The sequence below is a fragment of the Caballeronia sp. HLA56 genome (assembly GCF_054655155.1).
The window spans coordinates 1-55,338 of record NZ_BAAHOB010000002.1 but is presented as its reverse complement, the minus strand read 5'-3'; the positions used below and the strand labels follow the sequence as shown (position 1 = coordinate 55,338).

General features: G+C 61.9%; 56 protein-coding genes and 1 pseudogene (1 of these 57 only partly in view). 21 read left to right on the top strand and 36 right to left on the bottom strand.

The features are described from left to right. Both ACYQ47_RS06700 and ACYQ47_RS06695 read left to right on the top strand, forming a co-directional pair. Nucleotides 1-488, top strand: the 3' end of a protein-coding gene (locus ACYQ47_RS06700; protein ID WP_309848110.1) for a glycoside hydrolase family protein. It extends 664 nt beyond the left edge of the window; only the last 488 of its 1,152 coding nucleotides appear in the window; its start codon lies off the left edge, out of view; the stop codon is at nt 486-488. A gap of 215 nt (nt 489-703) precedes the next feature. Further along, nucleotides 704-913 carry a hypothetical protein gene (locus tag ACYQ47_RS06695; protein WP_459904878.1) on the top strand — a complete coding sequence of 70 codons (210 nt, stop codon included), beginning with the start codon at nt 704-706 and terminating at the stop codon, nt 911-913. Between the two features lie 31 nt (nt 914-944). Here the strand turns inward: ACYQ47_RS06695 and ACYQ47_RS06690 are convergent, their stop codons facing one another. From ACYQ47_RS06690 to ACYQ47_RS06635, 12 genes are all read right to left on the bottom strand, one after another. Further along, complete coding sequence (locus ACYQ47_RS06690) at nt 945-2,165, bottom strand: glycosyltransferase (RefSeq protein ID WP_459904877.1); 1,221 nt, start codon at nt 2,163-2,165, stop codon at nt 945-947. Next, nucleotides 2,162-3,343: a glycosyltransferase family 4 protein gene (locus ACYQ47_RS06685; protein WP_459904876.1), complete on the bottom strand. Its 1,182-nt coding sequence runs from the start codon at nt 3,341-3,343 to the stop codon at nt 2,162-2,164. Before ACYQ47_RS06685 ends, ACYQ47_RS06690 begins: the two co-directional genes overlap by 4 nt. A gap of 17 nt (nt 3,344-3,360) precedes the next feature. After that, a complete protein-coding gene (locus ACYQ47_RS06680; protein ID WP_459904875.1) occupies nt 3,361-4,539 on the bottom strand; it encodes a glycosyltransferase family 4 protein in 1,179 nt (392 codons plus the stop codon). Further along, on the bottom strand, nt 4,536-5,831 hold the full coding sequence (murJ, locus tag ACYQ47_RS06675; protein ID WP_244830151.1) for a murein biosynthesis integral membrane protein MurJ: 1,296 nt from the start codon (nt 5,829-5,831) through the stop codon (nt 4,536-4,538). The genes ACYQ47_RS06680 and murJ overlap by 4 nt, the downstream gene beginning before the upstream one ends. 85 nt (nt 5,832-5,916) lie before the next feature. Continuing rightward, nucleotides 5,917-7,002: an SDR family oxidoreductase gene (locus ACYQ47_RS06670; protein WP_459904874.1), complete on the bottom strand. Its 1,086-nt coding sequence runs from the start codon at nt 7,000-7,002 to the stop codon at nt 5,917-5,919. Nucleotides 7,003-7,020: 18 nt separating this feature from the next. Further along, on the bottom strand, nt 7,021-8,298 hold the full coding sequence (gene tviB, locus ACYQ47_RS06665; protein WP_250527903.1) for a Vi polysaccharide biosynthesis UDP-N-acetylglucosamine C-6 dehydrogenase TviB: 1,278 nt from the start codon (nt 8,296-8,298) through the stop codon (nt 7,021-7,023). Nucleotides 8,299-8,378: 80 nt separating this feature from the next. After that, nucleotides 8,379-10,625 carry a polysaccharide biosynthesis tyrosine autokinase gene (locus ACYQ47_RS06660; protein WP_459904873.1) on the bottom strand — a complete coding sequence of 749 codons (2,247 nt, stop codon included), beginning with the start codon at nt 10,623-10,625 and terminating at the stop codon, nt 8,379-8,381. Nucleotides 10,626-11,131: 506 nt separating this feature from the next. Then, entirely contained in the window at nt 11,132-12,610 is a 1,479-nt protein-coding gene (locus ACYQ47_RS06655; protein WP_459904872.1) for an efflux transporter outer membrane subunit, read from the bottom strand. Between the two features lie 17 nt (nt 12,611-12,627). Beyond that, nucleotides 12,628-13,614, bottom strand: coding sequence for an efflux RND transporter periplasmic adaptor subunit (locus tag ACYQ47_RS06650; protein ID WP_459904871.1), 987 nt, complete (start codon nt 13,612-13,614; stop codon nt 12,628-12,630). After that, nucleotides 13,611-13,820 (bottom strand): DUF1656 domain-containing protein, encoded by a 210-nt coding sequence (locus ACYQ47_RS06645; RefSeq protein ID WP_244830156.1) that lies wholly within the window; start codon nt 13,818-13,820, stop codon nt 13,611-13,613. Before ACYQ47_RS06645 ends, ACYQ47_RS06650 begins: the two co-directional genes overlap by 4 nt. Nucleotides 13,821-13,854: 34 nt before the next feature. Beyond that, nucleotides 13,855-15,957, bottom strand: a complete 2,103-nt coding sequence (locus ACYQ47_RS06640) for an FUSC family protein (RefSeq protein ID WP_459904870.1) — start codon at nt 15,955-15,957, stop codon at nt 13,855-13,857. Beyond that, nucleotides 15,954-16,433, bottom strand: coding sequence for a MarR family winged helix-turn-helix transcriptional regulator (locus ACYQ47_RS06635; protein WP_244830158.1), 480 nt, complete (start codon nt 16,431-16,433; stop codon nt 15,954-15,956). The genes ACYQ47_RS06640 and ACYQ47_RS06635 overlap by 4 nt, the downstream gene beginning before the upstream one ends. 106 nt (nt 16,434-16,539) lie before the next feature. Here ACYQ47_RS06635 and ACYQ47_RS06630 point away from each other — a divergent pair, with 106 nt between their 5' ends. The 7 genes from ACYQ47_RS06630 to ACYQ47_RS06600 all read left to right on the top strand — a co-directional run bounded on the left by ACYQ47_RS06630 (nt 16,540) and on the right by ACYQ47_RS06600 (nt 24,329). After that, entirely contained in the window at nt 16,540-17,301 is a 762-nt protein-coding gene (locus ACYQ47_RS06630) for a YoaK family protein (RefSeq protein ID WP_250468407.1), read from the top strand. A 23-nt stretch (nt 17,302-17,324) separates the two neighbouring features. Further along, nucleotides 17,325-18,500 carry a class C beta-lactamase gene (gene ampC / locus ACYQ47_RS06625; protein WP_459904869.1) on the top strand — a complete coding sequence of 392 codons (1,176 nt, stop codon included), beginning with the start codon at nt 17,325-17,327 and terminating at the stop codon, nt 18,498-18,500. Between the two features lie 475 nt (nt 18,501-18,975). Beyond that, the gene (locus tag ACYQ47_RS06620; protein WP_250494111.1) at nt 18,976-20,061 is read left to right on the top strand and encodes a linear amide C-N hydrolase; all 1,086 of its coding nucleotides are present in this window, start codon (nt 18,976-18,978) and stop codon (nt 20,059-20,061) included. An 82-nt stretch (nt 20,062-20,143) separates the two neighbouring features. Further along, nucleotides 20,144-20,848 (top strand): DUF3348 domain-containing protein, encoded by a 705-nt coding sequence (locus ACYQ47_RS06615; RefSeq protein ID WP_459905474.1) that lies wholly within the window; start codon nt 20,144-20,146, stop codon nt 20,846-20,848. A 9-nt stretch (nt 20,849-20,857) separates the two neighbouring features. Continuing rightward, entirely contained in the window at nt 20,858-23,137 is a 2,280-nt protein-coding gene (locus ACYQ47_RS06610) for a DUF802 domain-containing protein (RefSeq protein WP_459904868.1), read from the top strand. Then, nucleotides 23,134-23,775, top strand: a complete 642-nt coding sequence (locus ACYQ47_RS06605) for an OmpA family protein (protein ID WP_244830162.1) — start codon at nt 23,134-23,136, stop codon at nt 23,773-23,775. The genes ACYQ47_RS06610 and ACYQ47_RS06605 overlap by 4 nt, the downstream gene beginning before the upstream one ends. Continuing rightward, nucleotides 23,772-24,329, top strand: coding sequence for a DUF2894 domain-containing protein (locus tag ACYQ47_RS06600; RefSeq protein WP_459904867.1), 558 nt, complete (start codon nt 23,772-23,774; stop codon nt 24,327-24,329). Before ACYQ47_RS06605 ends, ACYQ47_RS06600 begins: the two co-directional genes overlap by 4 nt. 25 nt (nt 24,330-24,354) lie before the next feature. Here ACYQ47_RS06600 and ACYQ47_RS06595 read toward each other — a convergent pair whose 3' ends face one another. The 10 genes from ACYQ47_RS06595 to ACYQ47_RS06550 form a co-directional block, all read right to left on the bottom strand. Beyond that, a complete protein-coding gene (locus ACYQ47_RS06595) occupies nt 24,355-25,356 on the bottom strand; it encodes a transketolase family protein (protein WP_250494107.1) in 1,002 nt (333 codons plus the stop codon). Next, nucleotides 25,353-26,195: a transketolase gene (locus ACYQ47_RS06590; RefSeq protein ID WP_459904866.1), complete on the bottom strand. Its 843-nt coding sequence runs from the start codon at nt 26,193-26,195 to the stop codon at nt 25,353-25,355. Before ACYQ47_RS06590 ends, ACYQ47_RS06595 begins: the two co-directional genes overlap by 4 nt. A gap of 24 nt (nt 26,196-26,219) precedes the next feature. Then, entirely contained in the window at nt 26,220-27,548 is a 1,329-nt protein-coding gene (locus ACYQ47_RS06585) for an MFS transporter (protein WP_459904865.1), read from the bottom strand. An 88-nt stretch (nt 27,549-27,636) separates the two neighbouring features. Further along, nucleotides 27,637-28,386 carry an SDR family NAD(P)-dependent oxidoreductase gene (locus ACYQ47_RS06580; protein ID WP_459904864.1) on the bottom strand — a complete coding sequence of 250 codons (750 nt, stop codon included), beginning with the start codon at nt 28,384-28,386 and terminating at the stop codon, nt 27,637-27,639. Between the two features lie 135 nt (nt 28,387-28,521). Beyond that, a complete protein-coding gene (locus ACYQ47_RS06575; protein WP_459904863.1) occupies nt 28,522-29,418 on the bottom strand; it encodes a LysR substrate-binding domain-containing protein in 897 nt (298 codons plus the stop codon). Nucleotides 29,419-29,567: 149 nt separating this feature from the next. Next, nucleotides 29,568-30,155 (bottom strand): peroxidase-related enzyme, encoded by a 588-nt coding sequence (locus tag ACYQ47_RS06570; protein WP_244830171.1) that lies wholly within the window; start codon nt 30,153-30,155, stop codon nt 29,568-29,570. 19 nt (nt 30,156-30,174) lie between these two features. After that, nucleotides 30,175-32,784 carry a PAS domain-containing hybrid sensor histidine kinase/response regulator gene (locus ACYQ47_RS06565; protein ID WP_250468400.1) on the bottom strand — a complete coding sequence of 870 codons (2,610 nt, stop codon included), beginning with the start codon at nt 32,782-32,784 and terminating at the stop codon, nt 30,175-30,177. Nucleotides 32,785-33,005: 221 nt separating this feature from the next. After that, nucleotides 33,006-33,182: a hypothetical protein gene (locus ACYQ47_RS06560; protein WP_459904862.1), complete on the bottom strand. Its 177-nt coding sequence runs from the start codon at nt 33,180-33,182 to the stop codon at nt 33,006-33,008. A gap of 62 nt (nt 33,183-33,244) precedes the next feature. Next, nucleotides 33,245-34,075 (bottom strand): siderophore-interacting protein, encoded by an 831-nt coding sequence (locus ACYQ47_RS06555; protein WP_459904861.1) that lies wholly within the window; start codon nt 34,073-34,075, stop codon nt 33,245-33,247. A 14-nt stretch (nt 34,076-34,089) separates the two neighbouring features. Continuing rightward, the gene (locus tag ACYQ47_RS06550; protein WP_250510694.1) at nt 34,090-34,851 is read right to left on the bottom strand and encodes a PadR family transcriptional regulator; all 762 of its coding nucleotides are present in this window, start codon (nt 34,849-34,851) and stop codon (nt 34,090-34,092) included. A 150-nt stretch (nt 34,852-35,001) separates the two neighbouring features. Between ACYQ47_RS06550 and ACYQ47_RS06545 the strand changes: the two genes are divergently transcribed. Both ACYQ47_RS06545 and ACYQ47_RS06540 read left to right on the top strand, forming a co-directional pair. Further along, nucleotides 35,002-35,583: a flavin reductase family protein gene (locus tag ACYQ47_RS06545; RefSeq protein WP_459904860.1), complete on the top strand. Its 582-nt coding sequence runs from the start codon at nt 35,002-35,004 to the stop codon at nt 35,581-35,583. A gap of 312 nt (nt 35,584-35,895) precedes the next feature. Next, complete coding sequence (locus tag ACYQ47_RS06540) at nt 35,896-36,648, top strand: hypothetical protein (RefSeq protein ID WP_459904859.1); 753 nt, start codon at nt 35,896-35,898, stop codon at nt 36,646-36,648. Nucleotides 36,649-36,742: 94 nt separating this feature from the next. Here ACYQ47_RS06540 and ACYQ47_RS06535 read toward each other — a convergent pair whose 3' ends face one another. From ACYQ47_RS06535 to ACYQ47_RS06525, 3 genes are read right to left on the bottom strand one after another with little or no spacing between them, the layout of a single operon-like run. Then, entirely contained in the window at nt 36,743-38,086 is a 1,344-nt protein-coding gene (locus ACYQ47_RS06535; protein ID WP_459904858.1) for an ATP-binding protein, read from the bottom strand. Next, complete coding sequence (locus ACYQ47_RS06530; protein WP_250468395.1) at nt 38,083-38,823, bottom strand: response regulator; 741 nt, start codon at nt 38,821-38,823, stop codon at nt 38,083-38,085. Before ACYQ47_RS06530 ends, ACYQ47_RS06535 begins: the two co-directional genes overlap by 4 nt. A 7-nt stretch (nt 38,824-38,830) precedes the next feature. After that, nucleotides 38,831-38,953, bottom strand: a complete 123-nt coding sequence (locus ACYQ47_RS06525) for a hypothetical protein (protein ID WP_459904857.1) — start codon at nt 38,951-38,953, stop codon at nt 38,831-38,833. A gap of 270 nt (nt 38,954-39,223) precedes the next feature. On the opposite strand from ACYQ47_RS06525, the gene ACYQ47_RS06520 reads away from it, so the two are divergent. The 3 genes from ACYQ47_RS06520 to ACYQ47_RS06510 are packed head-to-tail and all read left to right on the top strand — an operon-like array spanning nt 39,224 to nt 40,177. Continuing rightward, a complete protein-coding gene (locus tag ACYQ47_RS06520) occupies nt 39,224-39,412 on the top strand; it encodes a DUF4148 domain-containing protein (protein WP_250510690.1) in 189 nt (62 codons plus the stop codon). Nucleotides 39,413-39,451: 39 nt separating this feature from the next. Next, on the top strand, nt 39,452-39,724 hold the full coding sequence (locus ACYQ47_RS06515) for a hypothetical protein (protein WP_250468393.1): 273 nt from the start codon (nt 39,452-39,454) through the stop codon (nt 39,722-39,724). Nucleotides 39,725-39,760: 36 nt separating this feature from the next. Further along, the gene (locus ACYQ47_RS06510; RefSeq protein ID WP_459904856.1) at nt 39,761-40,177 is read left to right on the top strand and encodes an organic hydroperoxide resistance protein; all 417 of its coding nucleotides are present in this window, start codon (nt 39,761-39,763) and stop codon (nt 40,175-40,177) included. Nucleotides 40,178-40,276: 99 nt separating this feature from the next. Here the strand turns inward: ACYQ47_RS06510 and ACYQ47_RS06505 are convergent, their stop codons facing one another. The 3 genes from ACYQ47_RS06505 to ACYQ47_RS06495 all read right to left on the bottom strand — a co-directional run bounded on the left by ACYQ47_RS06505 (nt 40,277) and on the right by ACYQ47_RS06495 (nt 42,406). Further along, nucleotides 40,277-40,900: a superoxide dismutase gene (locus ACYQ47_RS06505; RefSeq protein ID WP_459904855.1), complete on the bottom strand. Its 624-nt coding sequence runs from the start codon at nt 40,898-40,900 to the stop codon at nt 40,277-40,279. A gap of 30 nt (nt 40,901-40,930) precedes the next feature. After that, nucleotides 40,931-41,422 (bottom strand): hypothetical protein, encoded by a 492-nt coding sequence (locus ACYQ47_RS06500; protein ID WP_250510688.1) that lies wholly within the window; start codon nt 41,420-41,422, stop codon nt 40,931-40,933. Nucleotides 41,423-41,677: 255 nt separating this feature from the next. After that, nucleotides 41,678-42,406, bottom strand: a complete 729-nt coding sequence (locus ACYQ47_RS06495) for a haloacid dehalogenase type II (RefSeq protein ID WP_459904854.1) — start codon at nt 42,404-42,406, stop codon at nt 41,678-41,680. Between the two features lie 93 nt (nt 42,407-42,499). Between ACYQ47_RS06495 and ACYQ47_RS06490 the strand changes: the two are divergent. From ACYQ47_RS06490 to ACYQ47_RS06480, 3 genes and pseudogenes are all read left to right on the top strand, one after another. Beyond that, nucleotides 42,500-42,685, top strand: a pseudogene (locus ACYQ47_RS06490) (helix-turn-helix domain-containing protein); the annotation flags it as partial. Between the two features lie 372 nt (nt 42,686-43,057). Beyond that, the gene (locus ACYQ47_RS06485) at nt 43,058-43,690 is read left to right on the top strand and encodes a TetR/AcrR family transcriptional regulator (protein WP_404989408.1); all 633 of its coding nucleotides are present in this window, start codon (nt 43,058-43,060) and stop codon (nt 43,688-43,690) included. Nucleotides 43,691-43,878: 188 nt separating this feature from the next. Further along, the gene (locus ACYQ47_RS06480; RefSeq protein WP_250494094.1) at nt 43,879-44,286 is read left to right on the top strand and encodes a VOC family protein; all 408 of its coding nucleotides are present in this window, start codon (nt 43,879-43,881) and stop codon (nt 44,284-44,286) included. 89 nt (nt 44,287-44,375) lie between these two features. On the opposite strand, the gene ACYQ47_RS06475 is transcribed toward ACYQ47_RS06480, so the two are convergent. Next, nucleotides 44,376-44,798: an RcnB family protein gene (locus ACYQ47_RS06475; protein WP_244830188.1), complete on the bottom strand. Its 423-nt coding sequence runs from the start codon at nt 44,796-44,798 to the stop codon at nt 44,376-44,378. 248 nt (nt 44,799-45,046) lie between these two features. Between ACYQ47_RS06475 and ACYQ47_RS06470 the strand changes: the two genes are divergently transcribed. The 3 genes from ACYQ47_RS06470 (at nt 45,047) to ACYQ47_RS06460 (ending at nt 47,709) form a co-directional block, all read left to right on the top strand. After that, nucleotides 45,047-46,588, top strand: coding sequence for a xylulokinase (locus ACYQ47_RS06470; protein WP_459904852.1), 1,542 nt, complete (start codon nt 45,047-45,049; stop codon nt 46,586-46,588). Further along, a complete protein-coding gene (locus tag ACYQ47_RS06465; protein ID WP_459904851.1) occupies nt 46,585-47,250 on the top strand; it encodes an HAD family hydrolase in 666 nt (221 codons plus the stop codon). The genes ACYQ47_RS06470 and ACYQ47_RS06465 overlap by 4 nt, the downstream gene beginning before the upstream one ends. Nucleotides 47,251-47,451: 201 nt before the next feature. After that, a complete protein-coding gene (locus tag ACYQ47_RS06460; protein WP_250468386.1) occupies nt 47,452-47,709 on the top strand; it encodes a hypothetical protein in 258 nt (85 codons plus the stop codon). 19 nt (nt 47,710-47,728) lie between these two features. On the opposite strand, the gene ACYQ47_RS06455 is transcribed toward ACYQ47_RS06460, so the two are convergent. Next, nucleotides 47,729-48,898: a zinc-dependent alcohol dehydrogenase gene (locus ACYQ47_RS06455; protein ID WP_459904850.1), complete on the bottom strand. Its 1,170-nt coding sequence runs from the start codon at nt 48,896-48,898 to the stop codon at nt 47,729-47,731. A gap of 42 nt (nt 48,899-48,940) precedes the next feature. Continuing rightward, a complete protein-coding gene (locus tag ACYQ47_RS06450) occupies nt 48,941-49,144 on the bottom strand; it encodes a CsbD family protein (RefSeq protein ID WP_250510684.1) in 204 nt (67 codons plus the stop codon). A 266-nt stretch (nt 49,145-49,410) separates the two neighbouring features. Here ACYQ47_RS06450 and ACYQ47_RS06445 point away from each other — a divergent pair, with 266 nt between their 5' ends. Further along, the gene (locus tag ACYQ47_RS06445; RefSeq protein WP_250468384.1) at nt 49,411-49,599 is read left to right on the top strand and encodes a hypothetical protein; all 189 of its coding nucleotides are present in this window, start codon (nt 49,411-49,413) and stop codon (nt 49,597-49,599) included. A gap of 58 nt (nt 49,600-49,657) precedes the next feature. Here ACYQ47_RS06445 and ACYQ47_RS06440 read toward each other — a convergent pair whose 3' ends face one another. The 5 genes from ACYQ47_RS06440 to ACYQ47_RS06420 all read right to left on the bottom strand — a co-directional run bounded on the left by ACYQ47_RS06440 (nt 49,658) and on the right by ACYQ47_RS06420 (nt 55,243). Beyond that, nucleotides 49,658-50,485, bottom strand: a complete 828-nt coding sequence (locus tag ACYQ47_RS06440) for an ABC transporter permease (RefSeq protein ID WP_459904848.1) — start codon at nt 50,483-50,485, stop codon at nt 49,658-49,660. 19 nt (nt 50,486-50,504) lie between these two features. After that, nucleotides 50,505-51,758: an ABC transporter permease gene (locus tag ACYQ47_RS06435; RefSeq protein WP_244830196.1), complete on the bottom strand. Its 1,254-nt coding sequence runs from the start codon at nt 51,756-51,758 to the stop codon at nt 50,505-50,507. 77 nt (nt 51,759-51,835) lie between these two features. Then, nucleotides 51,836-52,882 (bottom strand): ABC transporter substrate-binding protein, encoded by a 1,047-nt coding sequence (locus ACYQ47_RS06430; RefSeq protein WP_244830197.1) that lies wholly within the window; start codon nt 52,880-52,882, stop codon nt 51,836-51,838. A 1-nt stretch (nt 52,883) separates the two neighbouring features. Then, the gene (locus ACYQ47_RS06425; RefSeq protein ID WP_250494087.1) at nt 52,884-54,065 is read right to left on the bottom strand and encodes an ABC transporter ATP-binding protein; all 1,182 of its coding nucleotides are present in this window, start codon (nt 54,063-54,065) and stop codon (nt 52,884-52,886) included. A 29-nt stretch (nt 54,066-54,094) separates the two neighbouring features. Continuing rightward, entirely contained in the window at nt 54,095-55,243 is a 1,149-nt protein-coding gene (locus ACYQ47_RS06420) for an SRPBCC family protein (protein ID WP_250468381.1), read from the bottom strand. Nucleotides 55,244-55,338 lie beyond the last annotated feature (95 nt).

Sequence of the window (55,338 nt, the reverse complement as noted above, 5' to 3'; positions counted from 1 at the left end):
GCCTGACGACGCCGAGCAACACGGTCAACATTACGAAGCACCACGCGACCGGTTGCCGCCGTCAGGGCGCAACGATCACGAGTGGCGCGAATATCACGTTCGATACGCCGACCTGGGAAAACATCGGCGGCACGTTGCCTTCGGCGGGCCTCGACATCGAACCCAACAACAACAACGCCGTGCTGCAGAACATCAAGATCATCAGCCCAACGACGAACAGCTGCCGCTATGGCATTCTGATTTATCTGGGCGCCTTGCCAGGTTCGGTGAACAAGGTAGTCTCGATCGATATCTCGAACCATCGCGACAACAACGCCAATCACGTCGCGTATGAAGTCGGTGGCCTCGCGCTAAACGGCCATTCGGTCACGGGTCATATCACGAGTGCGTCGCCGGTCTATATGCATTCAGCGCTCGGCTTTAGCAAGACCGATTGGGACAACGCCGGTCCGACGGTCGAAGTCACCAACATGGTCTACACGCGTTAAGCGTTTAGCGAGGCAACATGTCGAAAAGAGGGCGCGCGTTCAGCGCGCGCCCGGTGTCGGTGCTTGGCGCACCGATTTTTCTTTGCGCGGCGCTTCACCATGCCAGGCTTTTTAGACGGAGATGCCGAAAACGATTGGCATGGATGGTGCTCTAATAAAGTATCGGGCGTAACGAAACGCCATCTCCGAAAACGCAGGAAAAGTCTGGAGATTCAATGGATCTCGCCATCATCATTGGCACGATCGCCTTCTTCGCTGTCGTCGCGCTTGCGTTGCTCGCGCTTGCCGACGTACTGCTGCCCTCGCGCCGCCGCCGGCGCGAGGAGCAAGGGCGCACGAGCATCTGGTCACGTTCGCATCAGGCGGGCGAGCTGAAGACTAAAGGCGCGGGCCATTCCGGGCCGGGTTCGGGACATCCGAAATGACGAAGCGTGTGCAAAATCTTCCGGTGCGCGGTTATTGACCGGAACCAATGTGTCGTTCATTCGCCGACACCTGTGCGACTGGCGCCGACGCTTCATCCACTGAGCCTCTTCGTTCGCTGATTCGCAAGTAGATGTCTTCATAGCGACGCCAGCTGGCTTCGATCGAAAAAACCCTGTCGATTCGCTCTCTTGCCGCCACGCCGAGCGCCGCGCGCCGCGTCCGCGGCAGCATCAACATGTCGACGAGCGCCTGCGCCAGTGCATCGGCATTTCGAGGCGGCACGACGGTTCCCGTTTCCCCGATGAGCCACGCGGTATCGCCGACGTCGGTCGCCACGCATGGCGTCTCGCATGCCATGGCTTCGCCGATGACGGTCGGCAATCCCTCGCTGCGTGACGAAAGACAGAAGACATCGAGCCCCGCCAATAGCGCTTCAGGATGCTTAAGCGGTCCAAGCAAGCGGCACGCATGTGCCACGCCTTCACTGCGAATGAGTTCGACGAGCTCGCGGTTGTCATCGTCGAGTCCATTGCCTGCCATCACGAAGCGGCACTGCGGCAACGCTTGCCGCACACGCCGCACTGCCGCGATGAAGTTGGGATAGTCCTTGACGGCGTGATACCGGCCCATGATGCCGACGACCGGCGCATCCGCAGCGAAGCCGTGGTTTTCGCGTAATGCCATGTGAGACGCTGGCGCGGGCTTGAAGACATCGAGTTCGAAGCCGTTTGGAACCGCGATCATCTTCTTCGCGCAGTAACCGCCTTCGACATGCGCGCGCCGTGCAGCTTCGCCGCAGCAGATGATCGCATCAGGCACGTGGTTTGACAGCAGCGCGCATGCTCGCGTCACCCAGCGCGTCATGCGGCTGCTACCGCTCGAACGAAGGTCCGTGTGATGAATGCCCCAGGCGAGCGGCAGCCGTTTCTTGCGCCATGCTCTCACGGCCGTGACCGCGAGTCCGCCCATCAGATCGCCGTGATAAAGCCAGGTCTGAACGACATCGGGTTCGAGTTCGTCGATCCAGCGCACGAGCTGCACTAACTTGCGCGGCTCCGGCAGACTCTTGCTCATGCCGAGTATGCGCACTTCGGCGCCCGCCTCACGAATGCGCGCCGCCAGCGTGTCTTCGGACGACAGCGAGATGACCGCATGCTCGACGCCTTCGCCGCGCGATGCGCGAATCAGTCGATACAGCATCATCTCCGCGCCGTCCGCGGGCAATGCGGTGATGACGTGAACGATCTTCAAGGCGTGATCTCGACGGATGCGGGCGCACTCGCCGTCGATGTCGCGGGCGCGAGCGCGCGATACACCGCAAGGGTCCTGTCGATGACGATCGCTTCATCGAATTCGCGCAGCGCCTTCTCGCGTGCGGCGAGTCCGAGCTTGCGCGCGAGCGGACGATCGTCGTCGAGCAGGCGGATGGCGTCGGCCAGCGCCGTTGCATTACGCACCGGCACCACGAGCCCGTCTTCGCCGTTGCGGCTCACCACTTCGCGGCAGCCGGGTGCATCGGTCGTGATGAGCGGCAATGCGCACGCGGCCGCTTCGATAAGGGACTTTGGCAAGCCTTCGCGATAACTCGGCAGCGCCATGACATCCGTTTCTGCAAACAGACCCGGCATGTCGCTGACATGACCGCGCCATTCGACGAGGCCTTCCTTCACCCAGCCTTCTATCGTCGACTGTTCGATCGAAGCGGGATTGCCCGCGTCCGGCGTCCCCGCAAGAATGAAGCGGATGGTGCGTCCCTCGCGCTTGAGCACGCGCGCGGCCTCGATGAATTCGGCAATGCCCTTGTCCCACAGCATGCGTGCCGCAAGCAGCACGCGCAGCGGCGCGTGCGAAAGAGGCGCATCGGCGGGAGGCGCCGTGAAGCGCGCGCAATTCACGCCGGAGCCTTTGATGAGGTGGATGGCTTGTTCATCGGCAAGACGGGCGCTCTTGAACATCGCTACATCGTCCGGATTTTGCAGGATCAGCGCACAGTTCTCGCCGTCAAGAGCCAGACGCAGGACTTGGCGCACCACGGGCCGTAAAAAGCGCGCTTTCATGTCGCGGCTCGTGAAAACGTAACCCAGCCCCGCCACCGAATTCACGCGAGCGGGCACGCCTGCGAGCCTCGCGGCAAGCGACCCATAGACCGCGCTCTTGATCGTGAAGCCATGCACGAGCGAAGCCTGTTCCGCGCGAAAGAAACGCGCGAGCCAGAGCACGAGATTCAGTTCGCGCAATGGATTGAGACTGCGCCGGACCATTGGCACCGCATGCCAGCGAAAGCCGAGTTCGATCAGGCGCGGTCCATATTCGCCGGGCGGCGAAAGCAATATGACTTCATGCCCAAGATCGCGAAGTCGGTTGGCAAGCGAAAGACGAAAGTTGTAGAGATACCAGTCGGTATTCGCAAAGAGAATGACCTTGTTCATCGCCTGCCTCTCAGGATCTAGTTCAACGTGCCGGGGCTCGATGCTTCTGCATGACGCAGGCCAGTATCCGTACCGGTCGATGTTTTCGTTTCGCTGATACCCACGCGCGCGAAGAGTTCGTCCCACGCACGCAGGATGGTGCTGACGGCATAGCGCGCGCGTACCGATTGCGCGCCCTTGACGGAGAGCGCTTTGCGCAAACCTTCGTCGGCAAGCATGCGGCGCAATGCATGCGCGAGCGCAATGGGATCGCCAGGTGGCACGAGCAAGGCGTCTTCGCCATCGCGCGTGATATCGCGTGGACCGCTCGGGCAGTCGACTGCCACTGCCGGCACGCCGAGCGCCATGCTCTCGGCCAGCGCAAGTCCAAAGCCTTCGAATCGCGAGGACATGACGAAGGCCTGCGAGCGCAGCACTTCCGTCCACGGCTTGTCGGTGACGCCAGGCATGAAGATGCGTCCGCTCATGCCGCGCTGCTGGATTCGCGATTGCAACGCCATGCGTTCCGCTCCTTCGCCCCAGATCCACACATCCCACTGTGGAAATTCATGGGCGATGGCCGCGAACGAATCGATCAATAAGCCGTAGTTTTTTTGCGGATGCAGCCGTCCGAGCGAAACGAGCCGCATGCGTTCATCGGGGCTTGCCGTTGGCGCGGGCTGGTGGAACAGTTCGTCGGGCAGCGGGTTCGGCATTACCGCCGTGTGCTTGATGCCGGGCACCATCGCGTTGAACGGCGCAACGACGTTGTCGGTCAGTACCGTGACGGCGCGCGCATGCGGATAAGCGAGGCGCGTGGCGAACTTCCAGAACGGCGTGCGGCCATCGACGGAAGGATCGTTGTGTTCGCATGCAATGACCGGAACGCGCAGACCCGCGCAAGCGAGAATGCTCGCCACGTTCACGTTGGTGAGGAAGCTGATCACCACGTCCGGATTGGTCTCGCGTATCAGCTTGCGCAACGCCCGGTGCCGTTGCATGTAGCCGAAGAACTTATTGCGCGTGGGCGTGATCCTATCCGCAAGCTGAATGAAGCGCACCTTGTCGGATAGCGCATAAAAGCACGCGCGCTTGCGGCTATACGTGGCGACGAGCGTGACCTTGTCGCCGCGCTCGCTCCATGCATTCACGAGTGTGGCGGCCACGCGCTCGGCGCCGCCGCTGCCCATCGAGCTCACCAACAGCATGATGTTCATGCAGCCAATCCTCCGGTCGGTCGCAGCGGCGGGATGCGTCGCGTGAAGAGCATCGAGAGGCAAAAGACGGATGCCTGCATCACGCCGGTCGCGACGACCACGCCCGGCATGCCGATCCAGCGCGTGAGCAATGTGTTGGCTGCGACTTTGACGATAAACCCCAGTGCGGTAATGATGGCCATCTCCTTGTAACGTCCCTCGACCGACAACAGGTTCATCATCACGAGCGAGGCGAAGTAGAACGGCAACTGCACGAGCGAAAAGCGCATGAGTTCCGCGACCAGTTCCGTGTTCTGCGCGGTGAACGCGCCACGCTGAAAGAGCACGCCGACCATCCACGGCGCAAGCGGGTATGCAATCGCCGCGCAGACGGTTCCCGCGCCGAGCATCAGAAGCGACCATTGGAACGCGGTATGACGCGCGCGCTTGTGATCGTCGCGGCCGAGAATGTCGGACAGCACCGGCAAGGTGCCCTGCGCAATGGCAAGCGCGCCCATGCTGATGATCAGACCGAACACGCGGTTCGCATAGCCGAGGGTCGCGACCGCGCCATCGCCCAGATGAGCGACGAAGTATTGATCGATCGCGGGTGTGCAGCACACCACCAGTTGACCGAGCATGAAGACGCGTACCGCGTGATAGACGGGCGGCCATTTGCGCGAGCGGAACGTGAAGCTCAAGCGCGCATAGTTGTTATCGACCTTGCCGCCGAGCGGCCTCAGCACCAGAACCAGCGCGACATATCCGAGCAACGTGCCGTACATGAGCGGCTGCATTGCGCTATTGCCGGTAAAGAACAGCACGAGCAGAAGCGTCATCACGGCAGGCAGGCCGTCGAGCAAGGTCGCGATATGGCGCTCGCTCGATTGCAGACGCGTCGAGTAGGCCGTGACCATCATGATGAGGACGCCGATGGGCGCCATCACCATCATCATGTGATGCGCCATGTCCTGCGTCTCGACGGCGAGATTGCCCGCCATGAGCCGCAGAACGTACGGCCAGATCAGATACAGGATCGCGGTGAAACCGAGTCCCACCACGGCCGACCATGTAACGAGTTCGCTCAGGAATTGCGCTTCTTCGCTCGCGGATTGCTTGCGCAGATCGACGAATGCAGGCACCAGAACGATGGCGAAGATGGCGGAGCACGCCGACGGCAGCCACGAAACCAGCATGAGGGTGATCTGATAGGCATCGACCACGTTGCTGATGCCGTAGCGATATGCGATCACCATCTCCTTGAACGCGCCCGCGGAGCGCCCGATCAGCACGAACGCCGCCACTCTCGACATACCCCGCGCAGCGCGAAGATGGTCGGGATGAAGCTGCAGCAAGCGGTCTCTCAACGCGGCGAATTGTGATATCAACGCGGCGGCCTCACTTTCCGCTGGCCATGGCCGAGAGCGCGTCGACGCGGTTCGGCTCGTGGCCAGCACGTTCTGCCAGAAAGCGGATGTACCACGGCATCGCGCGCGCGAGTCCTTCCGAAAACGGCACCTTGCCGTCATAACCGAGCAGACGTTCGGCCTTGCCGACATCGGCTTGCGAATGACGGACATCGCCCGCTCGAAAAGGTCCAAAGTGCGCATCGCGCTCATAAGCGATGCCGTGCGCGGCGAGCAGACGCTTGAGTTCCGCGAAGAGTTGTCCGAGCGTCGTGCGATCGCCCACGGCGACGTTGTAGACCTGACCACGGGCCGCGGCATCCGCCTTGGCTGCGAGCAGGTTCATCTGCACGACGTTATCGACGAAACAGAAATCGCGGCTCGTTTCACCGTCGCCGTTGATGGTCACGATCTCGTCGTTGATGAGCGCGGCCGTCCACTTCGGAATCACGGCGGCATAAGCGCCATCCGGGTCTTGACGCTTGCCGAAGACGTTGAAGTAGCGCAGGCCCGTCGCATTGAAGCCGTAAGCGCGCGCGAACACCGACGCATAGAGCTCGTTCGCATACTTCGTGACCGCGTAAGGCGAGAGCGGCTGGCCGATGCGATCTTCCACCTTCGGCAAGCCGGGATGATCGCCATATGTCGAACTCGATGCCGCATACGTGAAGCTCTGCACTTGCGCATCGCGCGCGGCGCATAGCACGTTCAGGAAGCCGCTCAAATTCGTTTCGTGCGTGGCGATGGGGTCGGCCACCGAGCGCGGCACCGAACCGAGCGCCGCTTCGTGCAGCACGTGATCCACGCCTTGCATGGCCGCCTGGCAATCGAGCAGATTGCGGATGTCGCCTTCGATGAAGCGAAAGCGCCGCCACTGCCTTTCATCGACGCTCTCGCGCACTTCGTCGAGATTGCGTTCGTGCCCGGTCGCGAAGTTATCGAGTCCGACCACGCGCTGATCGAGCGCGAGCAACGCTTCGAGCAAGTTGGAGCCGATGAAGCCGGCCACGCCCGTGATGAGCCATGTCTCCGGACGTGCGCGCAATTGTTCGCGCACGCTTTCGTATCGATCGTTCATTGTCATTTTATGCCTGCACTACAGGCGCAAGTCGCTTGCGTCGGCGGGAAGAACGTATTTCAGATCGTAGACGACGTGTTGCTCCTTGCCGTAGGCATGCAGCGCGGCCGCGCCCATTTCCGTGAATTGCCGGTGCGATACCGCCACGACGATCGCGTCGTACACGCCCTTGGCAGGCTCTTCCACGGGCTGGATGCCGTATTCGTGGAACGCGTCTTCACGCGAGATCCACGGGTCGTAGACATCGACATTCGTGCCGTATTGCGTGAGTTCAGTGACGATGTCCACCACACGCGAGTTGCGCATGTCCGGACAGTTCTCCTTGAACGCGAGTCCCATGACGAGCACGCGCGCGCCGGGAATATAGATGCGCGCACGCGTCATCGCCTTGACGAGTTGCGAGACCGCATACGTGCCCATGCTGTCGTTCAGGCGCCGTCCGGCGAGAATGATTTCCGGGTTGTAGCCGATCGACTGCGCCATGTGCGTCAGGTAGTACGGGTCCACGCCGATGCAGTGACCGCCCACGAGTCCGGGCCTGAAGTTCAGGAAGTTCCATTTCGTGCCGGCGGCGAGCAGCACGGCTTCGGTGTCGATACCCATCTTGTTGAAGATGATCGACAACTCGTTGACGAGCGCGATGTTCACGTCGCGCTGTGTGTTCTCGATTGCCTTTGCCGCTTCTGCCACGCGAATGCTCGCGGCCTTGTGCGTGCCGGCGGTGATGATCTGTCTGTACAGTTCATCTACCGCCTCGGCCACTTCGGGGGTGGACCCGGAAGTCACTTTCTTGATGTCCGGCAAGCGATGCAGCTTGTCGCCCGGGTTGATCCGCTCGGGGCTGTAGCCCGCGAAGAAATCGACATTGAAGCGCAAGCCCGACACGCGTTCGAGCACGGGCACGCACTCCTCCTCGGTCACGCCCGGATATACGGTCGATTCATAGATCACCACGTCGCCCGGTTTGAGCGCGCCGCCTATCGTTTCGCTTGCGCGCAGCAGCATGCCGAGGTCGGGGCGCTTGTGCCGGTCGATCGGCGTCGGCACCGTGGCGATGAACACGGTGCAATCCTTGAGCGCTTCGGGATCGTCGGTGAATGCAAGCGATTGCGCCGCATGCAGCTCGTCGTCGCCGACTTCCAGCGTGGCGTCGTGTCCTTCGCGCAACGAGTCGATGCGATGACGGTTCACGTCGAAGCCGACTACCGCGTGATGCTTGCTGAACTCCACCGCGAGGGGCAGGCCGACATAGCCCAGCCCGATGACGGCGATCTTCTGGTCCGTGAGCGAACGCATTGAGGTGTCTCCAGTCTCGAAGCAACGCAAGGTTGTGATTGGGTTACCGCATATCCGTTAAAGCCGGATGTCCTCTCGCTTCAGTCGGGCGCCGACTCGTAGTTATGCGCGACATAAGCGCTGCTGCCGTAGCGCCCCGCGAGCGCGGTATTGGCGGTATGCAATGCGACGCTGTTGAGCAGCACGCCCGTCACGCGTGCGCCGGTTTGATTGAGGCGCTTGATCGATTCCTTGATTTCACCGACGCGCGTCTGCCCGTAAGACGAAACCAGAAAGATGCTGCCTGCGGCCGGCGCAATGGCGCCCGCATCGGATACGGCGAGCACGGCCGGCGCGTCGACCAGCACGATGTCGTAGGCCTTCGATGCCTCGTCGATCACTTCGCGATACTTCGCTCGCAGAAGCAGCTCGGCCGGCGTCGACGGATAAGGACCGCCTTGCAGCACATCGAGGTTCGGAAACACCTGGCGATTCACGGTGGCCTCGAGCGTGCGGTTGCCCGCCAGCATGTCGGCGAGACCCGGTCCCGGATCGAGCCCGAACTGCTTGTGCAGATAACCCTTGCGCAAGTCGGCGTCGATCAGGAGCACGCGCGTGCCGCCCGAAGCCAGCACGGTGGCGAGATTCGCCGAAAGGAACGACTTGCCCACGCCCGGCAGCGGCCCGGCGATCATCACGACGTTGTTGCGCGCGCCGACCAGCGTGAATTGCAACGCGGAGCGCAGGATGCGCAGCGCCTCCACGGTCGGGTCCTTCGGGAACTGCGCGGCGAGCACGGCCTGACGCGGCGCGGAACCACCGATGGCGGTCGTCAGCGCAGCTTGCCGCGCGCTCTTCGGAATGGTTGCGAATACGGAAAGGCCCGTCTCGATCTCGATCTCCTGCGTGTCCGTGACGCCACGGAAGACGCGATCCAGAAGCATCGCGAGCCCGATGCCGAAGAAGAGACCGAGCACGAGCGCGATGGCGAGCGCCAGTAGCTTGACTGGCTTGACCGGTTGTTCGGGCACGTCGGCGATATCGATCAGTTGCACCGATGCCGCCTTGCCCGCCTTGATGAGCATCATCTCTTCGATGTTGTTGCGCAGCGCCGTATAGAGATCGGTATTCACGCGCACGTTACGCAAGAGGCGCAGTGCGCCTTGCTCGGCCATCGGCATCGAGCGGGTGCGGTCGTTGAGTTTTTCGAGGAATTGCTGAGTCGCGGCGATCTGCCGGTCCACCGCGACCACACGCGGATGCGAAGGCGAGAAGGTCGTGGCGAGATCGTCGCGGGTATGGCGCAAGGCCAGCAGTTGCCCGTTGGCGTCGGCTGTCTGCTTGAGCAGCAGACGGTTGGCTTCGTCCGAATCGAGCAGCGAGTTGGCGTCGCGGTACGTGTTGTACGCGTTCTCCGCTTCTTCCATCTGTTGCTTGAGCACGGGCAACTGGCGCTGCAGATAAGTGAGCGAGTTCTCCGCGATCACCGCCTTGCGGTCGCCGTTGAGACGCACATACTGCCGCCCGATCTCGTTGATGGTCGCCGCCACTTGCACGGGATCGGCGCTTTCCAGCGTCGCCTTCAGCACGCTCGACTTGTTGCCTTGTTCGCTGATCTTGAGCTGGTTCTGAATCGCGTCGATGGTCAATTGACGCGAGTAATGATTGACGTTGAAGCCGGCGCCAGGATTGCCCTTGAGCGAAGAGACGAAAAGCCTGACCGGCCCCTTGGCGGTTTGCGCTTCCAGAATCTCGCCCACCTTGCCCGTCACGGGTGCGCCGAGCGCCGGGTGGCCGAGCGTGTATTCGCCATCGCTGCCGGCCGTGAGCAGGAAGTTCTGGCCTTCGAGCGAGCGCGGCACGTCGAAGTCCGTGACGCTGATGGATTCGTCGCCCCAGGTGTAATGGCCGAAGCCGAAGAGGCCCGGCTCGGATAGCGAGCCGTCGTGATGAACCAGACGGCTGCCGATGAAGGGCAGGCGCAACGGCCGCGCGCTGATATAGAGCTTGAGTGCGTCGACGGCGCGCGAGACGACGAGCTTCGAACCCAGCACCTGAATTTCGCCTTCAGCGGAAGAGCGGTCATCGAGTGTCGGCAACATATTGCTTAAAGGGTCGCCAGCGCGTGAATTGGAAACGTCCTTGTTCTCATCCACCTTGATGAGAATGGCGGATTGAAAAATCGGTGGACTTAGATAGGCATACGCGGCGCCAATCAATAGCGCGAGACAAACCACCGTGCTAATAAGAATGCGGTGGTTAATAATCGTATCTATCAGCGCAGCGAAAGGGATTTCGTCATCGGATTCAACGCCGGCTTCTTCAGACGATTTATCACTCGCAATCATGTGAGCAGATCCCGAATCTTATGGTTAATTCAAACGAGGCTTGAAGACGACATGCTGGTAACGGCCTGCCGAGCCGTCTCGCGAAGGTGCCGCCGATCGATATGGACCGTGAGAGAGGCGAGGATTGTGCGTGTCGCAACCGTATCAGCGGGTAGGTTGCTGGTATGCGCGGAAGCCCACATATCCAATCGTGGTGCATGCCAGCCTTCAAAAATTCTTGCGGATTCCTGAAGGCGATTATCTGGCTTGGTGTTTCCCGGTGAATGGCTTGTGACAAGCCGGAGAAAATCAGTATTGGGATTTACACGTACAAGCCTGATTGCGTGATTATCTTCAGGCGAATTTATAAGGCTTTGATAAGCGTAATGACTTGTTCAGATTTAATACGCTATACAAACCCGCGCTAATTTGTTTTTGATTAGGGAAAACCAGTGTCGGGAATAGCGGACTGAAAGTCGATGCGCTCGGGCATCGACCTGGTTCCAGTCGATGCCCAAGGAGCACGATTACTTACCCCCGCCCCCCACCGCCACTTCTTCATCGCGTTCCCATCCGCCGCCAAGCGCAAGAAACAGCGTGACCTGATCCTGCGCGACCTGCGCTTCGGCCGCCGCCACTTGCGCGGCGACGCTCGTCAAGGTGCGCGTGGCGTCGAGATCCGAGAGAAAGGATTCGCGTCCCGCCGAATACAGCCGATGCGTTTCATCGGCCGATTCGACCGCCGACTTGTACGCGGTGCGCAGCGCGTCGGCGCGCGTGGTGTCGGACGCGTAGTTCGCGAGCGCGCTTTGCGTTTCGCGCAGCGCGTTGAGCACGACGCCGTCGAAATGCGCGAGCGCGCCGCCGGATGCCGCCTCGGCCTGGCGCACGCGCGCACGCTGACCGTTGATCGGAAAGTTCCAGTTGATGAGCGGACCGAAAGCCCAGCGGTTGGTCGAGGCGCCGAGCAAATCTTCGGCAACGCCCACCGACCCGACCGATGCCCCGAAACTCACCGAAGGATAAAGCGCCGCCGTCGCCACGCCGATACGCGCCGTCGATGCCGCCAGTTGCCGCTCCGCCTGCCGCACGTCGGGTCGGCGTCTGAGCAGCGCCGCGCCGTCGCCGACCGGAATCGGCTGCCGCACATGCGGCGCCTTCTTGCAGGCGAGCGTGGCACGCGGCAATTGCGCGGCAGGACGCGCGAGCAGCATGGCGAGCCGATACTGCGCCACGCGGCGACGCGCCACATAACGCGGGATGTCGGCGGCGAGCGTGTCGGACTGCGTCTGTCCGCGCGTGACTTCGGACTGATTGCCACGGCCTGCATCGCGCAGACGCTGCGAAAGCGTCACACGCTGCTTCTGCAAGGACAGCGATCGTTGCGCGATGCCGAGCTCTTCGGCGGCCGCGCACGAATCGACATACGCGCGCACGACATCGGCGACCACGGTGATGCGCGCGAGATCGAGCGCGGCTTCGATGGCTTCGTCATCGGCATTGGCGGCTTCGACACCGCGCTTGAGCTTGCCGAAGAGATCGAATTCATAGGAGACGCTCAGGTCGAGCACGCCTTCATTGACGACCGGAAGCTTTTCGGTCAGCAGATACTGCTCCGCCGATTCCTGCGCGCGCTGAAACCCCACCGACGACTTGGACGAGAAGCCGCCTTGCTGATTGGCGAATTCCACTTCGGCGCGCGAACGCACGAGATTCGCCGCCGCCACGCGCAGATCGGAATTCGAAAGCAGCGCCTCGTTGACGAGCTCGTCGAGCGCGGGATCGTCGTAGAGACGCCACCACTTCGCGGGCACCGTGCCTTGCGTGACGGGCGCTCGATCGGCTCCATCGATGGCGGCATTCGCGTAGTCCCGGTTGACGACCGCGCCGTCGGGCAGCTTGTAATTCGGCCCGACGGTCATGCAGCCGGCAAGCGCGAGCGTGGAAGCAAGAAGCGTGAGGCCGCAGCGCTTGAGCAGCTTGGGTCGCTTGGGTCGCTTAGGCATCGAGATGACGCGGTGTTTCATCGCGAAGCACCCGAAGCACCCGAAGCACCCGAAGCCGCATGCGCCGCCACCGGCGATGCAGGCGCGGTGGCCTGAGCGGGCACGGTGTTCGAAGCGGGCCGCGCGCCGACCGTCGGGCCGATGCCGCGTACCGAAACCGTCGCCGTGCGTCCCGCGATCATGCGGAAATCGGCGGGAATCTCATCGAGCGTCACGCGCACGGGGATTCGCTGCGCGAGCCGCACCCAGCTAAACGCAGGGTTCACGTTCGGCAGAAGACTCGAGCTTTGCTGACGATCGCGATCCTCGATTGCCGCTACGATGCTCTGCACATGACCGCGCAGCAGATTCGGCTCGCCCATCACCTTGATATCCACCGGTTGGCCGATGTCGATGCCATGCAGCTTGGTCTCTTCGAAGTAACCATCGACGCGGAAGGAGTTCATATCGACCACGGACAGCACGGCGCGGCCCGAGGCGACGTATTCGCCGACTTTCGGCGCGCGGTCGTTGAGATAACCGTCGACCGGGCTCAGCACTTCGGTGCGCTGCAGATTGAGCCGCGCGGTATCGATGGCGACGTCGGCATCCGCGAGCGCGGCAGCGGCCTGTTCGACGCGCGAATGCGTTTCTTCCACGACCTCGCGCGCAACGAGATTGCCGAGCGAGCGATTACGCACGTCCTCGCGCTTCGCCTGATCGAGCGTGGCGCGGCGTTGTTGCGCGGCGGCTTGCGCGTTGCGCAGTGCGAGCGTGTAGCGCGCCTGATCGATCACGAAGAGCACGTCGCCGCGTTTGACTTGCTGGTTGTCGACGACCTTGACATCGGTGATGAGACCGGCCACGTCCGGCGCGACCTGAATGACGTCGGCGCGAACGTGGCCATCGCGCGTCCAGGGCGCGAACATGTAGTAATCGACCAGCTTCCACAGGACCGCGCCTGCAATTGCGACGACGATGAGCGTGAGCAGAATCTGCCCGACGGAGAACCAGGTTTTTTTCACGGGATGAGCCGATGCGAAACGACGACGACAAGCCCCAGCACCAAGACGTAGATGCCGAGATCGAAAACGGAGCGATGCCACACGAAACGATAGAAGCCCACGCGTGCGAGCACCGTGCGAATCACGAGGTTCACCAGATAAGCGATGAACATGAGCACGAGCACGGCGGGCACGAAGACGCCGAGAATATCGATTTCGCCGATCATGCGAGTCGATCCGAAGAGAGCGTTCGAGACGGCATCACGCGGGTTCCTGACGTTCGTTGGCGGGTTTATCGACAGCGGGCGGATGCAGCGAAAGCCGGATGCCGACGAGCGCATGCAGCGTATCGCGCAACGAACGCTCGCCGCGCGACGCGACGGGCGCGGCTTCTTCCGCGACGCTGTTGGTCGCCACGACTTGCCGCGCGGCGGCGTCGATGGTCTGAATGAGCGTGCCCGGCACCGGCTGACGCGCGCGCCGTTCGAGGCAATGCTGGAAATACTGGCGAACGCCGGCGAGCACATCGTCGATGGACGATTGCACTTCCACCGACATCTTGCGGCGCGCGCGGCGCAGATCGAGCGCGTTGAGCGCCACGCGAAAATCGCGAAAACTTTCGATGGACGGATGCCGGTGCGCATCCGTTGCGGCGAGACGCGGCAGCACCTGCATCAGCCGGTCGAGCATGCGCGAGTAGAAGTTGCGCTGGTCGTGAAAGGCTTCGGGCAAGGTGCTCCTGACGATATCGCGCCACGCCGAGCGCGTGAGCCGCGCGACGGCCAGTTCCGCGCCGAAGGGCCGCGTTACGCGCGTCCAGACGAAGGCGAACAGAAGTCCCGCGACGCCTGCCAGATTGCTGTTGAGAAACACGAAGAAGTCCGCTTCGTAGGCGCTTTGGATGCTGATGAAGGTCGCCGTGTTGACGGCCACGAGCATGGTGACGAGATTGAAGCGCGGCCGCGGAATCAGCGTGCCGATGATCAGGAACGGTATCGCGAAGATCAACACGAGCATGGCGAAGTCGTGCACGTGCGGCAGCACCGCGAACACATAGAGACCGGCCAGCACCACGCTCATGCAGGTGGCGAGAAAGAACGCGAACACTTGGGGCGCGGGTTCGTCGAGCGCGGCGAAGAAGCAGCAGGCGACAGCGGCGAGCGTCACGGCGCCGGCTCCGTCGTTCCAGCCTGATTCGATCCACAAGCCGCACGCAACGATGATCGCGCTGACCGCCACGCCCGTCGAGAACAGCATCATGCCGCGATCGAAGAAGCGCGCGGTGCCGCCAAGACGCCAGTGACGAAAGCGCGGTTGCCATTCGTGAGTGTCGTTCAGGATGGCGAGGCGCAAACTGCGGATGTCCTGCCATACGTCGATGACTTGCGTGAGCCGCCAGAGCGCGCTGGAGAGCAATGCGCCGTTATCGCTCGCAAGTCCTTCGGCGGATGGCCGCATGGCTTCGGCGCGGGCACGCAGCGCATCCGGCGTGCGCGCGAAGGCTTCGACGGCGGTCGGCTCGGCGGAATCGGGCATGGGCGCGGCGACCCACGCAGCCACGTCTTGCAGCAGCGCCTGCAACTCCGGCGTGCCCGCGCCACGTTTATCGATCAGTTCGATGAGCGGGTCGGCCATCGACGAGATCAGCGGCAAGAAAATCTGCATGCGTCCTTGCAAGGCGCGCGCGCGGCTCACGATATCCGGCCGCGTATGGTCGTAGGTCAACTGGCTCAACAGCACTTCGAGGCCGTTCACCGTAGCGGCGAGCCGTTGCCGCGCCGCCGAGATGGCCGCCCCCGCGAGCCGCCCGGAGAGCGATTCGCTCGCGTAGAACGCGGCGTCGCGAAACCACGCGTCGGTGCGCTCGACGAGCGTCGGCGCGAGCCGGCTCGGAAACACCACGGAGCCGACGATGCTCGCCACCACGATGCCGAGCAGAATCTCTTCGGTGCGCGAGATCGCGAGATCGAACACGGTGGCCGGGTTCAACACGGAAGGCAGCGCGATCAGCGGCAGCGTATAGCCCGCGAGCAGGAACACGTAGCTGCGCGCGGTGCGGTCGAACATGGAGAGAAAGAGCAGGGAGCCCGTCCATAGCGCGACGATCACGCTGAACAGAAACGGCGACTCGACGAACGGCGGCACGATCAGCACCGCGCCCGCCGCGCCGATAGCCGTGCCGAGCGCGCGATACAAAGCCTTCGAGCGCGTCGCGCCGACGAACGGGTTCGAGACGATATAGACCGTGGCCATTGCCCAGTACGGGCGCGGCAGTTCGAGCGCGAGGCCGATATAAAGCGCGATCATCGCGGCGGCGAAGGTCTTGCCGGAGAAGAGCCACTCGCGCGCGGACGGGAAGTTCATGGCGTGCGCGCTCCGCTCTTGCCGTCATCGCGTGCGGGCACGGTGTCGAGCGTGGCGCTGAACGCGTTGAGCACGCGCAGCGTGGTTTCGAGGTCCTCGCGGCTCACGCCCTTGAGTAGCCGCGCGCGCAGCGACATCAGGCGCTCTTCCATGCGCGCGGTGACGGCGCGGCCTTCGTCGGTGAGTGTGATGGTCTTGGCGCGCTTGTCTTCGGGGTCTTCGTCGCGCCGGACGAGTCCGGCCGCGCATAGCTGGTCGAGCAGACGCACGAGCGACGGTCCCTCGATACCGACATGCTCCGCGAGCGTCACTTGCCGCACGCTCTCGCCGAGCCGGTTGGCCGTGAGCAGCGGAACCGCGCACGCTTCAGAGACGCCATAGGACGCGAGCACGCCATGACTCGTACGCCGCCAGCGCCGCGCGGCAAGTACGAGTGTGCTGCTGACGGAGCGGCGCAGAAGGTCGAGATGGCTCATGGGGCGCGATTATATCGGCAGTTTTATTCGTTAGCGTCCTATCGATCAAAAATATCGCGGCACGCTCGTGTTATCTTTTTTGTCTCTTCATCGCGTGGGAAACGTCATGCCGATCGCCTATCTCCGGGGCCTGACTTCGCCCAGCCGCACGCAGTCGGCCAACCGCCGCCTCGGTTGCGCGCTGGCCTTCGTGGCGGGCGCGGCCAATGCGGGCGGCTTTCTCGCCGTGGGTCAATACACCTCGCACATGTCGGGGCTGGTATCGTCGATCGCGGATAATTTCGTGCTCGGGCAAGCGGCGCTCGTGTTCTCGGCGATGAGCGCGGTGCTCGCGTTCGTCGCGGGAGCCGCGACTTCCGCGTTGCTCATCAACTGGGGACGCCAGCGCGCGGCGCATAGCGTGTTCGCGGTTCCGCTCGTCCTCGAAGCCTGCCTGTTGCTGGTGTTCGGCGTGCTCGGCGCGAATCTGGAGGCGCATCGTTTCTGGGACGTGCCGATGACCGTCATGCTGCTGTGCTTCGTGATGGGCCTGCAGAACGCGATGATCACCAAGATATCGAAAGCCGAGATTCGCACGACGCATGTGACGGGGCTCGTCACGGATATCGGCATAGAGCTGGGCAAGAGTCTGTATTGGAACCGGCGCGTCGGGCGCGACGACGAGCGCTATGTGTGCGCCAATCATGCGCGGCTCGCGCTCTTGAGTTCGCTTTTCGCGATGTTCATCGCGGGCGGCTTCGCAGGCGCGGTAGGCTTCGCGCATCTCGGGTTCATCGCGACCGTACCGCTTGCGGCCTTGCTGCTGCTCTTTGCGGCGGTGCCGGTGATGGACGATTTATCCGCTGGCCTGAGACGGGCGCGGAAGTAGTCACACTAAAACGGAGACGTTGCATGATCAGGATCGGGACGTTGAGCCTTTTGGCAACGGCCATTTTTTCCATCGGCGCGAGCCAAGCGGCGAATGCGGCTGCGGCAAGCGACAAGGCCATCAGGCAGACCGTCGATCGCACCATCGAGCCCTTGATGGCGCGCAATGGCATTGCGGGCATGGCGGTGGGGATCGTACTCGATGGCAAGACGCATATCTATAACTATGGCGTGGCGTCGAAGGAAGGCGCGAGGCCCGTCACGCGCGATACCTTGTTCGAACTGGGATCGGTGAGCAAGACGTTCACGGCGACGCTCGCTTCCTATGCCGAAGTGACCGGCCATCTCTCTCTCGACGATCACGTGAGCCGCTTCGTGCCGTCGCTGCGCGGCAGCCGTTTCGGCGACGACGTGACGCTCGTCGAACTCGGCACGCACACGCCGGGCGGCTTGCCGCTGCAAGTCCCCGACGACATTCACGACAACGCGCAACTGATCAAGTATTTCGAGGCGTGGAAACCTTCGTGCGAGCCGGGCACGTGCCGCACGTATGCGAATCCGGGTATCGGCATGTTGGGGTTCATCGCGGCGAAGAGCATGAATGCCGATTTCGATCAGCTCATGCAGCAGCGCATTTTTCCGGCGCTGGGATTGAAGAACACGTTCATCGACGTGCCGCCTTCGCGCAAGCACGATTACGCGCAAGGTTATGCGAAGGACGGCGCGCCCATTCGCATGGCGCCGGGCGTGTTGTCGTCCGAGGCTTATGGCGTGAAGTCGACTGCTGGCGACATGACGCGCTTCTTGCTGGCCAACATGAACGAAGCAGGACGTATCGATGCAAAACTGCAACGCGCGATCGTCGCCACGCATACGGGCTACTTTCAAACCGCGCCGATGACGCAGGATTTGATCTGGGAGCAGTATCCGTATCCGGTCGAACTGCAGGCGTTGCTCGACGGCAATTCATCTTCGATGGCGCTGGAAGCGCATCCCGCCACGCGCCTCGACCCGCCGATGAAACCGCGTCAGGACGTGTGGATCAACAAGACGGGTTCGACCAACGGCTTTGGTGCTTATCTGGCATTCGTGCCGGAAGAGGACGTGGGCATCGTGTTTCTGGCGAACAAGAACTTCCCTATTCCGGAACGCGTCGCGGCGGCGCATGCGATCGTCAAGGCGCTGGATACCGTGAAGTAGGTTACAGATGCGCTGCATCGCGAGAAGCGCATCGACGTCCATAAAGGCGCGTGGGTTGAGCCGATACCCACGCGCTCAGAACATCACCGTCACGATTACCGTATCGCTATGACTGCCTGGCGGCCGGGTCGGTTGCGAAGTCGATATTCGACGCCGCATTATTTCTCCGAACATGCGTGTGATTGAAAGCGGGCCTGTTATTCTGCCGCTCCTGCTCACTTGACGACGTGCGGGAAAAAATCCTTAAGCTATTGATTCATTGTATTTGTTTAGGTAATTTTCACCGGTTGGTTAAGCTGGCTCACCTTTGGCGCCGATGTTCGGCGTGCTTGGCATTTCGTCTTTACAAACGCTGGGAATTCCCCTATTTCTGAAGACGGCGCGGCGTCACCTCTAGAAACGCGCCGCCGTTCATCGCGCGAAAGGGTTTCGCCGTCCTCATTCAGAATTCGAAACGATAAACGGAACTGTTGCCATGACTCGAGGATTCACCCGGAAGCTCGTCTGTCTCTTTGCACTTGCTTGGTTGTCCACCTCGCTTGCTCTCGCCTGTACGCGCGCGCTGTACGTCGGCGACAAACTCACCATCACGGGCCGCACGATGGACTGGTCCGAAGACATGCGGTCCAACCTTTGGGTGATGCCTGCCGGCATCGAGCGCGATGGCAACGCCGGCGAGCGTTCCACCAAATGGAAAGCGAAGTACGGGAGCGTGGTGGTATCGGGCTACGACATCGGCACCGTGGATGGCATGAACGAACGCGGACTCGTCGCGAATGCGCTTTATCTCGCCGAGAGCGACTACGGCAAACCCGACCCGAAACGCGATCCGCTCTCCATCAGCCTGTGGGCCCAGTACGCGCTCGACAATTTCGCGACGGTCGCGCAAGCGGTCTATGTGCTGAGCCGCGAGCCGTTTCAGATCATCGCGCCGCCTTTGCCGGACGGCAAGCCTCTCACCATCCATCTGGCGCTCTCGGACGCGCGCGGCGACTCCGCGATCTTCGAGTACATCAAGGGCAAACTGATCATCCATCAAAGCAAGCAGTACAAGGTGGTGACGAATTCACCGGCGTATGAAGACCAGCTCGCCATCGACGCATACTGGAAAGGCGTCAGCGGCACGGCGTTCCTGCCGGGCACGAACCGCGCGGCGGACCGCTTTGTGCGCGCGTCGTTCCTCATGAATTCGATCCCCAAGCAGGCCGACCCGAACTACATGGCGGGCGTGCCGCAGAAGTCGTATCCGTTCCAGGCGGCGGCAAGCGTGATGAGCGTGATGCGTTCGGTGAGCGTGCCGCTCGGCATTCGCTCCGACAACATGCCGAATCTCTCGTCGACGATTTGGCGCACGGTGTCCGACCAGACCAACCTCGTCTATTACTTCGATTCGGCCACGCGCCCGGACACGTTCTGGGTGTCTCTGAGCAAGGTCGATCTGCGCCCGGGCGCGCCGGTGAGGAAGCTGACCATCGACGCGGGCCAAGTGTTCTCGGGCGAGACGGCGGATAAATTCGTGACGACGCCGTCGTTCACCTTCCTGCCCGCGAAAGCGCAGTGACGCCCGTGCGGCGTCCCTCCATCTCAAAATCGAGGCCGGCGCTGCGTCAGCGGTTAAAATAGTCAGCTTTTGCCCTGGTCATATCGTGCAAGCCCAGACGCGCACGGCGCTCAGCGGCCCGGCGCTCGTGCGTCTGCTGGCACGCATCGCCAACCTCGATGTTCACGAACCCGCCGCATCGCTTTCGGACCGCCTGAGCCAATGGCTCGGCTGGACCGATGCGATCGCGCTTTCGACCGCGCTCGCCGATGCGCCGCCGGCGCCTCTCGTGCCAATGCACTCAGGTGCGCACGCGCTGGAAGAAGCCTGCATGCGCATGCGCGCGTCGCTGGTGAATGCCGTCGCGGGCGGCGTGAAGCCTACACCCGGACGGCATCGCGCACGCGTGCCGACGCCACCTCCGGACGATCTTTCGCTCGACTTTGCGGCGTTCCGCCAGCGCTATGTGTCCTTGCAGCAGACCATGGAAACCGACATCGGCCTGTTGCGCGGCCGCTTGCGCGCGGCGCTTGTGGCGCAATCGCCCGATCTGGCGCGTCTCGCCGCCGTCGATGCCGTCATGGAACAGGCGTTGAGCGCACGCGAACGCAGCCTGCTCGCGCAAGTGCCCGTGTTGCTCGGCAAGTATTTCGAGCGCATGAAGCGCGCAGCCGCGGACCAAGCCGCGCCCGTGTCGAATGCCTGGCTCGATGCCTTTCGCGACGACATGCGCCACGTCTCGCTCGCCGAACTCGAAGTCCGTTTTCAACCGGTCGAAGGGCTGCTTGCCGCCCTTCGAACCCGCTAAAGCCACGCCATGCCTCGCTATATCCTGAATGTCGCCGTCTTTCTCGCTGGTCTTGCCGCCGTTTGCGGAATCGCCATTGGCTATGTCGGCTCGAATGCGCTCGCGTTTTGCGTCACGCTCCTGATCGGCGCGTGCTACCTCGCGGGCGCGGCCGAACTGCAGCGCTATCAGCAAACCACCTATGCATTCGCGCATGCGCTGCGGCAACTCGCCGTCACGCCGAAGAGCCTTGCCGTCTGGCTCGAAAGCCTGCCCGTGGGTCTGCGCAATGCGGTGCGCTTGCGGGTCGAAGGCGAGCGCGCCGCGTTGCCGGCGCCTGTGCTTGCGCCATATCTCGTCGGGTTGCTCGTGTTGCTCGGCATGCTCGGCACGCTGCTCGGCATGGTCGTGACGCTGCGCGGCACCGGCGCGGCGCTGGAAAGCGCGACCGATCTTTCGGCGATCCGCTCGTCGCTCGCGGCGCCGGTCACGGGCCTGAGTTTCGCGTTCGGCACATCGATCGCGGGTGTCGCGACATCGGCCATGCTTGGCCTGCTTTCAGCGCTGTGCCGCCGCGAACGGCTCGACGCCGTGCAGACCCTCGACCTCAAGATTGCGGCGACACTGCGCGTATTTACCGAGACGCATCGGCGCGAGGAAGGCCTGAAGCTGATGCAACGGCAGGCCGAACTCATGCCGAAGCTGGTCGATCGCCTGCAAGCGATGATGCACGCCATCGAACAGCAGAGCATCGCGGCAAACGAGCGGCAACTGACCAATCAGGATGCGTTTCATGCCAAAACCGAGACTTCGTATCGGCGGCTGGCGGCATCGGTGGAACAGTCGTTGAAGCAGAGCGTCGCCGACAGCGCGCGCGCCGCGAGCAGCGCGCTGCAACCGATCATGCAATCCGCCATGGACGGCATCGCGGGCGAGACGGCAGCCTTGCACGGCAAGATCGAACAGGCCGTGGCGCGGCAGCTGGATGGCTTGTCGAGCGGCTTCGAGGCTTCGTCGGCGAAAATCGCGGGCATCTGGCAAGACTCGCTCGATAAACATCGGCAGTCGAACGAAGCGCTCGTCACGCGCATGGGCACGTCGCTCGACAGCTTTGCGCAAGGCTTCGAAACGCGCTCGGCCGCGTTGCTCGAAGGCGTATCGGCGCACATGGAACGCATCACGAGCGGCTTCACGACTTCGGTGACGGAGATCGCGGAGCACTGGAACCAGTCGCTCGCCGGGCATCGAAAGTCGAACGAGGCGTTGATGACGGGAACGCGCGCCGCGCTCGATGGTCTTGCCGAAACGTTCGAGCAACGCGCGGCCGGTTTGATCGATGGCGTCGCCGCGCGGCTCGACCACACGTCATCCACGCTCGCCGAAACGTGGAGCGAAGCGCTCACGCAACAGACGCGCACCGGCGAGCATCTCGCCGCGCAACACGAGCAGGCGTTGCTTAAAGCGACGGCGAGTTTCGAGGAACACGCCGCTTCGCTGCTGCTCGCCGTCGATCGATCGCACGCCGGTTTGCGCGACGAGATCGCATCGAACAGCGAAGCGCGCCTGAACGCCTGGACCGATGCGCTCACCACGCTCGCCGCCAACCAGCGCGAACAATGGCAAGAGACGAGCGCGTTCGCCGCCGAGCGTCAACAGAACATCTGCGACACGCTCGCGCGCACCGCGAGCGAGATGGCCGCCGATGCCGAGAAGCGCGCGAGCGGCACCATCACGAAGATCGAAGGACTGGTCGCGGCGGCATCGGAAGCGCCGAAGCTCGCCGCCGATGTGATTGCGCAGATGCGCGAGAAACTCAGCGAATCCATGGTCCACGACAACGCCATGCTGGACGAGCGCACGCGCTTGCTCGCCACGCTCGAAACCTTGCTCGATGCGGTGAATCATACGTCGAACGAACAGCGCGTGGCCGTCGATGCGCTCGTCGCCTCGTCATCGGACCTGCTCGCGCGCGTCGGCACGCAGTTCACCGACAAGGTCGAGGCAGAGACCATCAAACTCGAAGCGGTCGCGGCGCAAGTCACGAGCGGCGCGCTCGAAGTCGCGAGTCTCGGCGATGCGCTCGGCGGCGCCGTGCAGTCTTTCGGCGCATCGAACGAACTGCTCGTCGCGCATCTCAAGAGCATCGAGGCCGCGCTCGACAAGTCGCTCGCGCGCAGCGACGAACAGCTTGCCTATTACGTGGCGCAGGCGCGTGAGGTGATCGATCTGAGCACGCTTTCGCAGAAGCAAATCGTCGAAGACCTGCAGCGTATCGCGGGGCAGCGCGCCGCCGGAGCGAAGGCCGCATGAACGAGGAGATCGATGGCGGCGTGGAGGCCGCCGCGCCCATCTGGGCTGCGTTCGCCGATCTCATGTCGGTACTGCTGGGCGCGTTCGTGCTGATCCTGGTCGGCGTCATTGGCGTGCAGTTGCAACTGTCGACGCGGCTGGAAAACGAAGTCAAGCAGCGGCAGATGGAAACGCAGCGCCGCAAGACGCTGGAGCAGGCGCTGGCTGGCCCGCTCGCGTCGGGGCGCGTGACGCTGGTGAACGGGCGCATCGGCATTAGCGGCAGCGTGTTGTTCGCGTTGAATTCCGATCAGTTGCAGCCGCAAGGGCGCGATGTGCTCAAGAGCCTTGCAGGACCGCTTTCCGCCTATCTCGGTTCGCACGAAGAGATTCTGATGGTGAGCGGTTTCGCCGACGATCAGCAGGTGCACGAAGGCAATCGCCGCTTCGCCGACAACTGGGAACTCTCGGCCAAACGCGCCTTGACGGTGACGCGCGCGCTGATCGACGCGGGTGTGCCATCGTCGTCCGTATTCGCGGCGGCGTTCGGCTCCGAGCAGCCGATCAGTTCCAATGCCGACGATCTGGGTCGCGCAAAGAATCGTCGAGTCGAGATTTCAGCGGTGCCGCGGCCGACCAACGGCGGAGTGAAGCGGTGACTGAGCGCTCGCAAGCACGCGCAATGCTCGATGAATGGCGCGTTCAGGGCGATGATCGCGTGAGTCCGCTGCGCTTTGCGTTCATCGATTCGCTCGAACGGAGAGCGAGCGCGCAGCGTGGCGAAGCGCGTCGTTTGCTCGAAGCGCGCTTGCAGGCCTTGCTCCATGACTACGCGCGAGAAGTCGAACTTGCCGCGCCTGTCGAGCCGTCACGAAAGGTTGAAAGTACGCCGCTCGCCGTGCTGGTCACCGACATGAATGCGCGCGTGGCGCATGCCTCACAGAGCGAATTGCTCGAATACTTCCGCGAAGTGTGGGCCCGACTCAGCGCCGAGCAGCGCCTCAACGAGTCTCTTGCGCGGGTGCCGAAAAACGCGGGTCCGCTCAATTCGAGCAGTCTGGTGCATCGTTCGCTTGCATTGATGCGCGAAGTTTCACCCGCTTATTTGCAGCACTTTCTTGCGTATCTGGACGGGCTTTCGTGGATGGAAGAAATGGCGGGCGATGCACCCGCCGTCAAGAAACCCATGCGGGGCAAGGCGGCTCGCGGTTGAGCCGCGCCCGCCCGCATTCGTGCCGTTAGCCCAACCATCCTTTGATGGTTTCGCTCATCACGCGGGTGGAAATGCCATAACGGTCATGCAAGGTCGGTAACGCGCCGGCATCCAGAAATGCATCGGGCAGGGCGATCTGCTTGAACGGCGGCGCGACGCCAGCGTTCAGCAACGCGGCAGCGACACCTTCGCCAAGCCCTCCGATCACCGTGTGATTCTCGGCCACGACCACGAGCCGTCCCGAACGCCGCGCTTCGCGCACGATGGTCTCAGTGTCGAGCGGCTTGATGGTCGGCACGTGCAGCACCGCGACATCCACGTTGTCGGCTTCGAGCGCCTTCGCGGTTTCCAGCGCGCGCATGGTCATGATCCCGGACGAGATCATCAGCACGTCGGCGCCATCGCGCAGAAGCTTCGCCTTGCCGAGTTCGAATTGATAGTCGTATTCGTCGAGCACGGCGGGCACGTTGCCGCGCAACAGGCGCGCGTACACCGGGCCTTTGTGCGCGGCGATGGCGGGCACCATCTGCTCGATATCGAGCGCGTCGCACGGATCGATCACGGTCATGTTGGGCATGGCGCGCATCAACGCGAGGTCTTCGGCGGCCTGATGGCTCGGACCGTAACCCGTGGTGAGCCCCGGCAATGCGCAGACGATCTTCACATCGAGATTGTCTTCGGCGATAGTCTGGTGGATGAAGTCATACGCGCGCCGCGTCGCGAATACGGCATAGGTCGTGACGAACGGCTGCGCGCCTTCATGCGCGAAGCCGGATGCCGCGCCCATCAGCAACTGCTCGGCCATGCCCATCTGGTAGAAGCGCTCGGGAAACTCCTTCGCGAAGATATGCAGGTCAGTGTACTTGCCGAGGTCGGCCGTCATGCCGATCACATTGCTCTTGGTGCGTGCGAGTTCCACCAGCGCGTGTCCGAAAGGCGCCGAGCGCGTGAGCTGTCCTTCGCTCGCGATGGACGCGATCATCGCCGATGTCTTCAGGCGCGGCTTTTGTGTCAGCGTGTCGCTCATGCTTGTCTCCCTTGTTCAAGTGCCTGCAGCGCCAGTTGCCATTCGTCGGCATCGACACGGATGAAGTGGTTCTTCTCGCGCTCTTCGAGAAACGGCACGCCGCAGCCCATGCGCGTATCGCACACGATGATGCGCGGCTTCGCTTCCTTCAAATTGCGCGCGTTATCGAACGCTTGTTTGACGGCGTCGATGTCGTTGCCCGTCACGCGCTGCACATGCCAGCCGAAGGCTTCGAGCTTCGGCACGAGCGGCTCGAACGCCATGATCTGCGTCGAGGGTCCGTCCGCCTGCTGATTGTTCACGTCGATCATGGCGATGAGGTTGTCGAGCTTCCAGTGCGATGCCGACATCAGCCCTTCCCAGATCGCGCCTTCGTCCAATTCGCCATCGGAAAAGAGCGTGTAGACAAAAGACTTCGATCCTTTACGCTTGAGACCGAGGCAGCGGCCGACCGCGATCGTGAGCCCTTGTCCGAGCGAGCCGCCCGACATTTCCATGCCTGGCGTATAGCTCGCCATGCCGGACATGGGCAGACGGCTGTCGTCGCTGCCGTAGGTCTCGAGTTCCGCTTGCGGCAGGATGCCCGCTTCGAAGAGCGCAGCGTACAGCGCGATTGCATAGTGACCGTTGGACAAGAGGAAGCGGTCGCGCTCTTCCCATTCGGGATCTTCGGGGCGATAGTTCATCGCGCCGAAGTAAGCGACGGCCAGCACGTCGGCGATATCGAGCGCCTGGCCGATATACCCTTGACCTTGCACTTCGCCCATCAACAACGCATTGCGGCGGATACGGTAGGCACGCTCGGCGAGCGTGACCTCTTCGATGACTGCACTACTCATGATGTTTGTCTCCTTGAAAAATCTTTAGCGGTTCACGGTCTTGGCGGGCACGAGAAAGACCAGCGCCGCGCCCACGACGATTGCAATCGAGATGAAGATGAGACCGGCCGTCGATTTGCCCGTGAAGTCATTCAGCCAGCCGACGATGGCCGGAGAAAAGAAGCCCGCGAGATTGGCGAAGCAGTTGACCGCGGCAATGCCCGCCGCCGCCGACATGCCGCCCAGCACGGCCGTTGGCAACGACCAGAATTGCGCCGATGAACTCAGGATGCCTGCCGCCGCCACGCTCACACAGATGATCGACGCGCTCACGCTGCCAAGCGTCGGCAAGGTGGCGAACGCCGCTGCGGCGATGAGCATGGGAATGGCCAGATGCAGGCGCCGCTCGCGGCGTTTGTCGGCGCTCGAACCGATGAGCGGCAGCGCGATGATGGCGCACAGATACGGAATCGCGGTGAAGATGCCGACCCACAGCGGGTCCGCCACGCCGGCACGTCGCACGATGGTCGGCAGCCAGAACGTGAGCCCATATTGTCCAAGGACGACGCAGAAGTAGATCGATGCCATCAGCCACAAGCGACGGTCGCCGATGAACGCGCGAATCGATACGTGCTGCACGGTCTGCGCATTGTCCTTTTCGACGTTGCGGGCGAGCAGGGCTTTCTCCGCATCCGTGAGCCACTTGGCTTGCGCAATGCTGTCGTCGAGATAGAAAAGGATCGCGACGCCGAGAAAGAGCGAAGGCAACGCTTCGAGCATGAAGAGCCACTTCCATCCGGCAAGTCCGTGCGCACCGGCAAGCGCATGCATGATCCAGCCGGAGAGCGGACCGCCGACCATGCCCGCGAGCGGAATCGCCATGAAGAACAGCGACAATGCCTTGGCGCGCCGCGCAGCGGGAAACCAGTACGTGAGATAGAGAATCACGCCCGGCGCGAAGCCCGCCTCGGCGACACCGAGCAGAAAGCGCAGGACATAGAACATCGTCGGCGACTTGACGAACACGAAGCTCGCCGAGATCACCGCCCACGTGAGCATGATGCGCGCAAGCCAGTTGCGCGCGCCGACTCGATGAAGAACGAGATTGCTCGGTACCTCGAAGAGGAAGTAACCAAGGAAGAAGATGCCTGCGCCCACGCCGTAGATGGTTTCGCTGAAGCGCAGGTCATTGAGCATCTGCAATTTGGCGAAGCCGACGTTGACGCGATCCAGATACGCGCCGAGATAGCACAGCATCAGAAAGGGGATGAGCCGCCGTCCGACCTTGGCGTAAGTCTGCGCTTCGAAGCTCGTGGAATCGGCAGGCGAAGCAAATTCGGCCGTGGCGGCCGGCGCGGAATATTTCGGTTTCATGCTTGTCTCCAATGGACCGGAAAAGCGCCTGCGCGTTGATCCGGTCACGTGCCCCGGTTGGTCCGGGTGCGTATCTGAGGTCGAATGCTTAGTGAATCAGCATGCCGCCGTTCACGTCGAGTGTGACTCCGGTAAGGTAGGAAGAGAGGCCGCTCGTGAGAAAGAGGCAGGCGTTGGCGATATCGGCGGCGTCGCCCAGACGTCCGAGCGGAATGCCCTTGATGATGTCCGTGCGCATTTCAGATGTGAGTTTGTCGCCCGTGATGTCGGTCTGGATCAGGCCCGGCGTGATGGAGTTCACGCGGATGTGGTCGGGGCCGAGTTCGCGCGCCATCGCGCGGGCAAGACCGAGCACGCCCGCTTTGGCCGCGCTGTAATGCGGGCCGCCGAAGATGCCGCCGCCGCGTTGCGCGGAGACCGACGACATGCAGACGATCGAGCCTTGCTGCTGCTTCTTCATCTGCGGAATCACGGCTTGCGACATATAGAGCGTGCCGCGCAAATTCACGCCGATGACCGCATCGAAATTGTCCGCGCTGATTTCCAGCGTCTTGATCGGTTGCGTGATGCCCGCGTTGTTGATGAGCGCATCGATACGCCCGTATTTCTCGATGGCCGCGTTGGCGGCATCGACGCAGGCGGCTTTGTCGGTGACGTCGCAGGCAAGACCGAGATGGCCGTCGCCGAGATCGCTCGCGGCGCTTTCGGCATCGGCCTGACGCAGATCGAGAATGACGATGCGCGCGCCTTCCGCCGCGAGCGCCCTGGCCGTTGCCTTGCCGATCCCGCGCGCCGAAGCCGCGCCCGTGACGATCACTACCTGGTTGTCGAGCAGCATGTTTGTCTCCGTTGGTTGTCTGGTGTGGATGCAGTGTCTTCGCGTTCCACATGACGATCAACGGAGTTTGTCTCAGCTATTGCTGAGAAATTTTCAGGTGTTCGCGGCGCCTTTCACTACGGGCCTCGAGGGCTGTCACCGTCTCTCACGGCCTCGTTCAATCTCCTGGTCCATCCACGCGAGAAACTTCGCGACGCGCGGCAGGTCCGCGTTCTGACTGGGGTATACGAGATGATGCGCGCCGACTTCGACGGCATACTCGCGCCCGAATACAGGCACGAGCGAACCGCGTTCGAGATGCACGGAGGCGAGCATGGTGCTTTCGAGCGCGATGCCATGACCGAGCGCGGCGGCTTCGAGCGACATGTAGGAGCGATCGAAGGAGAAATCGAACGCCTTGCGTCGCGTTGCCACGCCGAACTTGCCGAACCACTGCTGCCATTGCACGAGCGGCGACTCGGAGAAGATCAGCCTGTGTTCGATCAGATCGTCGGGCGATGCCACCGGATAGCGTTCCAGATACGCGGGAGATGCAAGCGGCGCAATGGTTTCGTGACGCAGGGTTCTGACTTCGATATCGGTCCAGTGCCCGTAGCCGTGACGGACATCGACATCGTAAAAACCCGAGGTAAAGGACACGTTTTCATAGGAGCACGCGAGGTTCATCTGGATATCGCCATTCGCCTCCTGGAACGCGGCGAGGCGCGGCAAGAGCCACATGAGGCCGAAGCTCGGACTCGAATGAATGCGTAGTATCTCGACCGATGTTTCGCTCGATGCCCGCTCGGTTGCGCGGTTGAGTTCGGCGAGCGCGCCGGTGACATCGGCGAGGTATTGCGAGCCGGTGGGCGTGAGAACGAGGCCGCGTCCGAGCCGCGTGAAAAGCGCGCGGCCCACGATGCTCTCTAAATTCGCGAGCTGATGACTGACCGCGGAGGGCGTGAGGCCGAGTTCATCGGCGGCGCGGTTGACGCTCTTGGTGCGGGCGACGCTTTCGAACGCGATGATCGACTTCAGGGGAGGAAGGCGCATGGATGCGAGCGTGGAGTTGTCGAGGAGCGGGGCGGTGAAGTTTAGCTCGATTCGTGGGGCATACGCAGTGCAATGGACTCGCAAAGCACAGCCATTTCAGCGCCGCGGGAAGACTTGTGAAACGAATGCTTCCTTCTCTCGACAGGCCGCTAACCGCGCTCCCTACCCACCCGTCCCATCAGATAAAACTCCTCGTTCGGCCGCATGGCGATCACGTTCGCCATGCGGTTCGACAACCCGAAAAACGCCGTGATCGCCGCGATATCCCACGCGTCTTCATCGCTGAAACCGTGTTCGCGCAGCGTGGCAAAGTCTCTATCGTCCACCGTGCCTGAAGCCTGGCAGACCTTCAACGCGAAATCGAGCATGGCCTTTTGACGCGGCGTGATGTCCGCCTTGCGATGATTCACCGCGACCTGATCCGCCACCAGCGCATTCTTCTCGTAGATGCGCAGAATCGCGCCATGCGCGACCACGCAGTAAAGGCAATCGTTCACCGCGCTCGTCGCCACCACGATCATCTCGCGCTCGCCCTTGGTCAGCCCGCCGTCCTTCAGCATCAGCGCATCGTGATACGCGAAGAACGCACGAAACTCGTCGGGCCTGTGCGCAAGCGTCAGGAACACATTCGGCACGAAGCCGGCCTTCTCCTGCACTTCGAGAATGCGCGCACGGATATCGTCCGGCCACGCTTGCGGATCGGGAACGGGGTAGCGGCTGATGGGACGCGTGGTCATCGTTTCTCCGGTCATGGCTTCATCGCGCGACGGTCAGCGACGAAAGCAGCTTCAATAAACTATCCACGTTGACGGGCTTCACGAAGTGATAGTCGAAACCCGCCGACTGCGCGCGCAAGCGATCCTCCGCTTGCCCGTAGCCGGTAATCGCGATCAGCATGGGCGCACGTTCGCCCTTGCGCCGCAAGCGCCGCGCCAGTTCGTATCCGTCGATATCCGGCAAGCCGATGTCGAGCAGCGCGACATCCGGATGAAACGGCGGCGCGGCATCGAGCGCTTCGGCCGACGAATACGCCACGCGCGCCTTGTGTCCTTCCGATTCGCACAGCATGGCGAGCGAATCGGCGGCATCGCGATTGTCATCGACCACGAGTATGCGCAACGAAGCATTCGCTTTCGGCGCTTCGGTATCCGACAACGCGCGCGCGGAATGCCGCTCATGATGATGAAGCCGCGGCAGCCGCACCGTAACCGTCGTGCCGAGTCCCGGTCCCGGACTTTGCACGGTGATGGTTCCCTTGTGCATCTCCACGAGCTTCTTCACGAGCGAAAGGCCGATGCCAAGCCCGCCATTCGAACGGTCCAGCGTGCGCTCGCCCTGCGAGAACAGTTCGAAAACCTTGGGCAGAAGGTCCGCCGAAATGCCCGTGCCGCTATCCGCGATGACGATCGAAACCCACTGCGCATCCGCCTGAACACTCACCGAAATGCGCCCCTGCTCGGGCGTGTACTTGCTTGCGTTATTGAGCACGTTGACGAGGATTTGCGAGAGCCGCGTGACATCGCCGCAGACCCATGTGGTGGCATCGGGGACATCGACGGCAATGTGCTGCGAGCGCGCCTCGACCATGCCGGCAATCGCCTCGACTGCGTGATACACCGCCGTGCCCACGAGTATCGGTTCCACTTGCAACGCAATGCGCCCCTGCGTGATGCGCGACACTTCGAGCAGGTCATCGACGATACGCGTCATGTGTTCCACTTGTCTGCGCATGAGGTCGATCATCTCGCGCGTTTGCGCCTCGACGTCGTGATCCTTTTGCACGAGGGCAATCGCCGTGCGCAGCGGCGCGAGCGGATTGCGTAATTCATGCGCGAGCATTGCGAGAAACTCGTCCTTGCGACGGCCGGCCTCGCGCAACATGAGTTCCATGTGCTTGCGTTCGGTGATGTCGATGACGCTGCCGATGATGCGCAACGGCACGCCGTCCTTACTGCGCTGAAGCAGGGCGCTGCCCTGCATCCACTGTTCCCCGTGCATCGTCTGCACACGAAACTCGAACTGGCTGCCCGGATCTTCGCCGGATGCCACGCGCCGCACGTAATGGTCGAGCGTCGCGGCATCGTCGGGATGCACGCGGGCGAGCGCCGCGTCATACGTGATCGTGTCGTTCACCTGCCATTCGCCGCCGGTTTCGAAGAGGAGCGTCCAGGTTTCGAGTTCGAGCGAAACGATATGAATCTTGGCCGCCTGCATCGCCACCGTAAGACGCAGGCTGCGCGCTTCGATGGCGGCCTGCGCCTCGTATTGCGGCGTGACGTCGGTGGTCGTGCCGAACCATTCCTGCAGGGCGCCCTGATGATCGTAAAGCGGCGCGGCATGCGCCTGCACGATGCGGTAGGTGCCATCGCGTCTGAACATGCGGAACGTGAGCGTGAGCGCGTTGCCTTGTCGCACGGCGTCGAGCCACGTGCTGCGCGTGCGCTCGCGGTCGTCGGGATGCACGAAGTCGAGCCAGCCGAAGCCCATCAGACGATCGGGCGGCGCGCCCGTGAACTTCTCCCAGTCGCCGCCGGAGGGGCGAATAGCGCCGTTGGCATCGGCGGACCAGACGAGCGCATCCGTCGATTCGACGAGCGCCCGATATCGTCGCTCGGAACGGCTCAGACGCTCTTCGTCCGCGCGCTGTTCGCTTATATCGAAGCTCACGCCGTAGACGCGCGTCAGCACGCCATGCCGGTCGAACTCGGGATGCCCGCGCATGCGCAGCCAGCGATGCTCGGACTGATCGCCATCGAGCATGAAATCGAACTCGAACGGACCGCCGTCGCGCAGTGCTTCGGTGAGCATGCGCTGGAACGGCTCGCGATATTCCGGCGCAACGCGATCCCACACTTCCGAGAGCATGACGGCCTCGGTGCCCGGCGGAAACGAATAAAGCGCGGCGAGTTGCGCGGTCATGCGCACCACGCGCGTTTTCATGTCCCATTCCCACGCGCCCATGCGCGCGCCCGCGAACGCAGCCTGCAAACGCCGTTCGCTTGCTTCATACAAGGCCCATGCATGCCGCGATTCGTGAATGTCGATGGCCACGCCGACCGTATCGCCGAACTCGCCTTCGTCGTCGCGACGCGCCTGTAAGTGAAGCGTATGCCAACGGTAAGCGCCATCCGCGCGCAAGAGACGCACATCGACATTGCGCAGCAGCGTGCCGTCGCGCATTTGACGGAGCGCATCGAGCACGGGCGGGATGTCGTCGGGATGAACGAAGGCGTCCCAGTGACGGCCTTCGAGTTCCGGCATGGCAATGCCGAGATACCGGCAAGCCCACGGATTGGCGTAGCGGATAGTGCCGTCTCGCGCCGCACGCCAGACGAAGGACGGCAGGAAATGAGCAGGATCGTGCATGGGCGTCTTTGCTTCGAATCACCGGCAAGACGCGTTGCCTGGTGCGATATATGGTTGTGAGCTAGGGGTCGTACCAATAGCTTAGGGATACCATACATCAAAGCGCGGCAACATCGGCGCTTCCGAGCAAGTTCAACACTCGGTAGTCCGTGTGATTCGGTACAAAGTGCGCTGCGAACGCCCGTTCGCGGCGCTATGTACTCTGCACTTCGTTAAGAGAACTAGCCTGCTTCGCCTACGTCTTTCGGATCGGGCAGCTTGCCTCCTTCGCTGCCCTTGGTGGGTTCTGGCTCGTTCTTCAGTTCGCTTTTCTGCTCATCGGAAAGACGCCGGTCAGCCACGTTCGGATCTTCGCTCGTCTGCTTCGGCGGCGTCTGTCGTTCGTTTTGCTCGCTCATGTGCGCTCCACGCGTTGGGTTCGATGGAGCATATTGCACGCGGCGTGCCCAGGCTTCTAGCGTTACTCGTCGATGGTCCCGTGCACGCCTTGCTCGCCATGCTTCCAGTATGCCGAAGCCCGAATGCGCCGCTTGTCGACACCGCGTTCGTTGCACAGCAACTGGCGCACTGCGCGCATGAGCGTGGCTTCGCCGGCGGCCCAGACGTAGCCGTCGCCTTCGGGCAGATACATGTAGCGCAAGGCGTGCAAGAGCGCGGCCTGTGCATCGTCGCTGTCGCTGCGATAAATCCACTGCGCGAAGAGATCGGCACGCGTGTCGAGTTCGATATGCGCCGCTGGGTCCGCCGCCTGAATCAGCGTGGCCACGCGTGTACCGGCAGGCAATTCTTCGAGCCGCCGCGCGATGGCGGGCAGGGCGGTTTCATCGCCGATCAAGAGATGCCAGTCGAATTGCGCGGGAATGACGAACGAGCCACGCGGCCCGCCGATGCCGAGGTACTGCCCTGGCTTGGCTTGTGCCGCCCATGCGGTGGCCGGCCCGGCTTCGTGCATGGCGAACTCGAGGTCGAGCTCGCGCGCGGCGCGATCGAAGCGGCGCGGCGTGAAATCCCGCGCGACGGGGCGCGGCTTGTCTGGATCGAACACTGGACCATTCGGGCCTGCTTGCGGCACTACGGGCTTGTCCTCGCCCGGCAGCGGGAAAAACACCTTGACGTGGTCGTCGAACGAGGCGCTTTCGAAGTCGGCGAGATCGTCGCCTCGAAGCGTCACGCGCACCAAATGCGGGTTGAGCGTGGCAACCTGCGTGACTTGCAGCAAGCGAAACTTGAGCGCATGCCGCACGCGCGTGACTTCCAGTTCGGGACGGTGTTGCAGTGCGGATTCTGTCATCGTGTGTCGCTCCTTTACGCCTGCTTGGGCGCGGGATTCTGTTCGATCTCGGCGGTCGCGCGCGCCAGAATTTCGGCGATACGGCGTTGCTCGTCCGGCGATACATCGGTGCGCAAGACCAGCGCGCGTTTCAGTGCTCGGCGCGCGGCGATCAGCTCGGGCGTCCAGCCGTTGTCGGCGGCGGCATCGTCGCTTTCCTCGCCGGCATAGGCGCGGCGCACGAGGTCCATCTTGCGGGCAAAGTGCGTGAGCTTCGCGAGCATCAGGTCGATGCGTTCGCGGTTCGCTTCCAGATAGTCGCGGCCCGCGTCGGACAGCGCGTAGCGCTTGCGGTTGCCTTCCACTTCGACAGTCGCGTAGCCGATTTCTTCCAGGTAGGTCAGCGCCGGATAGACCATGCCGGGGCTCGGGGCATAGAAACCGTTCGAACGGTCTTCGAGCGCCTTGATGAGTTCGTAACCGTGACGCGGCGCCTCGGCCAGCATGGCGAGCAGCAGCAGTTGCAGGTCGTCCGAGGAGAACTTGCGGCCGCGCGGCATGCCGTCTTCGCCGCCGAAGCCACCGCGTCCGCCACGGCCACCGAAGCCGCCGCCAAAGCCGCCGCCGAAGCGGTCGTCTCCGCCGCCACCTCCGCGTCCGTGCCGGCCGATCAGCCCCAGGCGGGAGAAGGCGAAACGCTCGACCCACTCGGGCGCGTTGCGAATGTCGAAGGGAAAGTCGAAGCCAGCCGCGCGAGAACCCGCGTCGCGCCCGCGATGAAAACATTTGGATCGCATGAGATCACTCCGTAGATATCGTAAAACATATCTAAAGATATATATCGTAAGAGCGTCTGTCAAGCGACTATTTCAGGATGAGCAGCCGTCCGGCGATGCCACCTACAATCCTTCGATATTCACCCCTACCCAATCACGCAGGAAACTCAGATGACTCACTTCCGCTCCGTCGCCCTTGAACACGCAAGCCGGTTGATCAATCACGGACCCACCGTGCTCGTCACGAGCGTTCATGGCGAACGTCGCGACGTGATGGCCGCGGCCTGGTCGATGCCGGTCGAATTCACGCCGCCGCGCATCGCCGTGGTCATCGACAAGAGCACTTACACGCGTGAACTCGCGATGGCGAGCGGCGTGTTCGGCGTCGTCATTCCGGGCGCGGCGGCTATCGACTTGACGTTTGCGGTCGGCTCGACGAGCGGACGCGAGATCGACAAGTTCAAGACTTTCGGGATCGAGACGATAAAAGGACCAGTGCTCGGTCTTCCGTTGATCGAGACGAACTGTGCGGCTTGGCTGGAATGCCGGCTCATCAGCGAGCCGCATACGCAAGACGCCTATGACACGTGCTTCGCCGAAGTCGTGTTCGCTGCGGCCGACGAACGCATTTTCTCTAACGGTCATTGGAACGTGGACGACTCCAATGCGTCGCTGCATACCATCCATCATCTTGGCGCGGGCAAGTTCGTGCGCGGCTCATCCATGCAGCAAGCCAAGCCGCTCACGCGATAAAACTTGCCGCTTGTCGAGGCTGTCGTCGGTCGATCTGACTCGGCCTTGTACGCCTTTAGAGCGCATGTTCTAAGCGTGACTTAAAAGGTCTAAAGAATCTCTTTTCCCGGTCGTTAAGCAGTCGACGAACGCGAGGCACCGATGGTGCACTTGCGTCGCAAATAACAAGCACGCGATCCGTCACATGAACTCGGACGTGTGCGATAGGTGGGTGAGGACAGGTTTCATACAGTCACGGGCTTGCTGCGAAAGCGGCGCGCCGGTGTGACTGCCATGAAGGCCGCTCGCACCATCCGGGGAAAGGGGTGTGGTATGAAACAACGGTTTTCGGGTTTGCGATTCGTCGTTTATCTCGTGGGCTTCACGGGGCTACTGTGGCTGAGACTTTTGATCTCACCCGATGGCAAAAGCGGCGTGTTGGCCTTCTTCGCGTGCGTGGCCTCGCTCGCGGCGGCTTATCTGGTTTATTACGCGGCGTCGGAGGGTTACTTTCGCAACCTTGCCGGTGGCGTGGTGGTTTATCTTGCCATCGCGGCAGTGGTCGTGGCGTGTCCGCCATTCGTCTTGCTGCTTGCGTTCTGGTCGGTGACGAGCCTCTTCAAGCAACGCCGCGCGCTGCTCATGCATGCGCTTGCAAGCGTCACATTGTTCCTGCTCATCTTTCCGATGCCGCTCGCCGAGCGCCTTGGCATGCCTGAACTTGCGGGTGCGCCAGCGGGTCTCGCGTATTTGGTGTTTTCGCTTGCGTGGTCGGCTGTGGCGGCGCGCAGTCCGTTGAAGATCGGCCTCTTCAAGTTCGCGACAATGCTTGTGGCCCTGCCGCTCATTGGTACTTTCGTGTCGCTGGTTGGCGGCGGGATGCTGAATCGTCCGGAGCGGCGTGTGCGTAATTCGCTGGCACGTTCGCGACGGGCGATGCAGTTGGCTTTGCCTGCGCCCGACGCTACAGCGGCTTCTTCCGCCTCGCGTGTGGCTTCGACCGATGCCGGATTGGCGTTGCCTGCCGCCTTGATCGCGGGGATCGCGGCTGAGGTGCTGATGCCGGTGGCTGTCGCGGCTGAGTAGGAGAGGTGTTTCGCCGATATGCTTGGTGGATGAGCGTATCGGCGGGGATGTTGGAGGCAGCTTGTCGGCACGCGGAAGGCAAAGCCGCGGCCCACTAAGCCTTCACCACCAACCTCGCCTCCAACCCACCCCCCTCACGCTCATGCAGCGTGAGCGTCGCATCCATCGCAAGCGTCAATTGACGCGCAATCGCGAGCCCCAGCCCGGTCCCTCCGGTCTGCCGGTTACGCGATCCTTCCAGCCGGACGAACGGCTCGAACACCGCTTCCAGCGACTCGGCCGGAATACCCGGTCCGCGATCCAGCACCACGATCGAAGCGCCTCCGTCCGGCAGTCCGCCGATCTCGATCTCCGCTGCTCCGGCGAACTTGAGCGCGTTATCCACGAGATTGCCGACGATCCGTCGCAACGCCTGCGGCCGCGTCACCATCGTGCCGCCGATACTTCCCTTGAGCGACACGACCTTGCCCGCATCGAGATAATCGTTGAGAAGGCTCTCGAATAGCGCGTCCGAATCGACACGGAGCGGCGCCTCGGTCGTGCCGTGCAACGTCCGTGCATAAGTCACGCCTTCCTTCACGAGCGTTTCCATCTCCTGCAAATCCTGCTGTAACCTGAGACCGGCAGGATTTTCATCCATCGTGTCGACGCGCAATCGCATGCGCGTAATCGGCGTCTGCAAGTCATGCGTAATGGCCGCGAGTATCTGCATGCGCTGGGTCATGTACATCGAGACGCGGTCTTGCATCGCGTTGAATGCCTTGGCCGCGCGCGTTACTTCGTCCGGACCGTGCTCGGGCAGACGCGTGGCCTTGAGGTCCGGACCGAGCGTGTCCGCGGCTTCGGCCAATTGCTTGAGCGGGCGCGTCGCGATACGCACCGCGAGCCAGCAACATGCCGCGAGCAGCACGAGTTGTCCTGCAAGCACGAGCGGCAGCCACGCGGACAGCGGCGTGCCGACCATCGGATGCATGTCGATGGTGAGCGGGCTGCCATCGGTGAGACGCAAGTGAACCTGCATGCGTTCGGCATCGCCGGGAACGGCATTGGCCGTCAGCGGATAACGCTTGCCGATGCCATCCGCTATCGACTTCGCAAAGCGCTCGGAAAGCGCGGCATCGAGCGGCGTGCCGCTTTCGCCCGGCCCGAGGATGAATTGATAGCTGCGGCGCGCCAGTCGCGGCAGCCACTCGGCACGTTCGGCGGGCGGCAGATGATCGAGCAGCGCCACGGAACTCGTCACCTCGCGCTCGACGTAGCCGACCATCACGCTGGTCATCGACTGATCGCGCTCGGTCATCGTGATCCAGAACGACAGCGTCTGCGCAAGCGCGATACCCACGAACAGAATCACCGCGAGCCGCGCGAACAGCGTGCGCGGCCAGGGCAAACACCGTGGCGGATGCGCGGTCGATGTCGTTGCACCGAGCGCGCTCATGACGATGCATCCAGCGGCGTGACCGCAGCGGAAAACACATAGCCTTCGCTGCGCAACGTCTTGATGTAGCGCGGCTCGCGCGCCTCGTCGCGCAGACGCTGACGCAAACGGCTCACCAGCAGATCGATGGAGCGGTCGAAGGCATCGGCCTGACGGCCTTGCGTCAGGTTGAGCAACTGATCGCGCGTAAGCACGCGTTGCGGATTGTCGAGGAACACGCGCAGCAGGCGATATTCCGCGCCCGACAGCGCCACCATGGTGCCTTCTGCATCGAGCAGATGGCGCGCGGTGGTGTCGAGCCGCCAGTCGCCGAAGCCCAGCATTTGCGCCGATTCGGTCACTTCCATTCCCGGCGGCAACATGCGTGTGCGACGCAGCACGGACCGGATGCGCGCGAGCAGTTCGCGCACGGCGAAGGGCTTGGGCAGGTAGTCGTCCGCGCCCATTTCGAGGCCGAGAATGCGGTCGGCTTCCTCGTTGCGCGCGGTGAGCATGAGCACGGGCACCGCACGGAACTTGCTCGCGCGCAACTCGCGGCACAACACGAGGCCGTCCTCGCCGGGCAGCATCAGGTCGAGCACGATCAGATCCGGCGCGCCTTGTTCGAGCGCGGCGCGCATCTGGCGTCCGTTGGCTGCGAGCGAAACGCGCATGCCATTCTTTTCGAGGTAGGTCGCGAGCAACTCGCGGATACCGCGATCGTCATCGACGATCAGCACATGGTCGGTCGTTTCCATCGATAGCTCACGGCTTCTTGCGCTTGATCTGCATCCGGCCCGTGGCTATTGAGAGGCACTGCACCGGATGGGCCAGTTCGGTTGCGATACCGCCGAATAAAAACGCTGCGACGGCGAAGAACTGCTTCATTTCAATCTCCCGCGTGATCGCTGTGTCTGCGTTATAGCGCAAAACGCGAGCGGTTTTGTATCGCAGTGTATCCGGACTTTCTCGCGACACATGCGGATTCACTCGCCGGTCTTGAACGGCGCTTCGTATCGCAATGTATCCGCGCTGACTTCGATACAAAACATTGCTCACGCAACACACAGCGGATACATCCGAACGTTTTAATGCTTCAACGACGGCATCAGCGGATTTCAAGCGTCGCCTCCCACCCACCAGTTAAGGAGTAGCACCATGAAGATTTCCATCGTTGCTTTCGCTCTCGTTGCAAGCGCCATGACGGGCATTGCTCACGCGGAGGTTCACACCACGTCGACGCAACCGCAGGTCGGCAAGACACGCGCGGAAGTGAAGCGCGAACTCGTGCAAGCGCAAAAGAACGGGCAGATCGCGGCGCTCGCGAATCTGTATCGCGGTAGCTGATCGGCACGCATTGTCTCAATCCATTTCGTGAGGTTCACCATGTTCAAGAAGCTCATCACCGCTGCAGTCGTCGTTGCTAGCGCCACTGCCGCGGGTTCCGTTTTCGCAAGCAGCGGATACGGTCTCGCGCCGCACGGTGACACGTCGGCCGGCGTGCGCGCATCGCAACGCGCTCAGCGTGTGCAGTCGATCAACGATAGCGGCATGCAGGGCTATGGCGGCATGCGCGATGTCCAGACGCAGTCTGGCAGCGCATCGACGATCACGACTTTTCCGACGAGCGGCACGGGTTCGCTCTTCGCGCATCACTAACGCCTTGATCAACGCCTACCGAAGGAGATGAACACCATGACGCAACTCGACAAACTTCTCTACACCGGCAAGACACACGTGACCGGAGGCCGCGATGGCGCGGCGCGCAGTTCCGACGACCGGCTGAATGTCAGGCTCACGCCGCCCGGCACGCCTGGCGCGGGGACCAATCCCGAGCAATTGCTCGCAGCGGGATGGTCCGCATGCTTCATCGGCGCGATGGGCAAGGCCGCCGCGAAACTGCAAGTGAAGTTGCCGGCCAATACCGCCGTCGATGCGGAGATCGATCTGGGTATGAATGGCGATGCGTACTTGCTGCGTGCGCGCCTGAACGTGAGCTTGCCGGGCATCGAACGTGATGCGGCGCAGGCGATCGTCGAGGGCGCGCATCGAACCTGTCCGTATTCGAAGGCGACGCGCGGAAATATCGATGTGACCATTACGGTAGTTTGAAGCCGCAAAAACTAAGCGCAGCCATGCAAAGTGCACTGGCTGCGCTTCTTTCTGCTGGCCGTTCAAAGCGGGAAAGCTCCCGCTCGCGATACTCGAGACTTACTTCTTCGCTTCGGCAAAGCGCCGCGCGACTTCCTTCCAGTCGATCACATTGAAGAATGCGGCGATGTATTCGGGCCGGCGATTTTCATACTTCAGATAATAGGCGTGCTCCCAGACATCGAGACCGAGAACCGGCGTATTGCCCGAGCCGATTCCCGACATCAACGGGTTGTCCTGATTGCCCGTGCTTTCGACCGCGAGCTTGCCCTGCGGTGTCACGCTGAGCCACGCCCAGCCGCTGCCAAAGCGCGTGAGTGCGGCCTTGGTGAAAGCTTCCTTGAAGGCATCGAAGCCGCCTAGGTCGGTATCGATCGCTTGGGCCACTTCGCCTTCCGGCTTGCCGCCGCCTTGCGGAGACATGATGGTCCAGAAGAGGCTATGGTTCGCGTGGCCGCCGCCGTTATTGCGCACCGGGGTGCGGATCGCTTCGGGCAGTTTGTCGATCTGCGTGATCAGTTGCTCGACCGGCAAGTCCTTGTGCTCCGAACTCTCCAGCGCGGCATTCAGATTATTCACATAGGTCTGATGATGCTTCGTGTAATGCACTTCCATCGTGCGCGCGTCGATGTTCGGCTCGAGTGCATCGTAAGCGTAGGGCAGGGGAGGCAGGGAATAAGCCATTGCGAATCTCCTTTTTGACGATGAGAGGAATCAATGCCGGGCCGGGCCGCTGGCGGAAAGCGCCAGACTGGCGTTTTCGATGGTCCGGGCAATGAGGGAATGCGGCCCATGACGGGCGACGTGGCGGATCAGCGCCACGTGTGTTTCGCGGCTGTGACGCAAGGCGGCTTGCCGGATCGTGACCGGCCGCTCTGCGCTTACGGACAGCGCCAGAAGTGCTTCGTGCGCCTCGCAGCGCAACTGCGCGGCGGCGTCTTGATTGCCTTGTTCTGCGTAGTGATCGGCGAGGTTGTGATGCGAGACGACGAGCGCCGCGATACAGTCCTCGCCGCGTCCGGGCGGCGGTGCTTCGATGAGTCGACGCGCGATCTCAAGTGCGTGCTCGAAGGTCGAGCGTGCTGCCGTGGTCTGTTGTTCCGCTGCGGCTTTGATCGCTTGCCGCATGAGTGCTTCCCACACGGGAAGACTCGGGCTGTCTTGTGCCGATATGTCCACGGCTTGGAATTCGATTCGTTCGTGCATGGCGTAGGCTCCAGTTCCTGCGCCCTTTGCGTCGACGAAAAGCCTGCGTACTCGGGACAAACAATGATAACCAGTATCGAGGGAGTCTGCACGCGGGGGCTAAACCTCGCGCAAAGCGAAAGCTTGCAAGATTGCCATGCGCGGATCATAGAGCAACTAACCGTCTTCCTCTTGACCATCCACGAATTGGCCCACCAGTAGCCTATTAGCGACTCCGCTTGCCAACATGAGTTCCAAATAAAGACAGTGGCACGGTCAAGCCGTATTACTCAACGTATCCCGATGCGCCTGCGCAAACTCCGCCATGCTATTGAACCGAAAGTCGATGCGAGGTTGCGCGCCTGGGTCCATCGTTGCGCCGAAGCCCGGCTGCCCGTGCCGTCGATGAATCCAGCATGACGTCAGCCCGATTTCGTTCGCGGGCTTGTGATCGTGAAACAGACTTTCCGCGACGTGAAGAATCTGCTCCTTGCGAATATCTCTGCTTGCAAGCTTCTCCAGCAAATACTCGAAGTTACGTTGTGATGGCTTGTAAGCGCCGACATCCTCGGCGGTGACGATGCCGTCGAATTCCACTTGCAACTTCGCGTTGCTGAACGCAAAGCTTTCGTTATCGACGTTCGAGAGAATCACGAGCTTGAAATGCTGCTTCAGATAACGAAGCGCTTCGGCGGAGTCCGCAAACGCAGGCCAGTTGCGGATGGACCGACCATACGCGACGCATTCTTCCTGCGTGTAAGAGAGTTTCCATTCCTCGGCGAGCCGCTTGTAAACGATAGCCAGCACCTCCTGATAGCGCTTGCCCGGCGTGTAGTGCTGCTGCGAAGACTCGTGACGCGCATGCGCTTCGAGTACCTGATCGCGCGTGGGCGGCGGAACCGCGCGTTCGAGCAATGGCCGCAAGCCTTCGAAAATGCCGGTTTCCCAGTCGATCAAGGTTCCGTAGCAGTCGAAGGTGAGCGTATCGAAATCGGTGAGATTCACTGCGGCTCCTTTTTGGCGTTGGTAACGAACACCCGGTATCTTGCCGCAGATTAGAATATGAGCGAATCACTCATTTTAGAACGATAAGGCCGTATGATGGCGCAAGCTCGCAACGCTCCCCGGCAAGACCGCTCGATAAGGACCATCGATTCCATCGTGGATGCCGCCGCGCGCCTGCTCGGTGAACGCGGCCAGCTTCTGACGACGAATGCGGTCGCAGAAGCGGCGGGCGTGAGCATCGGTTCGCTGTATCGATACTTTCCAGACAAGGGCGCGTTGATCGACGCCGTCCGCCAGCGTCATCGCGATGATCTGCTTCCCGTGCTGCAAGTCGGACGTGGGCAAGTCGCCGCGTTCGTCGATGGGATGATCGAGGTGCATCGCCGCAATCCTGCCGCGCAGCGTGTGCTGCTGGAAGACGGACGCTGCGAAGCCGAATGCAGACGAGCGTACGAAGCGCTCTTCGCGGCCTTGACGCGATGCTCCGCGGAGCACAGGCGCATTGGCGCTGAAGTGTTTGCGGGCGCGGTGGGCGGCGCGCTTGAGGAGGCGGCGCGCAACGAACGCTTGGCATCACCCGTGTTTCGATGGGAACTGATCGCGCTCGTCGAGGCTTACACGAGCAAGCCGCGCCCTGCAAAAGCAGTCACGATCGAGCGCGCACCGCAAACGTCGCGAGCAAACAAGCGTCAGCCGCGTGCCCATTTGCGCCTGCGTAAATCGCCGACGCAGCCGCGCTCGTCGGAGACTGTCGCCGCCATCGTGGAAGCCGCGGCTCAAGTGCTCGAAAGCGAAGGCTTCGAAGGCTTCAATACAAATGCAGTCGCCGCGCGTGCCGGCGTGAGCATCGGCTCGCTGTATCAGTACTTCCCGGGCAAGGACGCGCTGACCGTTGCGCTCATCCATCGTGAGACGCAACGCTTCTACGATGACGCAGCCATCGCGCTGGATAAGCGAAGCGGCAAGGCGGCGCTCGAATATCTCATCGGCGCGTCGGTGCGTCAGCAACTCGAGCGTCCGATGCTCGCGCGTCTGCTCGATATCGAGGAGAGCCGTCCGGCCTTGCGCGATGAGCTTGCCAAGGTGGACCTCGCGGGGCTGTTTGCTGCAATCGTAGCGAGAGCGGCTCCGAAGCATCCGCAGCCGGAAATAGCGGCAGGCGACCTGTCGGCGATTATCCGAGGCATGACCGACGCGGCGGGCGAACGCGGGGAACGCGACCTCGAACGTCTGCAACGGCGCGTTCGCGCGGCGGTTTTCGGGTATCTCGCGCGCGAGAGCTGAACATGCGAATGTGAGCAAGCGCAAAGCAAGCACGGGCGTGCCAAGCCGCGACGAACCGCGCGATGCGGACTTCACGCCGCGCGCTTGGAGGCGCTCGATGCGAGTTGTCCAATGTGAGCTTTTACTTTTATTCTGACGTCGTCGAGCGAAACGGCATGGGCCTTCGCCATTAACAGATGAGAACGACGATGACAGAAACCATCAAGAGCATGAAGCTCAACCACCTGAGCTTTCCTTCACGCGATACTGCTGCAACTGCGAAGTTCTTCGAGCACTATCTGGGCTTCACCGTCTCAGGAAGCTGGGACAAGTCGTACATTTTGAAGCGTCCGGGCTTCGACGTGGTAATCGATCATGTCGAAAGCGATGACGTCACGTGGCCCCGGAATTTCCACGCGGGCTTCGAACTGCCGACTGTCGATGCGTTGCAGGAACTGCATGATCGCTTCAAGCAAGAGGGCGTTCAGATGGAAACGGCGGTCTTCAACAATGGCCGTGGCTCGCGTTTCTTTTGCCGTGCGCCGGGCGGTGTGATGTTCGAGTTGAATACGCGTTCGGACGCCGCACCGGAGTTTCGCGGCACGTTCGACGAGTAAGCATCGAGCGTAGATTGCAAAAGCCGCATTGCCCCGTGAAAGGCAATGCGGCTTGTGTCGTTTCGCGAGACGCCTCGGCGTAGTGCGAGTTACTGCGAAAGCACGACTTGCGCGATGATCCCCGAAGCAACGGCGACGAGCAGATAGTCGCCACCCACGCCTACCCACTGATAGCCGCGCGGCGGCTGACGCAGGCCGTGTTCATGGTAGTTATCGACGACGTATTGATGGTCACGATAGTCTTGCGACAGATGCTGACCTTTCTGCCAGTCTGAATGGCGCGGGCCGTTGTCCGCATGCTCGGGCGGGCGCGGTGCGTCATGTCCGTAATTAGCAGGGCCGTGTCCTGGTTGGCCAGGACCGCCATGATTTTGCGGGCCGCCGTGATTTTGTCCCGGACCGCCGCCGTGGTTCTGATCCGGACCGCCGGGGCCTTGCTGCGCAAAGGAAGCGCCGGCGGCAAGACTCAAGGTCGCGCACAACAGCGCGGCAACGATTCGATTCTGCTTCATGTTGATTCTCCAATCGAGTGAGTGGTTCGCGTGCATCGCCTGATGCGTGCGCTGCGAATCGATGAGCGGACTTTACTCAAAGCCGAAAGGAAACGGGGTGAGCAGATGTAAGCGTCGCTTACGTATCATTACGGCGAGGGGGGAGCAGACACGCGAAGGATACAGATCGCGGCACGTACCGCCTGGCCGGGTACTTCGGCATCTGTCGGTACACTTGAAAGGCAGGCCGCGTGGACTGCATGACCGCAATGAAGCTGTCCAACGGATGGAACGACATGCAGACCTATTATCTTGCCATCGATGTCGGGACGGGCAGCGTGCGAGCCGCACTCGTCGATGCGCGTGGCGTGGTGCGCAGCATCGCCGCACACGAGCACGAGCAAATCGTGCCGCGTTACGGCTGGTCTGAGCAACGCCCAGCGGACTGGTGGGAAGGCGCCGCGCGCTCGATACGCGAAGTGCTCGACGACGTTCCGGATGCAGCTTCCCATGTCGTCGCGATATGCGCATGCGGCCAGATGCACGGCACGGTGCTGATCGACGCCGATGGTCAACTCACACGCGACACCGCGCCGCTCTGGAACGACAAGCGCACCTTCGCACAGGTCACGGCGTTTTGCGCGCGCCACGCAAGCGCCTCGTATCTTGCGAAGACCGCGAACCCCGCGACGCCCGCGTGGCCCGGTTTCAAGCTGCAATGGATCAAGGAGCACGACCCGTCGGCTTATGAACGCGCGAGCACGGTGTTCATGCCGAAGGACTACGTGAACTTCAAACTCACGGGCGAACGTGCGTGCGACTGGAGCGATGCATCGACGAGCTTCATGATGGACCCGCGCACGCGCGAGTGGTCGCAAGACATGCTGACTTTGCTCGGTCTCGATGCCGCGAAGCTCGCGCCGATTCGTGCGCCGCTCGACATACTCGGCGGCGTGACGCACGAAGCGGCCGCCGCAACCGGTTTGCGCGCGGGTACGCCGGTGCTGGTTGGCGGCGCGGATTATCCGGTGTCCGTGCTCGGCTCGGGCGTGTTCGAGCCGGGGCTGGCATCGGATATCACGGGCACATCGTCGATCATCACGATCATCGCCGACACACCGATGCTGCATCCCGAAGTGTCGAATCTGGCGACTTGCGAAGGGCTGTGGGGACGCTTCATGTTGCTCGATTCGGGCGGCGATGCCATGCGCTGGGCGCGTCGCGCGTTCCATGAAAACGCGCTGTCCTACGACGATGTCGCTGCCAAGGCCGCAAGCGCGCCGGTGGGTTCGGAAGGTTTGTTCTTTCTGCCGTATCTCACAGGCGAGCGTCTCGGCGAGCACGCTAATTCGCGTGCACAGTTCTTCGGTATTGCGGCGAGTCACGGGCTCGCCCATCTACATCGCGCGGTGCTCGAAGGCGTTGCATTTGGCGTGCGTCGGCATATCGCGCTCATCAAGCCCGAAGGCGTGGGTATCGAGCGGCTCGTTGCGGCAAGCGGCGGCGCGAAGGCGTCGCTTTGGCTCGATATCAAGGCCAGCATGTACCGCACGCCCATTCTCGTGCCGGCGCAAGTGGAATGCGGCGTGATAGGCTGCGCCATTCTTGCTGCAACGACGCATGGCCAGTTCGCACGTCTCGCCGACGCCGTGCGCGCCTTCGTGCAGTTCGAGCGCGAAGTGCAGCCTGACCCGCGTGCGAGCGATACCTATGACCGCATGATGCCGATTTTCGAGCGCCTTTATGTGCACTCGCAGCAGTTTTACGACGATCTCGACCGACTCTTTCCAGACAACCCAACCTCTACATGACGAATCAGACTTCCTCCATCAAGGCTGTCCTTTGGGACATGGACGGCACGCTCGCCGAAAGCGAACCGCTTCATTTGAGCACGCTGGTTGCGGTGCTTGCGCATCACGGCATCGAAGCGGGCGACGAATTGCATCCGCTGATCTTCGGTAAGACAGGGCGCGAAGTGCACGCGCTGTGTAGCGAACGCTTTGGCATCGAGACGGACTTCGCGGACTGGTCCGCGTTTCGCGCACGGCATTATCTCGAAGGCGCGCCTCGGCTCGTGCCGCGTCCTGGCGCGCTCGAGGTGTATCGCGCGGTGAAGCGGGCGGGCATAACGCAAGGAATCGTGTCCAATTCGTCGCGCATGTTGCTTGAAGCGAACTTGCGAGCACTGGGCATTGAAGAACCGCAACTCGTGAGCGTCAGTGTGAACGACGTGCGCAACGGCAAGCCGAGCGCCGAGCCGTACCAACGCGCGGCGTGGCTCATGCGTCTTGAGCCGGAGGAAGTGGTCGTCGTGGAAGACAGTCCCACTGGGGCGCGCGCCGCGATCGCGGCGAACATGCGCGTGCTGGCCTGGCCTTTCGACGATGCTGGCGCCGCGCTTTTTTCAAACGATGCGCAAATCGTCCGCTCCGCCGAGGAGCTTGCCAAGGCGCTGGGCGTAAATCTGGCCTAAGCAAGAAGGTGCCGGTGTTTTCAGGTGCGCCGCTTGCTAAAGCGAGATGGCAATCGGTGCATGCCTTCGTTAAGCCTGCATGATTCTATGCAAAGCACGCGCGTAAAGACGCGCTAAGATGAAGGGCTGCACATGGAACGTGCCTCGTTCGCATAAGGCGCCGCGCGCTGCGAACGGACGCTCGGAAAAGAAGGAGACACCATGCTTACGCTCTATCATCGAGGTGTAGCGCTACAGCCGTCCGCAGGTCGAAGCGGCAAGCTGTTCGTATCGCGCGTATCGATTCTGGAAGAAGACGGCGAGGAGACGGTACTACGCGAGTTGGGCGCATTTCCCAGCCGCGACGCGGCGCTGCAGTTTGCGCTGACATGCGGCACCGCTTTCGTCGATGGTGAACCACTGCCGATTGCGCCACAATCCGTCGTGCGTGACGAGGAATCGAAAAACGCCGGTCTTTGAAGACCGGCGTTTTTTTGCTTCAGGGTGTGAGTACCACCTTGATGCAACCGTCCTCCTTGTCGCGGAAGGTCTTGTACATTTCCGGTCCTTCCGCAAGCGAGACGCGGTGCGTGATGACGAACGAGGGGTCGATCTGACCTTCCTGAATGCGGCTGAGCAGGTCGTCGGTCCAGCGGGCCACGTGCGTCTGACCCATGCGCCAGGTGAGGCCCTTGTTCATCGAGGCGCCAAAGGGAATCTTGTCGATCAGTCCGCCATAGACGCCCGGTACCGACAGAATGCCCGCGGGACGGCATACGTAGATCATCTCGCGCAACACGTGCGGCCGGTCCGACTCGAGCATGACCGCCTGCTTGGCGCGATCGTAAAGCGAGTCGAACGAGCCCGTGGCGTGCGACTCCATGCCAACAGCATCAATACACTTTTCCGGGCCCTTGCCTTGCGTGAGATCGGCGAGGCGCTCGACCACGCTCTCTTCCTTGAAGTTGATGGTGGTGGCGCCAGTGACACGCGCCATTGCAAGGCGTTCAGGCACGCAGTCGATTACGACGACATGCTTTGCACCAAGCAGAAACGCGCTGCGAATCGCCATTTGTCCCACCGGTCCCGCGCCCCAGATCGCCACGGTGTCCGTTGGCTCGATGTGGCAGTTGATCGCCGCTTGCCAGCCTGTCGGGAAGATGTCGCCGAGGAAAAGCACTTGTTCGTCTGAAAGGCCATCGGGAATCTTCACGTGCGTTTTATCGGCGAAAGGTATGCGTACGTACTCGGCCTGGCCGCCGGCATAGCCGCCCGTCAAATGCGTGTAGCCAAAGAGACCCGCCGTGGTGTGTCCGAAAACCTTGTCGGCCGTGCTCTTGTTGCGATTACTGCGCTCGCACACGGAGAAATTGCCGCGCTTGCATTGATCGCATTCGCCGCAAAAGATGGTGAACGGTACGACTATACGGTCGCCGACCTTGAGCGCCGCGTTTTCAGCGCCGACTTCGACCACTTCGCCCATGAACTCGTGGCCCATGATGTCGCCGGATTCCATGCCCGGCATGAACCCATCGAACAGATGCAGGTCCGAGCCGCAGATGGCGCAACTCGACACCTTGATGATCGCGTCGCGCGGATGTTCGATCTGCGGGTCCGGTACCGTGTCGTAGCGAATGTCCTTCTTGCCGTGCCAGGTAAGCGCTTTCATTGGAAGTATCCTTGTCCTTGAGAGTGAACTGTCGACGAAGCCTTACTTGTTGGTTGGCTCGCCGGGATCTTCGATGCCCTTTTCCATATTGTCCTTCTGGTCACCGTAGTCCTTTTGATTCGCACCGTTCGTTATCTCGACGTCACCCTTCAGCTTGCGATCTTCGTTGCCGGTGAGTGTGCCGATGGCCGTGTCGGTCCAGCCCTTTATTTGTTCCTTGATGCCTTCTTTCTGATCCTTGTTCATTGCGTTCTCCGTGCCATGTATCGGAAGCCTAAGAGTCTCTTGCGCCAATCGTTGGCGTCGATACAGTTCAGCAACGCGTGTGCCTTCGCGCGTGTATACATTGCGCGAGCGCTCCGGCCGACATGCGGCACTACGATTGCTGCGAGAAAGAAGTGCGCTTCATGGTTCGACATCGCGCATCGAATCCACGCCTGATCTGTGCGTCCGGATGTGATTCGTCTGTTTATCCATCCGATCACTTAAACGCAACTATCAGGAGCAACAAGATGAACACGCCCGCCGAAACCCCCATGACTGATGATCCGAAAAGCGACGACGAAGTCGAATCCGGCACGGACGATGCGCTCACCACGGATGTATCGGAAACCGATGATGAAGGAACGACTGTCCGCGAAGCGGAAGTAGACCCGGACGATCTGACGGAGATCGAGCCGGAAGGAGACGATAAGTCTTGATGTAAAGCGTTGTGAGCGGCGCGGTCCGAATGGCCCGCGCCGCTTATTGTGTGTCTGATCAGCCGAGCGCCTGACTGGCCGCCGCCGCACGTCCGCGCAGCCAATTGATGCTCGCAAAAAGCAGCACGGCGAAGACGATCAGCATGGTCGCGACCGCAAGTATTGAAGGGTCGATCGAATCGCGGATGCCGCTCCACATCTGACGCGGCACGGTCTTCTGATCCGGCCCGCCGATGAATAGAATCACGATGACTTCATCGAATGAAGTGGCAAAGGCAAACACGCTGCCTGTGGCGACTGCAGGCATGATCAGCGGTAACGTCACACGCCTGAACGTGATCCATGGCGCCGCGCCAAGACCGGACGCCGCACGCAGCAGGCTCTGATCGAACGACAGCAGCGAAGCCGTCACGGTGATGACCACGAAGGGCGCACCAAGCGCCGCATGCGCGAGCACGACGCCCGGATACGAGTTCACGAGACCGAGCGGCGCGAAGATTAGATAGAAGCCCGCAGCCACGACGACGATGGGTACGATCATCGGCGAAATGATGATGGGCATGATGAGCGAGCGCCACGGAAATTGCGCGCGGCTCAGGCCCAGCGCGGCCAGCGTGCCGAGACAGGTCGCGATCAACGTCGACGCCGCGCCAATGCCGATGCTGTTCAATAGCGAGCGCTGCCAGTCCGCGCTCGTCAACGCCTGCTCGTACCAGCGCATTGAAAAGCCCTGCATCGGATATGAAAAGTACGAACCCGAATTGAACGAGAGCGGAATGATCGCGAGTATGGGCGCGATTAGAAAGAACAGGACGATCGCCGTATGCACGCGCACCCAGCGATTCGCCACGCGTTCGGTCAGCACGGTATTGCGTTGATCTTGCATGTCGTCGAGTCCGTGTCGTTCAACCGAAACGCAGCCGGTCGATGCCGACTATGCGGTTGAAGAGGAAATAGAAGACCGCCGTGAAGATCACGAGGTACGCCGACAGCGCGCCCGCGAGTCCCCAGTTGAGCTGCGTGTTGGTCTGAATGGCGATGAGCTGGCTGATCATTTCATCGCCCGCGCCGCCGAGTAGCGCAGGCGTGATGTAGTAGCCGAGCGCTAGCACGAACACGAGGAAGCATCCCGCGCCCACGCCCGGCAGCGTCTGCGGCACATAGACCCGCATGAACGCAGTGAACGGATGCGCGCCCAGCGACTTCGCTGCACGCATATAAACGGGCGATACGCTTTTCATCACCGAGAAGATGGCGAGGATCATATAAGGCAGCAGCACGTGCGTCATGCCGATCAGCACGCCCGCGCGATTGAAGATGAGTGGCACGGGATGCGACGCAAGGCCCAGCCCCATGAGCAGGCTGTTGATGACGCCGCCCGGTTGCAGCAGCACATACCAGGCGGTCGTGCGCACGAGAAGCGAGGTCCAGAACGGCACGATCACAAACAGCATGAGACGGTTGCTGCTCTTAGCGGGCAGATTGGCGAGCAACCACGCAACGGGGTAACCGAGCACGAGACACATGAGCGTGACGGTTGCGCTGATGGAGATGGTACGCACGAACGCCTCGCGAAACACCGATGAATCGGCCGGCATGGACGCTATCTTGCCTTGCGGTGTCACTTGCGCATCGACCGCTGCGAGCAGATAGTCGGGCGTGGGCGATGCCGCAGCGCGTTTGAGCAAGCGCCAGATTTCCGGTGAATTCCAGCGCTCGTCGGTTTCGATGAGCGCGGGTTTCCATGCGGGTGGTGCATCGGCGGGCAGGCTGCGTGCGGTACGCATCAACAGGCTGCGAAACTCCGCTTGCGCGAAGTTCAGACGGCGCGCCACGGTGCCGAGCTGACCGCTTTGCTGGGCTTCCTTGAGGCCGGCGGCCAGCAATGCGAAGGTGCGTTCGTCGGGCACGCCGTGGCCGTCCCACGCATCGAGCGCGCGCGTGAGGGCGGGCATGCTGTCGGGGACTTCGCGATTCTGCACGCTGCGCGCGAGCAGTAGCGCAATCGGCGCGATAAAGGTGGACAACAGGAACACGATCAGCGGCAACGCAAGCAACAGCGCTTGCAACGATGCACGGCGACGCGCCTTCTGATAAGACGCGTGGCCGTCGGCGCTTCTAGGAGAGCCCGATGGCGCGGCCTTTGCGGATACGGACATGTTGGTGGTCGCGGTCAAGTCGGGCTCTCTTCGGATCATGTTTCGCGTGAAGCGGACAGCGTCGATACCTTGCTGTCTTACTGCGTCAGCCACACCTGAAAGCGCTTGTTGATCTGATCGGCATTGTCGGCCCAGAAATTCGCGTTGATCTGCACGGCGCGCTTGAAGTTGGCAGGCGAGGTCGGCAGGTCGGCAAGACGCTGCTTGTCCACCAGTTCTATAGCGTCCTTGCGCGGCGGCGCATAAGCGATGTACTTCGTAAGATCCGCATACGCCTTCGGCTGCGATGCCGAGATGATGAACTTGGCCGCCGTGTTCGCGTTCTTCGCGCCCGTCGGAATGCCCCACCATTCGAAGTCGTACACCTGCGCGTCCCACACGGCCTTGAAGGGCTTGTTGTCCTTCTTCGCTGCATCGTCGATACGGCCGTTGTAGACCTGTGTCATCGCCACTGCGCCGTCGGCGAGCAATTGCGGCGCCTGCGCACCCGACTCCCACCACACGATGTTCTTCTTGATGGTGTCGAGTTTCTTGAATGCGCGATCCACGCCAGCTGGCGTGCCAAGCACCTTGTAGACATCCTTGGGATCGACGCCGTCGGCGATCAACGCCCATTCCATCGTCACCTTTGGCGACTTGCGCAGGCCGCGCTTGCCGGGAAACTTCTGCAAGTCGAAGAAGTCGTTGACGCTGGTCGGCGCGGTCTTCAACTTGCTCGCATCGTAGGCGTAGACGGTGGACCACACCATGCTCGCCACTGCGCAATCGAGGATGGAGCCGGGAATGAAGTCGCTCGTCTTGCCGAGCGTCTTCTTGTCGAACTTCATGAGAAGACCTTCGTCGCAAGCGGTGATCGCGTCGTTGGTTTCGAGGTCGATCAGGTCCCACGTCGTGTTCTTCGCCTGTTCCATCGCGGAGAGCTTGGCCAAGCCGCCATCATACGATTCCGTCGAGAAGCCGACGCCCGTGGCTTGCGTAAAGGGCTCGAAATAAGCCTTCTTCGCAGCGGCTTCATAAGCGCCGCCGAACGTCACGACCGAAAGTGTCTCTGCAGCCTGAACGGTGATGCTGGAAAACGCGCATAACGCGAGTGCCGCGCATTGAGTTTTGATAAAAGTGCGCATGTCAGTTGGCTCCTGCTGTAGCGGGCGTGGTGATTGAAGTTGACGACGGTGTGGAAGAAAGAGGTGTGGACACGCTTCTGGACGCGCTCATCGCAAGTATCTTGCAGTCGTCGTGGCGCCAGGCGACATCGACCGTGCTGCCATCCGCGGGCAAGGCGTGACGCTGAGTGTTCGGCAGCTTGACCACGAGGTTGTCGCGCGTGCCAAGCTTCAGATGCACGCGATGATGATCGCCGCAATACACGAGTTCTTCGACTCGGGCGCGCACCACGTTGCTGTGTTCGTCGACATGCGAACCTTCCGCGCTCGGAATGTGCGCGCGTTCGGGGCGCAGCGCGAGCATGGCTTCGTCGCCTTCGGTGAGGCCGGGTTCGCATCGTCCACGAATGATGTTGCCGTCCGCGAGGGCCAGGGTCGCCCATTCGTCGCTCGCACTGGCCACGCGGCCAATGAGGCCGTTGTTCTCGCCCACGAAGTTCGCGACGAAAGCGTTCTGTGCGTTCTCATAGAGTTCGCCGGGCGTGGCGGCTTGCTGAATACGGCCATCGGAAAACACGGCGACGCGGTCCGACATGGTCAGCGCTTCGGCCTGATCGTGCGTGACATAGACGATGGTGAGCGACAACTCGCGATGCAGCCGCATGATCTCGTATTGCATGGTCTCGCGCAGACGCTTGTCGAGTGCGCCGAGCGGTTCGTCCATGAGCACGACGCTCGGTTCGAAGACGAGTGCGCGCGCGAGCGCCACGCGCTGTTGCTGACCACCGGAAAGCTGCGAAGGACGCCGGTTCGCGAGATGCGGCAGTTCGATCATTTCGAGCGCGCGCTTTACACGTGCCTTCTGATCGGCGCGGCTTACGTGGCGCACGGAAAGCGGGAACGCGACGTTCTCTGCAATCGTCAGATGCGGAAACAGCGCATAGTTCTGAAACACCATGCCGATATCGCGCAGATGCGGCGGCTTGTCGTCGAGACGTTTGCCATCGAGACGAATCTCGCCTTGCGTGGGAGATTCGAATCCCGCGAGCATCATGAGCGTGGTCGTTTTGCCTGAGCCCGATGGCCCGAGCAGCGACAGGAATTCTCCCTTGCGCACGTCGAGATTCAAGTCTTCGACGACATAATGCACGCCGTCATAAGACTTGCTCACGCCCGTGAACGAGATGAAGGAAGCGTCAGGCATCGTTCGGTCCTGTCCGTTTGCAGTCATGTTCAATGCGCGCCAACCTTGCTGGCGAGATAGCGCGCGAAGTCATAGTTGGGCCGTTCGAGATGGCTGAGATGACCGGGCTTTGCAAGCGGCGCATGTACGCCACGAAAAACCGCTTCGACGCCGCGCTTGTCTTCCGCGTTGACTTCATCGAGCAAGGTCTTGAGCGAGGCCATATGCGCATTCGCTTCGGGGTCGGCGATGAACTCGGGCGCAAGACCGCCGCCGAAACGAATATGCACGCGGCCAACGCCTTGCGGTTGCAGCACGAGATACCAGAAGTAGCCAGGTGTGAGCGTGACGAGATGCGTCGGATAGATCGCCAGCAGCGCCGTGGTCTTGCGCCAGTGTCCCGTAAGCCGCGTGTTGTCCGGATGCGCGTTACCAATGGGCAGAGACGCTTCCTTCGTGATCCAGTGGTAGTTGAATGCGGGAAAGCCGGGCGGGCATTCCATCTCTTCAAGACGTGAATGCGGTCCTACTGTCGCGCGATGCAGCATGGGCAGGTGATAGCTCTCCATGAAGTTTTCAGCGAGGATCTTCCAGTTGGTGTCCCACACGTGCTCTTCATAGAAAGTTTCGATGTAGTGCTCCATGCCGTAGGCATCGATGAGCCCGCTCAAATCGGCAAGCTGTTCACTGACCGGCCGCGCTTGATCGTCGAGCGTTACATAGATCCAGCCTTGCCATTCTTCACAACGCACGGCGGGCAACTTATAGCTTTCCTTGCAGAAACCTTCTTGACGGTCCATTAGGGGTGCGCCCTGCAACGCGCCATCCAGCGAGTAATTCCATGCATGATATGGACACACGATCCTGCGCACGTTGCCGCGCCCTTCGAGCAGAACCGACATGCGATGCAGGCAGACGTTGGACATCGCCTTGAGTTGCATCTGCTCATCGCGCAACACCACCAAAGGCTGTGCGCCAATGCGCGCCGTCAGGTAGTCGCCCGGCATCTTCAAGGCGCTTGCGCGGCCAACGCATTGCCATTCGCGTTCGAAGATGTCGCGCTCTTCGAGCGACAAAAAATCGGCGGAGGTGTAGACGCCAGGCGGCATGGCATGCGCGTCGTTGAACGATCGTTCGCAACCGGCGCGCAACTCGTCGACCAGTGCCGTGATCGGGATCGTTCTTGCCTGGCTGGTCATGAAAGACTCCTTGAATCTATTTCCTTATAAGCGCGCCCGCGTAGAGTCGGCAAGGCGTTGCGCTCGCATGGCAACAAATTTATCAAGCCAAATTA

What these genes read in the sequence shown, in the direction of transcription:
- ACYQ47_RS06450 (WP_250510684.1), bottom strand. Translation starts at nt 49,144, where the DNA reads ATGAACAAGGATCAGAAAGAAGGCATCAAGGAACAAATAAAGGGCTGG.
- ACYQ47_RS06695 (WP_459904878.1), top strand. Translation starts at nt 704, where the DNA reads ATGGATCTCGCCATCATCATTGGCACGATCGCCTTCTTCGCTGTCGTC.
- ACYQ47_RS06540 (WP_459904859.1), top strand. Translation starts at nt 35,896, where the DNA reads ATGAAACAACGGTTTTCGGGTTTGCGATTCGTCGTTTATCTCGTGGGC.
- ACYQ47_RS06465 (WP_459904851.1), top strand. Translation starts at nt 46,585, where the DNA reads ATGACGAATCAGACTTCCTCCATCAAGGCTGTCCTTTGGGACATGGAC.
- ACYQ47_RS06545 (WP_459904860.1), top strand. Translation starts at nt 35,002, where the DNA reads ATGACTCACTTCCGCTCCGTCGCCCTTGAACACGCAAGCCGGTTGATC.
- murJ (WP_244830151.1), bottom strand. Translation starts at nt 5,831, where the DNA reads ATGTCGAGAGTGGCGGCGTTCGTGCTGATCGGGCGCTCCGCGGGCGCG.
- ACYQ47_RS06460 (WP_250468386.1), top strand. Translation starts at nt 47,452, where the DNA reads ATGCTTACGCTCTATCATCGAGGTGTAGCGCTACAGCCGTCCGCAGGT.
- ACYQ47_RS06655 (WP_459904872.1), bottom strand. Translation starts at nt 12,610, where the DNA reads ATGCCTAAGCGACCCAAGCGACCCAAGCTGCTCAAGCGCTGCGGCCTC.
- ACYQ47_RS06455 (WP_459904850.1), bottom strand. Translation starts at nt 48,898, where the DNA reads ATGAAAGCGCTTACCTGGCACGGCAAGAAGGACATTCGCTACGACACG.
- ACYQ47_RS06630 (WP_250468407.1), top strand. Translation starts at nt 16,540, where the DNA reads ATGCCGATCGCCTATCTCCGGGGCCTGACTTCGCCCAGCCGCACGCAG.
- ACYQ47_RS06555 (WP_459904861.1), bottom strand. Translation starts at nt 34,075, where the DNA reads ATGACAGAATCCGCACTGCAACACCGTCCCGAACTGGAAGTCACGCGC.
- ACYQ47_RS06470 (WP_459904852.1), top strand. Translation starts at nt 45,047, where the DNA reads ATGAAGCTGTCCAACGGATGGAACGACATGCAGACCTATTATCTTGCC.
- ACYQ47_RS06445 (WP_250468384.1), top strand. Translation starts at nt 49,411, where the DNA reads ATGAACACGCCCGCCGAAACCCCCATGACTGATGATCCGAAAAGCGAC.
- ACYQ47_RS06635 (WP_244830158.1), bottom strand. Translation starts at nt 16,433, where the DNA reads ATGAGCCATCTCGACCTTCTGCGCCGCTCCGTCAGCAGCACACTCGTA.
- ACYQ47_RS06685 (WP_459904876.1), bottom strand. Translation starts at nt 3,343, where the DNA reads ATGAACAAGGTCATTCTCTTTGCGAATACCGACTGGTATCTCTACAAC.
- ACYQ47_RS06645 (WP_244830156.1), bottom strand. Translation starts at nt 13,820, where the DNA reads ATGATCGGCGAAATCGATATTCTCGGCGTCTTCGTGCCCGCCGTGCTC.
- ACYQ47_RS06620 (WP_250494111.1), top strand. Translation starts at nt 18,976, where the DNA reads ATGACTCGAGGATTCACCCGGAAGCTCGTCTGTCTCTTTGCACTTGCT.
- ACYQ47_RS06680 (WP_459904875.1), bottom strand. Translation starts at nt 4,539, where the DNA reads ATGAACATCATGCTGTTGGTGAGCTCGATGGGCAGCGGCGGCGCCGAG.
- tviB (WP_250527903.1), bottom strand. Translation starts at nt 8,298, where the DNA reads ATGCGTTCGCTCACGGACCAGAAGATCGCCGTCATCGGGCTGGGCTAT.
- ACYQ47_RS06505 (WP_459904855.1), bottom strand. Translation starts at nt 40,900, where the DNA reads ATGGCTTATTCCCTGCCTCCCCTGCCCTACGCTTACGATGCACTCGAG.
- ACYQ47_RS06510 (WP_459904856.1), top strand. Translation starts at nt 39,761, where the DNA reads ATGACGCAACTCGACAAACTTCTCTACACCGGCAAGACACACGTGACC.
- ACYQ47_RS06605 (WP_244830162.1), top strand. Translation starts at nt 23,134, where the DNA reads ATGAACGAGGAGATCGATGGCGGCGTGGAGGCCGCCGCGCCCATCTGG.
- ACYQ47_RS06550 (WP_250510694.1), bottom strand. Translation starts at nt 34,851, where the DNA reads ATGCGATCCAAATGTTTTCATCGCGGGCGCGACGCGGGTTCTCGCGCG.
- ACYQ47_RS06430 (WP_244830197.1), bottom strand. Translation starts at nt 52,882, where the DNA reads ATGCGCACTTTTATCAAAACTCAATGCGCGGCACTCGCGTTATGCGCG.
- ACYQ47_RS06670 (WP_459904874.1), bottom strand. Translation starts at nt 7,002, where the DNA reads ATGAACGATCGATACGAAAGCGTGCGCGAACAATTGCGCGCACGTCCG.
- ACYQ47_RS06565 (WP_250468400.1), bottom strand. Translation starts at nt 32,784, where the DNA reads ATGCACGATCCTGCTCATTTCCTGCCGTCCTTCGTCTGGCGTGCGGCG.
- ACYQ47_RS06515 (WP_250468393.1), top strand. Translation starts at nt 39,452, where the DNA reads ATGTTCAAGAAGCTCATCACCGCTGCAGTCGTCGTTGCTAGCGCCACT.
- ACYQ47_RS06480 (WP_250494094.1), top strand. Translation starts at nt 43,879, where the DNA reads ATGACAGAAACCATCAAGAGCATGAAGCTCAACCACCTGAGCTTTCCT.
- ACYQ47_RS06535 (WP_459904858.1), bottom strand. Translation starts at nt 38,086, where the DNA reads ATGAGCGCGCTCGGTGCAACGACATCGACCGCGCATCCGCCACGGTGT.
- ACYQ47_RS06590 (WP_459904866.1), bottom strand. Translation starts at nt 26,195, where the DNA reads ATGAGTAGTGCAGTCATCGAAGAGGTCACGCTCGCCGAGCGTGCCTAC.
- ACYQ47_RS06585 (WP_459904865.1), bottom strand. Translation starts at nt 27,548, where the DNA reads ATGAAACCGAAATATTCCGCGCCGGCCGCCACGGCCGAATTTGCTTCG.
- ampC (WP_459904869.1), top strand. Translation starts at nt 17,325, where the DNA reads ATGATCAGGATCGGGACGTTGAGCCTTTTGGCAACGGCCATTTTTTCC.
- ACYQ47_RS06610 (WP_459904868.1), top strand. Translation starts at nt 20,858, where the DNA reads ATGCCTCGCTATATCCTGAATGTCGCCGTCTTTCTCGCTGGTCTTGCC.
- ACYQ47_RS06420 (WP_250468381.1), bottom strand. Translation starts at nt 55,243, where the DNA reads ATGACCAGCCAGGCAAGAACGATCCCGATCACGGCACTGGTCGACGAG.
- ACYQ47_RS06580 (WP_459904864.1), bottom strand. Translation starts at nt 28,386, where the DNA reads ATGCTGCTCGACAACCAGGTAGTGATCGTCACGGGCGCGGCTTCGGCG.
- ACYQ47_RS06435 (WP_244830196.1), bottom strand. Translation starts at nt 51,758, where the DNA reads ATGTCCGTATCCGCAAAGGCCGCGCCATCGGGCTCTCCTAGAAGCGCC.
- ACYQ47_RS06425 (WP_250494087.1), bottom strand. Translation starts at nt 54,065, where the DNA reads ATGCCTGACGCTTCCTTCATCTCGTTCACGGGCGTGAGCAAGTCTTAT.
- ACYQ47_RS06640 (WP_459904870.1), bottom strand. Translation starts at nt 15,957, where the DNA reads ATGAACTTCCCGTCCGCGCGCGAGTGGCTCTTCTCCGGCAAGACCTTC.
- ACYQ47_RS06475 (WP_244830188.1), bottom strand. Translation starts at nt 44,798, where the DNA reads ATGAAGCAGAATCGAATCGTTGCCGCGCTGTTGTGCGCGACCTTGAGT.
- ACYQ47_RS06560 (WP_459904862.1), bottom strand. Translation starts at nt 33,182, where the DNA reads ATGAGCGAGCAAAACGAACGACAGACGCCGCCGAAGCAGACGAGCGAA.
- ACYQ47_RS06500 (WP_250510688.1), bottom strand. Translation starts at nt 41,422, where the DNA reads ATGCACGAACGAATCGAATTCCAAGCCGTGGACATATCGGCACAAGAC.
- ACYQ47_RS06595 (WP_250494107.1), bottom strand. Translation starts at nt 25,356, where the DNA reads ATGAGCGACACGCTGACACAAAAGCCGCGCCTGAAGACATCGGCGATG.
- ACYQ47_RS06440 (WP_459904848.1), bottom strand. Translation starts at nt 50,485, where the DNA reads ATGCAAGATCAACGCAATACCGTGCTGACCGAACGCGTGGCGAATCGC.
- ACYQ47_RS06575 (WP_459904863.1), bottom strand. Translation starts at nt 29,418, where the DNA reads ATGCGCCTTCCTCCCCTGAAGTCGATCATCGCGTTCGAAAGCGTCGCC.
- ACYQ47_RS06520 (WP_250510690.1), top strand. Translation starts at nt 39,224, where the DNA reads ATGAAGATTTCCATCGTTGCTTTCGCTCTCGTTGCAAGCGCCATGACG.
- ACYQ47_RS06570 (WP_244830171.1), bottom strand. Translation starts at nt 30,155, where the DNA reads ATGACCACGCGTCCCATCAGCCGCTACCCCGTTCCCGATCCGCAAGCG.
- ACYQ47_RS06660 (WP_459904873.1), bottom strand. Translation starts at nt 10,625, where the DNA reads ATGATTGCGAGTGATAAATCGTCTGAAGAAGCCGGCGTTGAATCCGAT.
- ACYQ47_RS06530 (WP_250468395.1), bottom strand. Translation starts at nt 38,823, where the DNA reads ATGGAAACGACCGACCATGTGCTGATCGTCGATGACGATCGCGGTATC.
- ACYQ47_RS06525 (WP_459904857.1), bottom strand. Translation starts at nt 38,953, where the DNA reads ATGAAGCAGTTCTTCGCCGTCGCAGCGTTTTTATTCGGCGGTATCGCA.